Source organism: Pseudomonas sp. C8002 (genome assembly GCF_013385765.1).
In the GTDB taxonomy this organism is placed as follows: domain Bacteria; phylum Pseudomonadota; class Gammaproteobacteria; order Pseudomonadales; family Pseudomonadaceae; genus Aquipseudomonas.
The window spans coordinates 1-57,671 of the sequence record NZ_JACAPJ010000019.1 but is presented as its reverse complement, the minus strand read 5'-3'; the positions used below and the strand labels follow the sequence as shown (position 1 = coordinate 57,671).

Annotated in this window: 39 protein-coding genes (1 of these 39 running past the window's edge); 22 read left to right on the top strand and 17 right to left on the bottom strand. The window is 62.3% G+C overall.

Annotated features, from left to right (window positions below):
- The 5 genes from HX814_RS23255 to ercA form a co-directional block, all read right to left on the bottom strand.
- Positions 1–233, bottom strand: partial view of an HlyD family secretion protein gene (locus HX814_RS23255; protein ID WP_003207807.1) — the start only. 913 nt of this gene lie to the left of the window's left edge; the window shows 233 of its 1,146 coding nt (coding positions 1–233); it begins with the start codon at positions 231–233; its stop codon lies off the left edge, out of view.
- Positions 230–1,888, bottom strand: coding sequence for an MFS transporter (locus tag HX814_RS23250; RefSeq protein WP_003207803.1), 1,659 nt, complete (start codon positions 1,886–1,888; stop codon positions 230–232). The genes HX814_RS23255 and HX814_RS23250 overlap by 4 nt, the downstream gene beginning before the upstream one ends.
- A 652-nt stretch (positions 1,889–2,540) precedes the next feature.
- Positions 2,541–4,019 (bottom strand): DASS family sodium-coupled anion symporter, encoded by a 1,479-nt coding sequence (locus HX814_RS23245; protein ID WP_134327016.1) that lies wholly within the window; start codon positions 4,017–4,019, stop codon positions 2,541–2,543.
- A gap of 79 nt (positions 4,020–4,098) precedes the next feature.
- Positions 4,099–5,469, bottom strand: coding sequence for a hybrid sensor histidine kinase/response regulator (locus tag HX814_RS23240; RefSeq protein WP_177009564.1), 1,371 nt, complete (start codon positions 5,467–5,469; stop codon positions 4,099–4,101).
- Complete coding sequence (gene ercA / locus HX814_RS23235) at positions 5,453–6,616, bottom strand: alcohol dehydrogenase-like regulatory protein ErcA (RefSeq protein ID WP_003207798.1); 1,164 nt, start codon at positions 6,614–6,616, stop codon at positions 5,453–5,455. The genes HX814_RS23240 and ercA overlap by 17 nt, the downstream gene beginning before the upstream one ends.
- Before the next feature lie 237 nt (positions 6,617–6,853).
- Between ercA and HX814_RS23230 the strand changes: the two genes are divergently transcribed.
- Positions 6,854–7,519, top strand: coding sequence for a response regulator transcription factor (locus tag HX814_RS23230; RefSeq protein ID WP_003207796.1), 666 nt, complete (start codon positions 6,854–6,856; stop codon positions 7,517–7,519).
- A gap of 30 nt (positions 7,520–7,549) precedes the next feature.
- On the opposite strand, the gene HX814_RS23225 is transcribed toward HX814_RS23230, so the two are convergent.
- Together HX814_RS23225 and HX814_RS23220 are read right to left on the bottom strand one after the other, a co-directional pair.
- Positions 7,550–8,365 carry a sulfite exporter TauE/SafE family protein gene (locus HX814_RS23225; RefSeq protein WP_003207794.1) on the bottom strand — a complete coding sequence of 272 codons (816 nt, stop codon included), beginning with the start codon at positions 8,363–8,365 and terminating at the stop codon, positions 7,550–7,552.
- A gap of 9 nt (positions 8,366–8,374) precedes the next feature.
- The gene (locus HX814_RS23220; protein ID WP_102606166.1) at positions 8,375–9,619 is read right to left on the bottom strand and encodes an FAD/NAD(P)-binding oxidoreductase; all 1,245 of its coding nucleotides are present in this window, start codon (positions 9,617–9,619) and stop codon (positions 8,375–8,377) included.
- Between the two features lie 179 nt (positions 9,620–9,798).
- Between HX814_RS23220 and HX814_RS23215 the strand changes: the two genes are divergently transcribed.
- Entirely contained in the window at positions 9,799–10,662 is an 864-nt protein-coding gene (locus tag HX814_RS23215) for an MBL fold metallo-hydrolase (protein ID WP_134327018.1), read from the top strand.
- Between the two features lie 122 nt (positions 10,663–10,784).
- On the opposite strand, the gene bkdR is transcribed toward HX814_RS23215, so the two are convergent.
- Positions 10,785–11,270, bottom strand: coding sequence for a Bkd operon transcriptional regulator BkdR (gene bkdR / locus HX814_RS23210; RefSeq protein ID WP_003212855.1), 486 nt, complete (start codon positions 11,268–11,270; stop codon positions 10,785–10,787).
- A 195-nt stretch (positions 11,271–11,465) separates the two neighbouring features.
- On the opposite strand from bkdR, the gene HX814_RS23205 reads away from it, so the two are divergent.
- The 5 genes from HX814_RS23205 (at position 11,466) to HX814_RS23185 (ending at position 17,643) form a co-directional block, all read left to right on the top strand.
- Positions 11,466–12,701, top strand: coding sequence for a 3-methyl-2-oxobutanoate dehydrogenase (2-methylpropanoyl-transferring) subunit alpha (locus tag HX814_RS23205; RefSeq protein WP_003212857.1), 1,236 nt, complete (start codon positions 11,466–11,468; stop codon positions 12,699–12,701).
- Between the two features lies 1 nt (position 12,702).
- Entirely contained in the window at positions 12,703–13,761 is a 1,059-nt protein-coding gene (locus HX814_RS23200; protein ID WP_003212859.1) for an alpha-ketoacid dehydrogenase subunit beta, read from the top strand.
- Positions 13,762–15,045 (top strand): dihydrolipoamide acetyltransferase family protein, encoded by a 1,284-nt coding sequence (locus HX814_RS23195; protein WP_177009565.1) that lies wholly within the window; start codon positions 13,762–13,764, stop codon positions 15,043–15,045.
- A 3-nt stretch (positions 15,046–15,048) separates the two neighbouring features.
- Entirely contained in the window at positions 15,049–16,428 is a 1,380-nt protein-coding gene (gene lpdA, locus HX814_RS23190; protein ID WP_008434480.1) for a dihydrolipoyl dehydrogenase, read from the top strand.
- Between the two features lie 195 nt (positions 16,429–16,623).
- Positions 16,624–17,643: a branched-chain amino acid aminotransferase gene (locus tag HX814_RS23185; RefSeq protein ID WP_003212864.1), complete on the top strand. Its 1,020-nt coding sequence runs from the start codon at positions 16,624–16,626 to the stop codon at positions 17,641–17,643.
- A 140-nt stretch (positions 17,644–17,783) separates the two neighbouring features.
- Here the strand turns inward: HX814_RS23185 and HX814_RS23180 are convergent, their stop codons facing one another.
- The gene (locus tag HX814_RS23180; RefSeq protein WP_008434482.1) at positions 17,784–18,680 is read right to left on the bottom strand and encodes a GNAT family acetyltransferase; all 897 of its coding nucleotides are present in this window, start codon (positions 18,678–18,680) and stop codon (positions 17,784–17,786) included.
- Positions 18,681–18,964: 284 nt separating this feature from the next.
- Between HX814_RS23180 and ctlX the strand changes: the two genes are divergently transcribed.
- The 7 genes from ctlX to HX814_RS23145 all read left to right on the top strand — a co-directional run bounded on the left by ctlX (position 18,965) and on the right by HX814_RS23145 (position 25,016).
- Positions 18,965–19,891, top strand: a complete 927-nt coding sequence (gene ctlX, locus HX814_RS23175) for a citrulline utilization hydrolase CtlX (protein ID WP_003212867.1) — start codon at positions 18,965–18,967, stop codon at positions 19,889–19,891.
- 11 nt (positions 19,892–19,902) lie between these two features.
- Positions 19,903–20,949 carry an ornithine cyclodeaminase gene (locus HX814_RS23170; RefSeq protein WP_003212869.1) on the top strand — a complete coding sequence of 349 codons (1,047 nt, stop codon included), beginning with the start codon at positions 19,903–19,905 and terminating at the stop codon, positions 20,947–20,949.
- A 356-nt stretch (positions 20,950–21,305) separates the two neighbouring features.
- Positions 21,306–22,085 carry an ABC transporter substrate-binding protein gene (locus HX814_RS23165; RefSeq protein ID WP_003212870.1) on the top strand — a complete coding sequence of 260 codons (780 nt, stop codon included), beginning with the start codon at positions 21,306–21,308 and terminating at the stop codon, positions 22,083–22,085.
- Positions 22,086–22,245: 160 nt separating this feature from the next.
- On the top strand, positions 22,246–22,947 hold the full coding sequence (locus HX814_RS23160; protein ID WP_008434488.1) for an ABC transporter permease: 702 nt from the start codon (positions 22,246–22,248) through the stop codon (positions 22,945–22,947).
- Complete coding sequence (locus HX814_RS23155) at positions 22,944–23,657, top strand: ABC transporter permease (protein ID WP_008434490.1); 714 nt, start codon at positions 22,944–22,946, stop codon at positions 23,655–23,657. The genes HX814_RS23160 and HX814_RS23155 overlap by 4 nt, the downstream gene beginning before the upstream one ends.
- Before the next feature lie 3 nt (positions 23,658–23,660).
- Positions 23,661–24,506, top strand: coding sequence for an ABC transporter ATP-binding protein (locus HX814_RS23150; protein ID WP_256344069.1), 846 nt, complete (start codon positions 23,661–23,663; stop codon positions 24,504–24,506).
- A 12-nt stretch (positions 24,507–24,518) separates the two neighbouring features.
- Positions 24,519–25,016: an Lrp/AsnC family transcriptional regulator gene (locus tag HX814_RS23145; protein ID WP_003208571.1), complete on the top strand. Its 498-nt coding sequence runs from the start codon at positions 24,519–24,521 to the stop codon at positions 25,014–25,016.
- Positions 25,017–25,135: 119 nt separating this feature from the next.
- Here HX814_RS23145 and HX814_RS23140 read toward each other — a convergent pair whose 3' ends face one another.
- From HX814_RS23140 to HX814_RS23125, 4 genes are all read right to left on the bottom strand, one after another.
- Positions 25,136–25,969 (bottom strand): TIGR03915 family putative DNA repair protein, encoded by an 834-nt coding sequence (locus tag HX814_RS23140; protein ID WP_003208569.1) that lies wholly within the window; start codon positions 25,967–25,969, stop codon positions 25,136–25,138.
- Entirely contained in the window at positions 25,966–27,186 is a 1,221-nt protein-coding gene (locus tag HX814_RS23135; RefSeq protein ID WP_003208568.1) for a putative DNA modification/repair radical SAM protein, read from the bottom strand. The genes HX814_RS23140 and HX814_RS23135 overlap by 4 nt, the downstream gene beginning before the upstream one ends.
- Positions 27,187–27,254: 68 nt before the next feature.
- Positions 27,255–28,592: a lysine N(6)-hydroxylase/L-ornithine N(5)-oxygenase family protein gene (locus HX814_RS23130; protein WP_003208565.1), complete on the bottom strand. Its 1,338-nt coding sequence runs from the start codon at positions 28,590–28,592 to the stop codon at positions 27,255–27,257.
- A gap of 127 nt (positions 28,593–28,719) precedes the next feature.
- Positions 28,720–29,250, bottom strand: a complete 531-nt coding sequence (locus tag HX814_RS23125; RefSeq protein ID WP_371315631.1) for a sigma-70 family RNA polymerase sigma factor — start codon at positions 29,248–29,250, stop codon at positions 28,720–28,722.
- A gap of 208 nt (positions 29,251–29,458) precedes the next feature.
- On the opposite strand from HX814_RS23125, the gene HX814_RS23120 reads away from it, so the two are divergent.
- Genes HX814_RS23120 through HX814_RS23110 form a run of 3 tightly spaced genes read left to right on the top strand, consistent with a single transcriptional unit; the run spans position 29,459 to position 34,019 of the window.
- On the top strand, positions 29,459–30,631 hold the full coding sequence (locus HX814_RS23120; protein WP_177009566.1) for an efflux RND transporter periplasmic adaptor subunit: 1,173 nt from the start codon (positions 29,459–29,461) through the stop codon (positions 30,629–30,631).
- Positions 30,632–32,602 (top strand): MacB family efflux pump subunit, encoded by a 1,971-nt coding sequence (locus HX814_RS23115; protein ID WP_177009567.1) that lies wholly within the window; start codon positions 30,632–30,634, stop codon positions 32,600–32,602.
- A gap of 7 nt (positions 32,603–32,609) precedes the next feature.
- Positions 32,610–34,019 (top strand): efflux transporter outer membrane subunit, encoded by a 1,410-nt coding sequence (locus HX814_RS23110; protein ID WP_134327021.1) that lies wholly within the window; start codon positions 32,610–32,612, stop codon positions 34,017–34,019.
- Between the two features lie 44 nt (positions 34,020–34,063).
- Here the strand turns inward: HX814_RS23110 and HX814_RS23105 are convergent, their stop codons facing one another.
- Positions 34,064–35,695 carry a PvdJ/PvdD/PvdP-like protein gene (locus HX814_RS23105; RefSeq protein WP_177009568.1) on the bottom strand — a complete coding sequence of 544 codons (1,632 nt, stop codon included), beginning with the start codon at positions 35,693–35,695 and terminating at the stop codon, positions 34,064–34,066.
- Positions 35,696–35,846: 151 nt separating this feature from the next.
- Between HX814_RS23105 and pvdM the strand changes: the two genes are divergently transcribed.
- From pvdM to HX814_RS23080, 5 genes are all read left to right on the top strand, one after another.
- Complete coding sequence (gene pvdM / locus HX814_RS23100; protein WP_177009569.1) at positions 35,847–37,196, top strand: pyoverdine-tailoring dipeptidase-like protein PvdM; 1,350 nt, start codon at positions 35,847–35,849, stop codon at positions 37,194–37,196.
- Between the two features lie 31 nt (positions 37,197–37,227).
- A complete protein-coding gene (locus HX814_RS23095; protein ID WP_177009570.1) occupies positions 37,228–38,505 on the top strand; it encodes an aminotransferase class V-fold PLP-dependent enzyme in 1,278 nt (425 codons plus the stop codon).
- 31 nt (positions 38,506–38,536) lie between these two features.
- Positions 38,537–39,427, top strand: coding sequence for a formylglycine-generating enzyme family protein (locus HX814_RS23090; protein ID WP_177009571.1), 891 nt, complete (start codon positions 38,537–38,539; stop codon positions 39,425–39,427).
- Positions 39,428–39,546: 119 nt separating this feature from the next.
- A complete protein-coding gene (locus HX814_RS23085; protein WP_177009572.1) occupies positions 39,547–41,196 on the top strand; it encodes a cyclic peptide export ABC transporter in 1,650 nt (549 codons plus the stop codon).
- Positions 41,197–41,304: 108 nt separating this feature from the next.
- Positions 41,305–43,716, top strand: a complete 2,412-nt coding sequence (locus HX814_RS23080; protein WP_177009573.1) for a TonB-dependent siderophore receptor — start codon at positions 41,305–41,307, stop codon at positions 43,714–43,716.
- An 80-nt stretch (positions 43,717–43,796) separates the two neighbouring features.
- Here HX814_RS23080 and HX814_RS23075 read toward each other — a convergent pair whose 3' ends face one another.
- From HX814_RS23075 to HX814_RS23065, 3 genes are all read right to left on the bottom strand, one after another.
- A complete protein-coding gene (locus tag HX814_RS23075; protein ID WP_177009574.1) occupies positions 43,797–44,753 on the bottom strand; it encodes an alpha/beta hydrolase in 957 nt (318 codons plus the stop codon).
- A 63-nt stretch (positions 44,754–44,816) separates the two neighbouring features.
- Entirely contained in the window at positions 44,817–53,414 is an 8,598-nt protein-coding gene (locus HX814_RS23070; protein WP_371318534.1) for an amino acid adenylation domain-containing protein, read from the bottom strand.
- Between the two features lie 11 nt (positions 53,415–53,425).
- Positions 53,426–57,671 (bottom strand): non-ribosomal peptide synthetase (locus tag HX814_RS23065; protein ID WP_177015430.1); only part of this gene is annotated, 4,246 nt, incomplete at its 5' end.

Below are 57,671 nucleotides of genomic sequence, written 5' to 3'. Positions count from 1 at the left end.
ACCTGGCCGCGCACCAGGGCGTTTTCGGTGGTTTCCACGGCGCTGCTGAAGGGCGGCAACTGCCAGGCGTAGAGCACGATCAGCACGCCGATAATCGCAATCGCGGCAAAGCCCATGGAAGAGATGATGCGCACCCGCAAGGAGCGCGGTTCGGTGGCCGGCATGCTCGGCGGCGCGGTGCCTTCCGGCGTGGAAGCGATGGCGTTGGTGGTGGTCGTGGTCGGTTCGGTCATGAAGAAAGTGCGCCGCTGGGTTGAACGGGAGGCGCTGCACTGGCGGCAGCTTTAGTGGTACTCATCAGCCAGAGGCTGCGGATAAAGATCCAGATCATGGTGAGTATGGCGATGATCGCGATCAGCATGAACACATCGTTGTAGGCCATCACATTCGCCTCGCGGGTGGCGGCCGTGGCCAGGCTGCGAATGCCCATGAGGTTGCGCAGCTCGGGGTCGGCGATCACCCCGCCATAGGCCGAGCCGCCGCTGGCCACCCGTGCGGCCACACGCGGGTCGAGCAGGGTCAGGTGTTCGACGATCATGCTGGAATGGAATTTCTCCCGCACGATCTGGAACGTACCGAGCAATGCCGCACCAATCAGGCCGCCGAGGTTCTGGCAGATCCCGAACAGCACCGAGAAACTCACCAGGTTCCTGGGGTTGGTCAGTACGTTCTTCGTGCCCAGGACCATGGTCGGCCCGAGGAAGAACGTGCCGCCAAAGCCTAGCAGGAACTGGCTGATGTACATGTTTTGCGGGCGCGTGAGGTTGCTGGAGAAACTGTCCATCACCGAGCCCACTGCCATGAAGGCCAGGGAGATGATCAGCGGCATCAGCAAATGCGCGGGGTTGATGGTCAGCGCGCTCACGGCCAGGCCGGCAATCGCCCCCGCCAGCATCACCCAATACAGCGTGCGCATCTGCTCGTTGCTCATGTTCAGCATCTGCATGAAGCCCACGGCGCCGGTGGACTGCTCCGAGAGCACCATGCGAATCAGCACCACCGCCAACGCCAGGCGAATCATCGCCCCGCTGCCCAGCCAACGGGTCATCAGCAACGGGTTGGAGCGGTTATGTTCGATGGCCAGGCCGGCCATGATCAGCACCAGCGAGCAGGCCGAGGCGATACCGATCCACGGCGCTTCCAGCCACCAGTCGATACGGCCCAGGGACAGCACCGCGCAGAGCAAGGCGACGCCGGTGGCGAGGATGGCGAAGGTCAGGAAGTCGAGTTTTTCGAAGGTCTTGAAGCGGTCGCCCGGTGGCAGCTTGAGCAGGAACACACAGCCCAGGCAGGTCAGCGCCATGCCCAGTTCGAACAGGTACAGGCCGCGCCATTCGGCGATTTGCAGCAGGTCTTCGGAGAACAGTCGGGCCAGGGGCAACGCCAATTGCGCGGTGCCCAGGCCGAGCACCAGGGCTTTCATCCGCCACTTTGCGGGAAAGGCCTGGATCATGTAGTAAAGGCCCAGGGAACTGAGGGCGGCGCCGACCATGCCGTGGGCCGCGCGTACGGCGATGGCCGAGCTGAGGTCGTTGACGAACAGGTGGCCGAAGGTGACCAGGGCGTAGAGCACCAGGAACACTTCGGTGAACGCACGCAGGCCGAATTGCTGACGGAATTTTACCAGCAGCAGGTTCATGGAGACGTTGGTCATGACGTAGGCGGCGGGGAGCCAGGCCATCTCGGCCGTCGTGGCCCCCAGGGCGCCCTGGAGGTACACAAGGTTGGCGATCACCAGCGAGTTGCCGAGGCCACCGGTGATTGCCACCAGTACGCCAACGAGGGCGTAGGCCCAGCGCTTGCGGGTGGAATGCAGCGGCGTCGACGGCGAGCCCGGCAGGCTCGGGCGCTCGTGGGGCTGCCAGGTGTGGGGGGTGTATTTGTCCATTCGGTGGCCTTGATGACCGGCGTTTGGGGCCGGTGGAACGGTTACTCAGGGAGTAGTAAACCTGAGTGGAGTTCAACTTGCCATCTTGGGAGGGATTTGGGCGGTTGGGGTGCATATCCGTTGCTGCGGTAACGGCTGCTTATGGTTCCGCTCTTACAGCGGCTCACTTCTTAACAGCGCAAAAGTAAGCAAAACGCTCTTGCCCCACCACTCGGCACCTCGCTAATGCTCGGTATGCCCGCACTCCGGCCAGCGTGGTTTAACGGGGCGCCTAAGATCAAGATCAAGATCAAAAGCACAGCGGCCTCCCGGCCGGCTTGAGTGTCAACAGCTAAAGCGGGCACGGTCAAATGTGGGAGCGGGCTTGCTCGCGAAGGTCGTTAACGATGACGCGGGCATCCTGAATGAACGCGGCGCTCTCAGGTTTTTCGCGAGCAAGCCCGCTCCCACAGAAAAGCAGATCTGTTTTCGCTCTGGTTCTTGCTTTTGCTTTTAACACTCAAGCCGGCCGGTAGGCCGCTGTGCTTTTGCTTTTGACCTTGATCTGACTGCCCCAATGAGCCCGAGGCCGAACGCAGGCAGTGCGAAGCGGGCCGCTGTAAGAGCGGAACGATAAGCGGCCGTTACCGAAATAACGGATATGCCCCCCACCTCAAATCCACCCCAACCAACTCCAATACGTAGCCGCAAACACCAACATCAACCCATACCCAATCAACGTCACCAGAATCCCCACCTTGGCAAACTGCCGCGCGGTAAACGTGCCGGTCCCCAAACACACCATATTCTGCGGCGCATTGATGGGCAGGATAAACCCGTAGCTCATTACAAACCCCAGGAGCATCGTCATCCCCAGCCGACTGAACTCCCCGGGCAACGTCTGCAACACCGCAATCAAAATCGGCAACAACGCCGAGGTCAACGCCGTGGCACTGGCAAACCCCAAATGAATCACGATCAAAAACGCCCCCAGAATCGCAAACACCCCCAGCGGCCCCACCTGGTCCAACCCGGTATGCGCCACCACCTGCGATCCCAGCCACTGCCCCGCCTGGGTGGTCAGCAACGCCGTCCCCAGGCTGATGCCAACCCCAAACACAATCACCGTGCCCCACGGAATCCGCGACTGCACATCCTTCCAGGTCATCACCCCGATCCCCGGCATCAGCAAGAACACCAGCCCGGCATACGTCGTCGAGGTCGTATCAAAGCTGTGCAACCGCCCTTCCGTGGCCCAGGCCAACAACAGCAACACCGACACCGTCAGCAAGCGCTTCTGCGGCCCCGTCATCGGCCCGATGTCCACCAGCGATTGCGCCACCGCCTCCTTGCCTCCGGGAATGCTGTCACTCTCCGGCGGCAACAGCTTCAACACCAAAAACAACAACACCGCCGACATGATCAGCGCCCACGGCGCCCCGGCGATCAACCAGTCGATCCACGACACCCGCTGCCCCAGCATCTTGTCCATGAAGCCAACCGTCAGCAGGTTCTGCGCCGCCGCCGTCTGGATACCGACGTTCCAGATGCTCGTACCCTGGGCCACGACGATCATGATCCCGGCCGCAATATTCGAACGCTTGTCCACGCCAAACGCGGCAATCACCCCCATCATGATCGGCACCACACACGCACTGCGGGCCGTGGCGCTGGGCACCACCAGGCTCAAGAGGATGGTCACGGCGACTGCCCCGACGAGAATGCCCCGGGTGCTGGTACCCACGCGGGTCAGGGTGACCAACGCGATGCGCCGGTCCAGCCCGGTATGGGTCATGGCTGCGGCGATAAACAACGCGCCGGCCACCAGCGCCAGCGCCGGGTTGGAAAACCCCGTCAACGCCATGCTGATCGCCGGGCTGGAACCGATCAGGTGCGTCGGGTCTTGCAGCGACGGCGCAGTGCCGAGCAAAAACGCCATCAACGAGGTGATCATGATCGCGCTGGCCTCGTAGGAGACCGCTTCGGTGATCCATACCACCACCGCAAACGCGAGGATCGCCAGCATCCGGTGCCCGGCCACCGGCAAGTCGGCCGGCAGCGGCAACAGCAGCACGCCGACCATCACCAGTACGCCGACCACCAGGCCCAGGGGCAACTTGAATGAAGCAGCTGTTGTTGCGGGGGCACTCATGGGGTTCTCCGTCGGCCGTGAAATCTGGCCCACAGCATGAGGCAAAGCGTCACGCCCGGTGTTGACGGGTATCAAGTGGCTAGGCCAATAACTGGGTCAACACCGCCCGCAACTTGCCGGGCTTGACCGGCTTGTTCAGCAATGGCACGTCCAGGCGCTGCAATGCACGGCGGCATTGGTCGGTGCGGTCGGCGGTGATAATCACTGCCGGAATCCTGCAGCCAAAATGCTCGCGCAACTGGTGCACGACCTCACAGCCCACCACGCCATGGTCCAGGTGATAGTCCGCGAGAATCAGCTCCGGTGCCCGGCCCTGCAACGCAACCAGTGCGCCGGCCTGATCGGTCGCAGTGACCACTCCGCAGCCCCACTGCCCAAGCAGCGCGCTCATGCTGTCGAGGATGCCGACTTCGTTGTCCAGCACCAGCAGCCGCCTCCCCGGCAACGGGTTGCCGGTGCTCGGTTGCGCGGCCACCACACTGATGGGCAGCGGCATGTCCTCGCTGATGGGGACTTCGATGCTGAACATCGAACCGCGCCCCGGCCACGAACGCACCGCCACCGGATAACCGAGGACCTCGGCGATACGCTCGACAATCGCCAACCCCAGTCCCACGCCCTTGCGGTCGGCGGCGCGGCCCACGTCCAGTTGATTGAACTCCAGGAAGATGGCGTCCAGGCGGTCCGCCGCAATTCCGCGCCCGGTGTCCCACACCTCCAGGCGCAACCGCTCACCCCGGCGGCGGGCGCCCAGCAGGATGGAGCCCGCGCTCGTGTAGCGGCAGGCGTTGCTGAGGAAATTGCGCAGGATCCGCGTCACCAGCCGCAGGTCGGTGTTGATTGCGTAATGGCCTGTACGCGCCCGCAGGTTCAGCCCGGACGCCGCGGCCACCGACTGGAATTCCGAGACCAGCGGTGCGAACAGTTCGTCGAGACGGTACAGGGCGATGTCCGGCTTGACCGCCGCTTGATCGAGTCGGGAAATGTCCAGCAAGTCGGTGAGCAAATCCTCGGCGCCTTCCAGGGCCTGATGGGTGCGCTCCACCAACACGTGTTCGACGCTGGGCAAGTTGCGCTCGCGCAGGGTGGAAATCAGCAAGCGTGCGGCGTTGAGGGGTTGCAGCAGGTCATGACTGGCGGCGGCAAGGTATTTGTCCTTGCTGCGGTTGGCGGCCTGGGCGGCATCCCGAGCATCGCGCAAGTCCTGCTCGATCTTCTCGCGCTGGGCGATTTGCTGTTGCAGGTTGCGGTTGGCTTCCAGCAACTCGTCGGTACGCGCCGCGACCCGCTGTTCCAATTCGTCGTTGAGGCGGATGTAGCGATTGCGCTCGGCTTCCAGCTCGTCGAGGCGCGCGGTCAGTTCGGGGTAATGACTCTTGCGCGCCGAGTGGTTGCCCAGCCCCAGGAGCCCCGCGAGTGCCCGTTGCTGATCGTCAGAGAGCTTCGCCATAGACGACCTCGACGTCACGCTGGCTGGATTCACGCGGGTTGGTAAGGATGCACGGGTCGTGCATGGCGTGCTGCGACAGAAAGGGAATGTCCGCCACTCGAATCCCATGCAGGCCGAGGGTTTCATGGAAGCCGATCGCATGCTTCAACGCGATCAAATGGTCCACCAGCCGGCCGCAGATTTGCCGGTGGTTGAGGCCCCGGCAATCAATGCCGAAGGTCTCGGCAATCACCTTGAAACGCTCCGGTGCCGCGCTGTAGTTGAACGCCACCACATGTTCCACCAGCACCGCGTTGCACAGGCCATGGGGCAGGTCGAGAAAGCCGCCAAGGCTGTGGGACATGGCATGCACCGCGCCGAGGATCGCGTTGGAAAACGCCAGCCCGGCCTGCATGCTGCCCAGCATGATTTTCTCCCGCAGGGCGATGTCGCCGGGGTTGGCGATCATCTGCACCAGGTTGCCATTGATCAGGCGCATGGCTTCCAGCGCGTGGGGATCGGTCAGCGGGCCGTGGCCGGTGGACACGAAGGCCTCGATGGCATGCACCAGCGCGTCGATGCCGGTACAGGCCGAGAGAAACGGGTCCATGCTCGCCGTGGTTTCCGGGTCGATCAGTGAAACATCGGGCACCACCGCCTTGCTGACGATGGAGAACTTCATGCGCTCCTGCTGGTTGGAAATGATCACGAACTGCGAGACATCCGCCGAGGAGCCCGCGGTGGTCGGGATCAGGATCAGCGGCGGGCTCGGCACGCGGATGGTGTCGACGCCTTCGAAGTCGAGGATGCTGCAGCCATGGGCGACCACGATGCCGATGGCCTTGCCGCAGTCCATCGGGCTGCCGCCACCGACGGCGACGATCACGTCGCAATGGTTTTCACGGTAGACCTCGGCGCCGAGCATCACCTCTTCAACCCGGGGGTTGGGCGAAACGGCGGTGTACAGGCAGTAGTCGATGCCGATGGCTTGCAGGCTGGCCTCGACATCGGCCACCCAGCCGACAGCAACCACGCCGGGATCACTCACCACCAACACCTTGCGCGCGCCAAAGGTCTTGGCGTAGTTGCCTACGTTGTGCCGGCAGCCGGCGCCAAAGATGATTTCAGGGGAAACGAATTTACGCAGGAGACTCAGGTTCGGGCTCATTGGTAAGCCTGTTTTTATTATTCTGGAAGATGCGCTCCACACTAACCCATCCGACACTGAATGCAATCAGACCAATGGGTGGCGCTGAAACCGCGACGTACGGCACGATCTACTACTTTGGTACTGATTCCCCTCTCTATCGTCGCATTCCCAAGGCATCGAGACTGGCATGTAATGGGCGCATGACCCTATGGATCGGACCTGCTTGAATAAGCAAAAATAATAAGGCGAACGTCCATGTACAAAATTCTGATAGCCGACGATCACCCACTGTTTCGCGAGGCGATCCACAACGTCATCAGCGACGGGTTCCCGGGCAGCGAAGTGATGGAAACCGGCGACCTGGACAGCGCCCTGACCATGAGCCAGGAGCACGACGACCTGGATCTGATCCTGCTGGACCTGAACATGCCGGGCATGCACGGCCTCAATGGCCTGATCAACCTGCGCAACGAGTCGCCGACGATTCCGGTGGTGATCGTGTCTGCCGAGCAGGACAAGCAGGTCGTGCTGCAAGCCATCACCTATGGCGCGGTGGGGTTTATCACCAAGTCCTCGCCCAGGCTGCAGATGACCGAGGCAATCCAACAGATTCTCAACGGCAATGTGTATTTGCCGCCGGAGATTATTCGCAGCCAGAAAATCGGCGGGCAACGCCGCATGAATGATTGCCTGGGGCTTGCGCCGGAGCTGCTGCAGGCCCTGACCCGCAAGCAATTGCTGGTGCTGGAGCGGATGACCAAGGGTGACTCGAACAAGCAGATCGCCTATAGCCTGGAGATTGCCGAGACCACGGTGAAGGCCCATGTCTCGGCAATCCTGCGCAAGTTGAACGTGCACAATCGGGTGCAGGCGATTCTCAGCGCCGGGGACATCGACTTTGGTGCCTACCTGCGGCGCTGATACCCGTAGGGGCGGGATGCTGACCGCATTTCAAGGCACCTGAATGAGGGCCCGAAACAGCATGCCCGCCGCCACCAGCACACACAGGGTGGCAAAACCCACCTGCAAGGTGCGCGCCTTGATCACCGAGCACAGGCGCCGCCCCGCCAACATGCCGACAATGCTCGAACCGATAAACACCCAGCCCATCGGCTCGATACTGACCCCGGCATGAAACGCACCGATCACGCCGATCAACGAGATCAGGCTGATCACCATCAGCGAGGTGGCGACGATGCCGCGCATCTGCACATCGGTCAGTTGCTTGAAGGCCGGTACGATCAGGAAGCCGCCGCCCACGCCGAGCAACCCCGAGACCGCACCGGTCACTGCGCCGAGTGCTGCCAGGGTGGCGGTGCATTTGGCGGTCCAGGAAAAGCGCCCGGTCTGCTGGTCGAGCATGCAGTTCTTCTGGCCCCAGGACGCGGTGCCGTGGTCGCTCGGCCCGGCCTCAAGCTTCTCCCGTTGCAGCATGCGCCAGGCCACCAGCACCATCAGCGCACTGAACAGGCCCATCAGGACTTTCTCCGACATCTGGTGGGCGAAGAACACCCCCAGCGGCGAAAACAGCGCGCCGAGCAGCGCAATCAGCAGCGCCGCACGGTAGCGCACCAGGCCATGGCGCAAACCGTCGACAGCCCCCACGGCAGCGGCCGCGCCCACCGCGAACAACGACACGGGCGCGGCCTGGGTCATGGTCAACCCCAGCCCCAATACCAGGGCCGGGACACCAAGAATGCCGCCTCCGGCACCGGTCAAGCCCATGACCAACCCCATCAACACGCCCAGAAAACTTGCCAGCAGCATAGGGTTGCCTCAATCCACCTTGGCCAGACGGGTCAGCCACTCGCGGCCCTTGAGCATGCCGTTCCAGTAGAACCACGGCAGGAAACTCGCCTTGAGGAACCACGCCGAACGCCGCGCCACAGTCGGGTCGAGGGGAAAGGTCGGCAGCAACTTGCCGCCATAGCCGAACTCGGCCAGCACCACCTTGCCCTTCTCCACGGTCAGCGGGCAGGAGCCATAGCCGTCGTACTTGAGGGGCAACGGTGCCTGTCTGCGCAGGGCCAGCAGGTTTTCCGCCACCACCACGATTTGCTTGCGCACCGCCGCGGCGGTCTTGGCGTTGGTGGTGGAACACACATCGCCCAGGCCGAAGATGTGCGGGTAGCGCAGGTGTTGCAGGCTCTGGGGATTCACTTCGCACCAGCCGGCGGCATCGGCCAGGGGGCTGTGGCGAATGAAGTCCGGCGAGACCTGTGGCGGGACGACGTGCAGCAGGTCGAAGGTTTTCTCTTCGACGCGCACATTGCCTTCGGCGTCCTTGATTTCGAACCAGGCCTTGCGCGCGGGGCCGTCGACCTTGACCAGGTTGGAGTTGAATGCCAGTTGCGCCGAGTACTTTTCAACGTACTTCATCAGCGGCGGCACGAAGGTCGGCACGCCGAACAAGGCGGCACCAGCCAGGTTGAATTCGACCTTGATGTTTTTCAGGTCACCCTGGCGGAGCCAGTGATCGCACGACAGGTACATGGCTTTTTGCGGAGCGCCGGCACATTTGATCGGCATGGCCGGCTGGGTGAACAGCGCCTTGCCATTTTTGAGTTGCCGCACCAGCTGCCAGGTGTAGGCGGCGTGTTCATAGCTGTAGTTGGACGTTACGCCATGCCGGCCGAGGGTCTCTTGCAGGCCTTCGATCTTCTCCCAGGCCAGGCGCAGGCCCGGGCACACGATGAGGTTCTTCCAACTGACGCGCTGGCCGCTGTCGAGCACCAGGGTTTGCTCGTCGGGCAGTAATTCGCTGACCGCGGCCTGGATCCAGGTGACGCCGTTGGGCAGCACGTCGGCCATGGGGCGCACGGTCCTGGTAACGTCATAAGCCCCACCGCCCACCAGGGTCCAGGCCGGCTGGTAGTAGTGGTGGTCGCTGGGCTCGATCAGGATGATGTTCAGGTGCGGGTCGCGCTTGAGCAGGCTGGCCAGCAGGCCGATGCCTGCCGAGCCGCCACCGATGACAACGATATCGCCACTGATGGTAGGTCCCCAGTGTTGGTCGTTCATGGTCTATGGCCTTTTTCAGTTAATGCACGCAAGGGTCGTTGCCGTATGGCACCACGCCCTAGCTGTTTGCCACCACGATGCCATCCTTTGCCTCGGGTCCTTTAATTCACTTAAGCTCACAAGGTTATGTGGAAACCTAACTGAATGTAAGTCGCCATTAGCTATCTGGGAAACCCGTCATGTCAGCGTTGATTCAATCCTTTCTGGACGAGGCGTCGTCGACCTACACCTACGTCGTCTATGAAACGGACGGTGGCCCATGCGCCATCGTTGATTCGGTGCTCAACTACGACCCGGCCTCCGGACGCACCGGCACCGGCCAGGCGGACAAGGTGATCGCGTTTGTGCGCGAGCATGGCTTGCAGGTGCAGTGGTTGCTGGAAACCCACGCCCATGCGGATCATCTGTCGGCTGCGCCTTATTTGCGTCGCCAGCTGGGGGGCAAGATCGCGATTGGCCAGTCCATCAGCAAGGTGCAGGGAGTGTTCAAGAACCTGTTCAACCTGGAGCCGGAGTTTCGGGTGGATGGGTCGCAGTTCGACCATCTGTTTGCGCCGGATGAGGTGTTTCACATCGGCAACCTGAAGGCCCAGGCGCTGCATGTGCCGGGGCATACGCCGGCGGATATGGCTTACCTGATTGATGACCAGTTGATTCTGGTGGGCGACACGCTGTTCATGCCGGACGTGGGCACGGCGCGCTGCGATTTCCCTGGTGGGGATGCGCGCCAGCTGTATGGGTCGATGCGCAAGTTGTTGGCCTTCGCGCCTGAAACCCGCCTTTATGTGTGCCATGACTATCCGCCCGAAGGACGCGCAGCCAAGTGCCTGACCACGGTGGCTGAACAGCGGGCGGGGAATATTCATGTGCATGACGGGGTGGATGAGGCGGCGTTTGTCGAGATGCGCACCACGCGGGATGCCGGGTTGGGCATGCCGACGCTGTTGTTGCCGGCGATTCAGGTGAATGTGCGGGCCGGGGTGATGCCGCCGGCGGAAGGAAATGGGGTGATTTATTTGAAGATTCCCCTCAACCAGCTTTGAAATGCACTACAAAATGTGGGAGCGGGCTTGCTCGCGAATGCGGTGTATCAGTCTATATTTTCGGTGACTGACACTCCCCATTCGCGAGCAAGCCCGCTCCCACATTTGTTTTGTGTCGTTCGTTAGCCGAGGTTGATGCCGTTAGCCGGTAGCGGCAGCGCGGTTTTGTAGCGCACTTGCTTGAGGGCAAAGCTGGAGCGGATGTTGGCGACACCCGGGACTTTGGTCAGGAAGTCCATCATGAAACGCTCCAGGGACTGGATGGTGGGCACCAGCACCCGAATCAGATAATCGGGGTCGCCGGCCATCAGGTAGCACTCCATCACTTCGGGGCGATCCGAAATCGCCCCTTCGAATTGCTGCAATGCCAATTCGTTCTGCTTTTCCAGGCTGACGTGGATGAACACATTGACGTGCAGCCCCAGCAGGTCGGCGTCCAGCAGCGTCACCTGGTCGCGAATCAGCCCCAGTTCTTCCATGGCCTTGACCCGGTTGAAACACGGCGTGGGCGACAGGTTGACCGAGCGGGCCAGGTCGGCGTTGGTGATGCGAGCGTTCTCCTGAAGGGCGTTCAGAATGCCGATATCGATACGGTCCAGTTTGCGCATGAGACAAAACCACCTGTTTATTATGTTTATGCAGTTTTTTTATCCCCAAATGATCTCCAACGCAATGAAACAGAGATAAATATTCTCCTGAGCCGAGCCTATGATTGTTGTAGGACAAGATTTCTTCTACCCGAAGAAGGACTGTCAGCTACCGCGCCCACTACAAGAAATTCACAAGATAGAGCGTAGAAAGCCATGACTCAGCAGTACGAACCACTGCGCCTGCACGTTCCCGAACCCTCGGGCCGCCCAGGCTGCAAGACCGACTTTACCTACCTGCGCCTGACTGACGCTGGCCTGGTGCGCAAACCCCCAATCGACGTAGAACCCGCCGACACCGCCGACCTGGCCAAGGGCCTGATTCGCGTGCTCGACGATCAGGGCCAGGCCCTCGGCCCATGGGCTGAAGGCGTGCCGGTGGAGATTCTGCGCAAGGGCATGCGCGCCATGCTCAAGACGCGGATCTTCGACAACCGCATGGTGGTCGCCCAGCGTCAGAAGAAGATGTCGTTCTACATGCAGAGCCTCGGCGAAGAAGCCATCGGCAGCGCCCAGGCCCTGGCCTTGAACATCGACGACATGTGCTTCCCCACCTATCGCCAGCAAAGCATCCTGATGGCCCGGGAAGTGCCGCTGGTAGACCTGATCTGCCAGCTGCTGTCCAACGAGCGCGACCCGCTCAAGGGCCGCCAGTTGCCGATCATGTACTCGGTAAAAGATGCCGGCTTCTTCACGATTTCCGGCAACCTCGCCACCCAATTCGTACAAGGCGTGGGCTGGGGCATGGCCTCGGCCATCAAGGGCGATACCAAGATTGCCTCGGCCTGGATCGGCGACGGCGCCACCGCTGAGTCCGACTTCCACACCGCCCTCACCTTCGCCCACGTGTACCGGGCACCCGTGATTCTTAACGTAGTGAATAACCAGTGGGCGATCTCCACCTTCCAGGCCATTGCCGGCGGTGAAGCCACAACCTTTGCCGGACGCGGCGTGGGTTGCGGCATCGCCTCCCTGCGGGTGGACGGCAACGACTTTGTCGCGGTGTACGCCGCCTCCGCCTGGGCCGCCGAACGTGCCCGCCGCAACCTGGGCCCGACCCTGATCGAATGGGTGACCTACCGTGCCGGCCCGCACTCCACCTCCGATGACCCGTCCAAATACCGTCCCGCCGACGACTGGAGCCACTTCCCGCTGGGCGACCCGATCGCCCGCCTCAAGCAGCACCTGATCAAGATTGGTCAGTGGTCCGAAGAGGAACACGCGGCGGTCAGCGCCGAACTTGAAGCCGAAGTGCTCAAGGCCCAGAAAGAAGCCGAACAGTACGGCACCCTGGCCGGTGGCCAGATTCCAAGCGCCGCGACCATGTTCGAAGACGTTTATAAAGAGATGCCGGAGCACTTGAAGCGCCAGCGTCAAGAGTTGGGGATCTGACATGAACGATCACAACAACAATATCGAGCTGGAAACCGCCATGACCACCACGACCATGACCATGATCCAGGCCTTGCGCTCGGCCATGGATGTGATGCTTGAGCGAGACGACAATGTGGTGGTGTTCGGCCAGGACGTCGGTTACTTCGGCGGCGTGTTCCGTTGCACCGAAGGCTTGCAGAACAAGTACGGCACCTCGCGGGTGTTCGACGCACCGATCTCCGAAAGCGGGATCGTCGGCGTGGCGGTCGGCATGGGCGCCTATGGCCTGCGGCCGGTGGCCGAGATTCAGTTCGCCGACTACGTGTACCCTGCCACCGACCAGATCATTTCCGAAGCCGCCCGCCTGCGTTATCGCTCGGCCGGCCAGTTCACGGCACCGCTGACCATGCGCATGCCCTGCGGCGGCGGCATCTACGGCGGCCAGACCCACAGCCAGAGTATTGAAGCGGTGTTCACCCAGGTCTGCGGCCTGCGCACGGTGATGCCGTCCAATCCGTACGACGCCAAGGGCCTGCTGATCGCCTCCATCGAAAACGATGACCCGGTGATCTTCCTCGAACCCAAGCGCCTGTATAACGGCCCGTTCGACGGCCACCACGACCGCCCGGTAACCCCGTGGTCGAAACACCCGCAAGCGCAGGTGCCGGACGGTTACTACACCGTGCCGCTGGATGTGGCCGCCATCGCCCGCCCGGGCAAGGACGTGACGATCCTCACCTACGGCACCACGGTGTATGTGTCGCAAGTCGCCGCCGAAGAAACCGGCATCGACGCCGAAGTCATCGACCTGCGCAGCCTGTGGCCGCTGGACCTGGAAACCATCGTCAATTCCGTGAAGAAAACCCGCCGTTGCGTGATCGTTCACGAGGCCACCCGTACCTGTGGGTTCGGCGCCGAGCTGGTGGCGCTGGTGCAGGAGCATTGCTTCCACTACCTGGAAGCGCCGATCGAGCGCGTCACCGGTTGGGACACCCCCTACCCGCACGCGCAAGAGTGGGCGTATTTCCCTGGCCCGACCCGTGTGGGCGCGGCTTTGCATCGGGTTATGGAGGTCTGAATGGGCACGCACGTTATCAAGATGCCGGACATTGGCGAAGGCATCGCAGAAGTTGAATTGTCGGTATGGCACGTCAAGGTCGGCGACCTGGTGGTAGAAGACCAGGTGCTGGCGGACGTGATGACCGACAAGGCCATGGTGGACATTCCGTCGCCGGTGCACGGCAAGGTGATTTCCCTCGGCGGCGAGCCGGGGGAAGTCATGGCGGTGGGCAGTATTTTGATCAGTATCGAAGTGGAAGGCGCGGGCAATACCAGGGAGTCGGCGTTGTCGGCGGTGTTTGAAGAGGTCGTGCCGGCACCGGCTCCTGCACCGAAAGTCGAAGCCCGGGCCGCGCCGGTGGTTGAACCCAAACCTGCCGCCAAACCTGCGGTGGCGGCTGCGCAAGCGCCCGTGGCCCGCGAGGCCGATGACCGCCCGCTGGCCTCCCCGGCCGTGCGCAAACATGCGCTGGATGCTGGCATCCAGCTACGACTGGTCCAGGGCTCAGGCCCGGCCGGCCGGATTCTGCATGAAGATCTGGACGCTTACTTGCTCCAGGGTCCGGCGAAAAATTCCGGGGCCTCCAACCCGTACGCCGAACGCAACGACGAGCAGCAAATCCCGGTGATCGGCATGCGCCGCAAGATCGCCCAGCGCATGCAGGACGCCACCCGGCGCGCCGCGCATTTCAGCTATGTGGAAGAGATCGACGTCACGGCCCTCGATGAGTTGCGCGTGCACCTCAACGAGAAACACGGCGCTACCCGCGGCAAGCTGACCCTGCTGCCGTTCCTGGTGCGGGCCATGGTCGTCGCATTGCGCGACTATCCGCAGATCAACGCGCGTTATGACGACGAAGCCCAGGTCATCACCCGCCTCGGCGCGGTGCATGTGGGTGTCGCCACCCAGAGCGATGTCGGCCTGATGGTGCCGGTGGTGCGTCACGCCGAAGCCCGCGACCTGTGGGGCACGGCGCAAGAAATCAATCGCTTGGCGAATGCGGCGCGCAATGGCAAGGCCAGTCGCGATGAGCTGTCGGGCTCGAGCATCACCCTGACCAGCCTCGGTGCGTTGGGCGGGATTGTCAGCACCCCGGTGCTGAACCTGCCGGAAGTGGCCATCGTCGGGGTCAACCGCATTGTCGAGCGGCCGATGGTGATCAAGGGCCAGATTGTGATCCGCAAGATGATGAACCTCTCCAGCTCCTTCGATCACCGGGTGGTCGATGGCATGGACGCGGCGCAATTCATCCAGGCCATCCGTGGCCTGCTCGAACAACCCGCCAGCCTGTTCCTGGAGTAACCCATGTCTCAAACATTGCACACCACGCTGCTGATCATCGGCGGCGGGCCTGGCGGTTACGTGGCAGCGATTCGCGCCGGCCAGCTGGGCATCCCGACCATCCTGGTGGAAGGCCAATCGCTGGGCGGCACCTGCCTGAACATCGGCTGCATTCCGTCCAAGGCGCTGATCCATGTCGCCGAACAGTTCCAGCAAACCGTGCACCACAGCCAGGGTTCGCCGTTGGGTATCGAAGTCGATGTGCCGACCCTGGACATCGGCAAAAGCGTTGAATGGAAAGACGGCATCGTCGACCGCCTGACCACCGGCGTAGCCGCGCTGCTGAAAAAACACAAGGTCCAGGTCATTCAGGGCTGGGCCAAGGTCGTGGACGGCAAGACCGTCGATGTCGGCGACCAGCGCATCCAGTGTGAACACCTGTTGCTGGCCACCGGCTCGAAAAGTGTCAACCTGCCGATGCTGCCGATTGGCGGGCCGATCATCTCCTCCACCGAAGCCCTGGCGCCGAAACGCATCCCGAAACGCTTGATCGTGGTGGGCGGCGGCTACATTGGCCTGGAATTGGGGATTGCCTATCGCAAGCTCGGTGCCGAGGTCAGCGTGGTTGAGGCCCAGGACCGGATTTTGCCGGCCTACGACGCCGAACTGACCCAACCGGTGGCCGAATCCCTGAAGCAACTGGGGGTGAAGGTGTTCCTCAAACACAGCGTCACCGGTTTCGAGAACAATACCCTGCAAGTGCGCGACCCCAGCGGCGAGACGCTGTCGCTGGAAACCGACCAGGTGTTGGTTGCCGTTGGTCGCAAACCCAACACCCAGGGCTGGAACCTCGAAGCCTTGAACCTGGACATGAACGGCTCGGCGATCAAGATCGACAGCCGTTGCCAGACCAGCATGCGCAATGTGTGGGCCATCGGCGACCTCAGCGGTGAACCGATGCTCGCCCACCGGGCCATGGCCCAGGGCGAAATGGTCGCCGAACTGATCAGCGGTAAATCCCGCGAATTCAACCCGGCCGCGATCCCGGCGGTGTGCTTCACCGACCCGGAACTGGTAGTGGTCGGCAAGACCCCGGACGAAGCCAGGGCGGCCGGGCTGGACTGCATCGTGTCGAGCTTCCCGTTCGCCGCCAATGGCCGGGCCATGACCCTGGAGTCGAAAACCGGCTTCGTGCGGGTAGTGGCGCGCCGCGACAATCACCTGATCGTCGGCTGGCAGGCGGTAGGCGTTGGCGTCTCGGAACTGTCCACGGCCTTCGGCCTGAGCCTGGAAATGGGTTCACGCCTGGAAGACGTGGCGGGCACCATCCACGCCCACCCGACCCTCGGCGAAGCGGTACAGGAAGCAGCCCTGCGGGCCCTGGGGCATGCATTGCATCTATAAAATGGCGAAGTTCAAATGTGGGAGCGGGCTTGCTCGCGAAAGCGGTGGATCAGCACCGAATGCATCGAATGACACGCCGCATTCGCGAGCAAGCCCGCTCCCACACAAGCCAAGAATGAAGTATTGTTGCGCCCATCCAGAAATAAACCATAAGCCTGCCTTCGACCAGGCGGTTGACAAAAGATAGAGGGTGTCATGGGTAACGAAAGCATCAATTGGGACAAGCTGGGTTTTGACTACATCAAGACCGACAAGCGTTTCCTCCAGACCTGGAAAGACGGCGAGTGGCAAAAAGGCACCCTGACCGACGACAACGTGCTGCACATCAGCGAGGGCTCCACCGCCCTGCACTACGGCCAGCAATGCTTTGAAGGCCTCAAGGCCTACCGCTGCAAGGACGGTTCGATCAACCTGTTCCGCCCCGACCAGAATGCCGCGCGCATGCAGCGCAGCTGTGGCCGCCTGCTGATGCCACAAGTGCCGACCGACGCCTTCATCGAAGCCTGCAAGGAAGTGGTCCGCGCCAACGAGCGGTTCATCCCGCCGTACGGCACCGGCGGCGCGCTGTACCTGCGCCCGTTCGTGATCGGCACCGGTGACAACATCGGCGTGCGCACCGCGCCGGAATTCATCTTCTCGATCTTCTGCATCCCGGTCGGCGCCTACTTCAAGGGCGGCCTGACCCCGCACAACTTCCTGATCTCCGGCTACGACCGTGCGGCTCCCAACGGCACCGGCGCAGCCAAGGTCGGTGGCAACTACGCCGCCAGCCTGATGCCCGGTTCCCTGGCGAAAAAAGCCAACTTCGCCGACTGCATCTACCTCGACCCGGCCACCCACTCGAAGATCGAAGAAGTCGGCTCGGCCAACTTCTTCGGGATCACCCACGACAACAAGTTCGTCACCCCGAACTCGCCGTCGGTGTTGCCAGGCATCACCCGCCTGTCGCTGATCGAGCTGGCAAAATCGCGCCTGGGCCTGGAAGTGGTTGAAGGCGACGTGCTGATCGACAAGCTGTCGGACTTCAAGGAAGCCGGCGCCTGCGGCACCGCCGCCGTGATCACCCCGATCGGCGGCATCGAGTACAAAGACAAGCTGCACGTGTTCTACAGCGAAAAAGAAGTCGGCCCGGTCACCCAGAAGCTCTACAAAGAGCTGACTGGCGTACAGTCCGGCGACGTCGAAGCGCCTGAGGGCTGGATCGTCAAGGTATAAGCAACACTGCAAAACCAAACTGTGGGAGCGGGCTTGCTCGCGAATACGGAGTGTCAGTCGACAGATTTATTGACTGATACACCGCATTCGCGAGCAAGCCCGCTCCCACATTTTGATTTCAGTGTTTGGAAAACCGACGTTCAGGCCTTATCCATCGGGATGTTTTCCAGGATCTTCTTGCCCATGCTGATCCGCGGCTCCGCGCCATAACCCAGCGCCTCATAAAACCCCATCACCGCGTCATTGCCACTGGTGATCTGCAGGTTGATCTTCATGCAACCCAGCGCCGTCAACGCCTGCTCCGCATGCCGCACCAACGAGGCGCCCAGGCCCTGGCGGCGATAGTCGTTGTGCACCGCCACTGAATACAACCAGCCACGATGCCCGTCGTAGCCGGCGAGGATAGTGCCGATCACCGCCTTCTTGTCGGTGGCCACGAAGAACAACCCATCGTTGACCGCCAGCTTCTTGTCGATCGCCAGGCTCGGCAGGTTATGCGCCGCGTCATAACCAAACGCCGCCTGCCACAACGCCACCACCTGCGCCCGATGGGCCCGATCGCGATAGACGCCGATGGGATGGCGGGATGACAACGCCTTCTCCATCACCAGCGTGCGCTCATTGCCATGGTAGACATCGCGCACCGTGTGGAAACCGAGCTTGGTGTAGAACGGCTCTGCCGTCAGCGAAGACGGCACATGCAACAAGGTCACCCCGGCCTCCCGGGCGCGCAGCTCGATTTCAATCATCAGCAAGCGCCCGATGCCCTGCCCTTGCAGCGCCGGATTGACGAAGACCGAGCGCACCACATTGGCGTCAAGTGCCGCCGTGGCAACGATCACCTCATCCTGAATGGCCACCAGCACCGTTCGACGCGCGAGCAACGCCACGACAGCCTCGGGAGTAAAGTTGCTCGCCACCCGCGCAATCACATCCGCCGGATAATCCCGGGCGTTGCTGTCATGCAGGGCCGCCAGGATGACCTGGCTGATGCCCTCGGCATCGGTAGTTTGGGCGAGACGAACTTCAGTGGGCATGGTTTCTCCATCCAGACAAAAAACCTCAGGCAACACAATACCAATGTGGGAGCGGGCTTGCTCGCGAAGGCGGTGTATCAGCCACCGAATTTATTAACTGACCCACCGCTTTCGCGAGCAAGCCCGCTCCCACATTTTGATCTCCACTCACCTCCACAGCCGATTCGGCTGCCCCACCCCACTTTTCAGCTTTCCCGGCTGAGCCACCCCCTCAGTTCAGCCGGGATTCTTCCTTCACACCGCACAAAATAGCCTCACTGCCCACCCCATGGACCCGTGCCCCCATGCAAACCACCAACACTGTCCTGATGATCCGCCCGGCGCACTTCGCCTTCAACCCGGACACCGCGATCAACAACCGCTTCCAGCGTGCGCCCCTCGACCCGTTGGCGGCACAGCAGAAAGCGCTGGAAGAGTTCGACGGCTACGTCGACACCCTGCGCCACCACGGCGTGGAAGTGCTGGTGGTACAAGACACCCCCGCTCCCCATACCCCGGATTCGATCTTCCCCAACAACTGGTGGAGCAGCCACGCCGACGGCAGCCTGGTGCTGTATCCGATGGAAGGCCGGAACCGACGACTGGAACGCGACAAAGGCGTGCTGCAAGTGCTGGAGCAACGCTTCGCGATCCACAACACCATCGACTTCAGCCACCTCGAACAACAGAACATGTTCCTCGAAGGCACCGGCAGCATGGTCCTCGACCGCCAGCACCGCATCAGCTACGCCTGCCATTCCGGGCGTACCCATCAGGATGCCCTCCGCCAGTTCGCCGAACGCCTTGACTACCAGGTCTGCGTATTCCACGCCGTCGACCGCCACCACGCGCCGATCTACCACAGCAACGTAATGATGAGTGTCGGCCGCGACCTCTCCGTGGTGTGCCTGCAAGCCCTGCCCGATGACCACGAGCGCCAGGCCCTTGAACGCTCCCTGCGCGATACCGGCAAAGACATCGTCGCCCTGGACTTCGATCAGTTGGAAGCCTTCGCCGGCAACATGCTGGAAGTCCACGACCGCGACGGCCAGCCGCTGCTGGTGATGTCGGCCAGCGCCTGGGGCTCGCTCAAGCCCGCCCAGCGTCAGCATGTGGAGCGTCACACCCGGCCGGTGGTGGTGAACATCGACAACATCGAACGCATCGGCGGCGGCAGTGCCCGCTGCATGTTGGCGGAAGTGCATCTGCCCACCCGCCCCTCATTTCAATAAGGAGTCTTCCCATGACCCGCTATATCGACGTCAACGACTTGAGCTACCTGGTTTCGCAAAAAGGCCTGCAAACCTGCATTACCGAGATGGCCGAGTACATCCGCGCCGACTACCTGCGCTGGCAGGACTTTGAAAAATGCGCGCGCCTGGCCAACCACTCGCCCGAGGGCGTGATCGAGCTGATGCCGGTGTCCGACGCGTCGCTGTACGCCTTCAAATACGTGAACGGCCACCCGAAAAACACCCAGAGCGGCATGCTCACCGTCATGGCCTTCGGCGCCCTGGGTGATGTGGACACCGGCAAACCGGTACTGCTGGCGGAAATGACCCTGACCACCGCGATCCGCACGGCCGCCACCTCGGCCCTGGTGGCGCGCTACCTGGCCCGGGACAACAGCCGCAGCATGGCGCTGATCGGCAACGGCTCCCAGAGTGAGTTCCAGGCCCTGGCCTTCCACGCGATGCTGGGCATCACTGAAATCCGCCTGTTCGACATCGACGCCAAGGCCACCGCCAAACTGGCCGCCAACCTCAAAGCCTTCCCGGCGATCAAGGTGATCCTGGCAGGCAGCGTTGCCGAAGCCGTGAAAGGCGCCGACATCGTCACCACCGTCACCGCCGACAAGGCCTACGCCACCATCCTCACGGACGAGATGATCGAACCGGGCATGCACCTGAATGCCGTCGGTGGCGACTGCCCCGGCAAGACCGAACTGGACCGACGAATCGTCGAACGGGCCCGCGTGATTGTCGAGTACGAGCCACAAAGCCGCATCGAAGGCGAAATCCAGCACATGCCGGAAGATTCGCCGGTCACCGAGCTGTGGCAAGTGATCAACGGCCAGGCGCCAGGCCGCGAAAACGCGCGCCAGGTCACCCTGTTCGACTCGGTAGGTTTTGCCATCGAAGACTACTCCGCCCTGCGTTACGTACTGGACGTGGCCAAGGCGCTGGACGTGGGCAGCGAACTGGAACTGGTGCCGGACCTTGCCGACCCCAAGGACCTGTTTGCCCGCCTGGCCCAAGCACCGGTGGCACAGCAGAAAAAGCGCGCCTGAGACCGCTCTGGCCTGCCGCTTTGCGTGAAAGGCAGGCCGGAAAAACCCGGTCAACAAGCCGATTCAGCGGGTGCCGCAGCCGTTTCCGCTGTGACCCGCGTTTTAACAGCACATTCCGCCCGCCGCGGCAGGGGTAAACGACACAAAAAACGCACCATCTTGAAGCATTCTCTCTGACAACAAACAGCCCAATGTGGCGAGGGAGCTTGCTCCCGCTGGAGTGCGTAGCGCTCCCGGGATTTTGGGGCCGCTGCGCAGCCCAGCGGGAGCAAGCTCCCTCGCCACAAAAGCCAGCTCGCCTTAGCTTTCAACTTTTCTACTGCCCTGACATCAATTACAAAATATAGGGAATACACATGACTCCGCTCCGATCACTTTTCGCTGCGCTGCTCCTGCCATTGGCCGCAACCGCTGCCCAGGCTCAGGAATGGAAAGAAATCCGCTTTGGGGTTTTCCCCGAATACCCACCGTTTGAATCCGTCGCCGCCGACGGCAGCCTGCAAGGTTTCGACATCGACCTGGGCAACGCCATCTGCGCCAAGCTGGAAGTCAAATGCGTGTGGGTCCACAACGAATTCGACGGCATGATCCCGGCCCTGCGCGCCCGCAAGTTCGACGCCATCATGTCCTCCATGGCCGTGACCCCGGCCCGCCAGAAAGTCATCGACTTCAGCGACCGGCTGTTCCTCAGCCCGACCTCGGTGATCACCCGCAAAAGCGCCGACTTCGGCGACACCCCCGAATCCCTGAAAGGCAAACAGGTCGGCGTGCTGCAAGGCTCGCTGCAGGAAGCCTACGCCCGTGCGCACCTGGCAAAACTTGGCGCGCAGATCAAGGCGTACCAGTCCCAGGAACAGAACTACGCCGACCTGCAAAACGGTCGTCTCGACGCCACCCTGACCGACAAGCTTGAAGCCCAGCTCAACTTCCTGTCCAAGCCTGAAGGCGCCGACTTCAAGACCGGCCCGGCCTTCAAGGACCCGACCCTGCCGCTCGACATCGCCATGGGCCTGCGCAAGAACGACAAGGACCTGGTGGAGCTGATCAACAAAGGCATCGCCGCCGTCCAGGCCGATGGCACCTACACACAGATCCAGAAGAAATACTTCGGCGATCAGGATATCTACAACGAGTGACGCCTCCTGTGGGAGCGAGCTTGTGTGGGAGCGGGCTTGCTCGCGAAAGCGGTGGGTCAGTCACACATGTATTGACTGAAACTCTGTCTTCGCGAGCAAGCCCGCTCCCACACAAGCTCGCTCCCACCGTAAAACTCTGCGCCCCATCGAGATACTTCCCATGAATGAACTCCTCAACTTGCAAGGCTTCGGCCCGCTGCTGGCCCAGGGTGCCTGGATGACGGTCAAGCTGGCGTTCCTGGCGCTGCTGCTGAGCCTGTCCCTGGGACTGCTCGCCGCCGCCGCCAAGCTCTCCAGCGTCAAGCTGCTGCGGGTTCCGGCCACGCTCTACACCACGCTGATTCGCAGCGTGCCGGACCTGGTGCTGATCCTGCTGATTTTCTACAGCCTGCAACTGTGGCTGAACGACCTGAGTGAAATGCTCGGCTGGGCCTACTTCGAAATCGACCCGTTCACCGCCGGTGTCATCACCCTCGGTTTTATCTACGGTGCGTATTTCACCGAAAACTTTCGCGGGGCGATTCTCAGCGTGCCCGCCGGCCAACTCGAAGCCGCCACCGCCTACGGCCTGAGCCGCTGGCAGCGCTTTCGCCTGGTGCTGTTCCCGCAACTGATGCGCTTTGCCCTGCCGGGCCTGGGCAACAACTGGCTGGTGTTGCTCAAGTCCACCGCGCTGGTGTCGATCATCGGCCTGTCAGACCTGGTCAAGGCCGCACAAAACGCCGGCAAGACCACCAATGACCCGCTGTACTTCCTGATCCTCGCGGGCCTGGTGTACCTGGTGATCACCACCCTCTCCAACCGCATCTTCAAACGCCTGGAACGGCGCTACAACGTGGGCATCAAGGGGATGGTGCGATGATCGAACTGATCCAGCAATACGGCCTGGCCTACCTGTTCACCGACGGTAACGGCTTTTCCGGGGTGGCGATGACCCTGTGGCTCTTCATTATCTCGGTGGTGCTGGGCTTCTTTCTGTCGATCCCGCTGGCGATCGCGCGGGTCTCGGAACACTTCTGGATTCGCTGGCCAGTGGAGGTCTACACCTACCTGTTTCGCGGCACACCGCTGTATATCCAGTTGCTGATTTGCTACACCGGCCTCTACGGCCTGGACGTGGTGCAGGACAACGCCCTGCTCAACCAGTTTTTTCGCAATGCACTGAACTGCACGCTGCTGGCGTTTGTATTGAACACGTGCGCCTACACCGTGGAAATCTTTGCCGGGGCGATTCGCAACATCCCCCACGGCGAGATCGAAGCCGCCAAGGCCTACGGCCTGCATGGCTGGCGCCTGAACCTGTTTGTGGTAGTGCCCGCCGCACTGCGTCGCGCACTGCCGGCCTACAGCAATGAAATGATCCTGATGCTGCACGCCACGTCCCTGGCGTTCACCGCCACCATTGCCGACATCCTCAAGGTGGCCCGCGACGCCAACGCCGAGACGTTCCTGACGTTCCAGGCCTTCGGCATCGCTGCCCTGTTGTACATGCTGCTGTCCTTTGCACTGGTGGGCCTGTTTCGACTGGCCGAACGTCGCTGGATGCGTTTTCTTGTTCCTACCCGAGGCTAACCCATGAATCAGTCCGCGCAGGCCCTGGCCGCTTATCCCACCGATGTACGCCCCGCTACCCAGCCGGTCGCCGTGGCCGAAAACGCCAACGTCAAACTCCAGGTCGAAGGCCTGCACAAACGCTATGGCGAGCATGAGGTGCTCAAGGGCGTTTCACTGAACGCGCGCAACGGCGACGTGATCAGCCTGATCGGCGCCAGCGGCTCCGGCAAGAGCACGATGCTGCGCTGCATCAACTTCCTCGAACAGCCGGACGCCGGGGTTATCACCCTCGATGGCATCAGCATCGAAATGCAGCAAGGCCGCGCCGGCACGCGCGCGCCGCACCAGGCGCAATTGCAGAACCTGCGCACCCGCCTGGCCATGGTGTTCCAGCACTTCAACCTGTGGAGCCACATGACCGTGCTGGAAAACATCACCATGGCGCCGCGCCGGGTGCTGGGGGTGAGCGCCGCCGAGGCGGAAAAACGCGCACGCCTGTACCTCGACAAGGTCGGCCTGCCGGGCCGGGTGGCGGACCAATACCCGGCATTCCTCTCCGGCGGCCAGCAACAGCGCGTGGCCATCGCCCGGGCCCTGGCGATGGAACCGGAGATCATTCTGTTCGACGAACCCACTTCGGCCCTCGACCCTGAACTTGTAGGAGAAGTGCTCAAAGTCATACAGACGTTGGCGGAGGAAGGTCGTACCATGCTCATGGTCACCCACGAAATGGGCTTTGCCCGCCAGGTGTCCAGCCAAGTGCTGTTCCTGCATCAGGGCCGCGTCGAGGAACAAGGCGCAGCGGATATCCTCGACCAGCCGAACAGCGAACGCTTGCAGCAATTTCTTTCCAACCGATTGAAGTGAACACCACACACCATGGATACCAAGGCCACCGGACCGAACGCCTCACCTGTGCTGGACCGCATCGATGAAGCCATCATCGACGTGTTACGGCACCAGGGACGCATCACCTACGAAAAACTCTCGTCGCTGGTGCACCTGACGCCCAGGCCGTGCCTGGAACGGGTACGCAAGCTGGAACGACGCGGAGTCATCCGGGGTTATGGGGCGATCATCGACGTGCAGATGGTCTCGCCGGGGCTGTCACTGCTGGTGCTGGTGGCCCTCTCCAACCAGAGCGGGCGCTCGGCGCAGAAGGCGTTCGAGGCATGTGTCAAAGCCTGCCCGCAAGTGTTCGAGTGCCAGTTGATCAGCGGGCCGTTCGACTACAGCCTGCGCATGCGCTGCCGGGACATGGAGCACTACCGCGTGCTGACGGAAACCTGGCTGAACAATGATGAATTGCACATCGATAAATTGGTGGCGCATCCCGAGCTGGCGGTCGTAAAAAACACCGCCACCGAACTGGCCTGAACCCGCCCCTACAGGCAATAGAGATCAAATGTGGGAGCGGGCTTGCTCGCGAATGCGGTGTATCAGTCGCTGGATGTGCTGCTGACACACCGCATTCGCGAGCAAGCCCGCTCCCACATTTAACCGTGCCCGCTTGAAATTCGCTTGCCTGGACGCGCCCCAATCATCTTCGCCTGCCCATCCCGCTGCTTGCCCGTGCGCGCCTCGCTGATCAGCCCCGGAATCAACTTGCCCTCCGGCAGATTCTTCCAGAACCGGCTCGGCAAATGCCCTTCCATCACCTTCGGATTCAACCGCGCCGGGTTAAAGATATGGCTGTAGTACGTCAACCACATCGCACTGTGGGGATCCTCGACATTCTGCGCCAACGCCTGCCATTCCACCGGGCATTGCCGCTGGTGAATCAACTGCTCCCCGTCGTAATAAACCCCATCCAGGGGCGTGGCGATCATCCAGCGATGACGCCCCATGCGCCCGACAAAATGCTGGCTGGCCACCTTCAAGATGTCGTGGGCCGGCTCATGCCACGCCACGTACTCCGGCAACTGCGGCCCCGCCTCTGCCGGCAATGCGATAAACCGCACAAACGCATGCAGGTGATGGGCCTCGCGCTGCACCTGCTTGATCCGCCGCTGCAATTCGCTGCCCAGCTTGTCCCCCGACATCATCGCCGTGCGGTCCCCATGGCTGACGCGCCACAGCACCTCATACAACAGGCTCCAGCGCTGTTCACCGTGATAACACGCGGCAGACTCCAGCAGCTCCAGCAGCGCCTTGGGAATCCGCGCCTGGAACGGCCCGCACTCGGCCGGGTACTGCTCGTCGGTGGCAAACAGGTCCGCCACCTCGGCCACGCCCCAACTCACGTGGCTGGGGTCGATCTGATGGCTGAGCAACCAGCGCGCCTGCTCGCGCCAGGTGCTGAACAGGTTGTCGCATTCCAGGCTGATCATCCCCACAGCCCCATTTGCTGCGGCTGCGGGCGGTCGCGCAGTTGTTCGCGCAGCAGCACGCTGGTGCTTTCCGCTTGCTGCGGGTGGTAGTCGCTGGTGATGAAAAACGGCTTGGCCTTGGTCAGCACACACCGCATGCGCGCCAGGTCTTCGAAGCGGATCTTGCGCTGGCGACGCAGGTCCACCAGCCGCTGGGTGGTGCGCAGGCCAATTCCGGGAATGCGCGCAATAAGCGTCGGCTCGGCCCGGTTCAAGTCCAGCGGGAACACCTCGCGGTGCTCCAGCGCCCAGGCCAGCTTGGGGTCGATATCCAGGGCCAGGTCGCCCGGCCCTTCAAACAGTTCATTGGCGCTGAACCCGTAGCTGCGCAACAGGAAATCCGCCTGGTACAAGCGGTGCTCGCGCATCAGCGGCGGCGCGGCCAGGGGCACGCTTTTCGGGCTGTTGGGGATCGGGCTGAACGCCGAGTAATACACCCGGCGCAGTTTGAAATTGCCGTACAACGCCTCGGCGCTGTGGAGAATGGTGCTGTCGTCGGTGTCATCGGCGCCGACGATCATCTGCGTGCTCTGCCCGGCCGGCGCGAAACGCGGCGCGCGGGGTTCGTTGAGCACCGTCTGCTCACCGGTATAGATGGTTTGCATGGCCTGCTTGATCGAGACGATCTGCTTCTCGGGCGCCAGGGTTTGCAGGCTCTTGTCCGTTGGCAACTCGATATTCACGCTGAGGCGATCGGCATACCGCCCCGCCTCGGCAATCAATGCCGGGTCGGCTTCGGGAATGGTCTTGAGGTGGATGTAGCCGCGAAAGTCATGCTCTTCGCGCAGGAGTTTGGCGACCCGCACCAGCTGCTCCATGGTGTAGTCGGCCGAACGGATGATGCCGGAGCTGAGAAACAGCCCGCTGACGCAGTTGCGCCGGTAAAAGTCGAGGGTCAGGGTCACCACCTCCTCCGGGCTGAAGCGTGCACGGGGCACGTCGCTGGAGCGGCGGTTGACGCAGTATTGGCAGTCGTAGAGACAGAAGTTGGTCAGCAGCACCTTGAGCAACGACACGCAGCGACCGTCGGGCGTGTAGCTGTGGCAGATGCCCATGCCATCGGTGGAACCCAGCCCCGCCTTGCCTTCCGAGCTGCGCTTGGGCGCACCGCTGCTGGCGCAGGACGCGTCGTACTTGGCGGCGTCGGCGAGGATGCTGAGTTTTTCGATCAACTGCATGGGGCTTCTACCGATACTGGTTTTTTGTACAGTATCAGCAGCCGCCCCCGCGGTTCAAGTGCAGCCTGTCAGCTGGCGGTGGCCAGCAACACGTCCTGCACCGAACGGCTCTTGCCGCGGCTGCGGTCGTGTTCGTACAGCGACGCAGCAATCTCGTCGGCACGGATCGGCAGGATCGACAGCAAGGTATCGCTCAGGCCATGGCTGGCCTGGCTGAAGCCCTGCATGTAGATGCCGGCCTTGCAGCGCTCGTCGGTGACGATGCGGTAGTCGCGGCTGACTTCAAAGTCGCCCATATAGTCGGCCAACGGTGCGAGCAACTGACGATGCATCTGGCGCTCGTAACCGGTGGCCAGTACGACGGCATCGTAATGGTTGAGGCTGGTTTCGCCGGTGGCGTTGTTGCGCAGCGCCAACTCCACACCCAGCGGCCCGGCCGTGGCTTTTTCCACGGTGGTCAGGGTACGGAACGCGTGACGGGCAATGCCGGAAACTTTCTGGCGGTAGAAGATCCCGTAGATGCGCTCGATCAGGTCCAGGTCCACCACCGAATAGTTGGTGTTGTGGTATTCGTTGACTAGGCGCTCGCGCTCGCTGCCGTTCTGCTGGAACACCAGGTCGGTGAACTCCGGCGAGAACACTTCGTTGACGAACGGGCTGTCATCCGCAGGCTTGAGGGCCGAGCCGCGCAGGATCATGTCGACCTGCACTGACGGGAAGCTGTCGTTGAGGTCGATAAACGCCTCGGCTGCGCTCTGGCCACCACCGATGATCGCGATGCGCATCGGCTTGCCGTCGACACACGGTTGCTGGGCCATGCGTTCCAGGTACTGGGAGTGATGGAACACCCGACCGTCATCCTTGAGCGCCTTGAACGACGCCGGAATACGCGGCGTACCACCGGCGCTGACCACCACCGAGCGGGTGGTGCGCACGTGCTGTTCACCCTGGGCGTCCCGGGAAATCACCCGCAGCGCCTCTACCTGCTGCTGATGCAGGATCGGCTCGATGGCCAGCACTTCCTCGCCGTAGCGGCTTTGCGCCTGGAACTGCCCGGAGACCCAGCGCAGGTAGTCGTTGTACTCCATGCGGCACGGATAGAAGGTACCCAGGTTGATGAAATCCACCAGGCGCCCGTGGGCCTTCAGGTAATTGACGAAGGAATAAGGGCTGGTGGGATTGCGCAGGGTCACCAGGTCCTTGAGGAAGGAAATCTGCAATTCACTCTGGGTGACCAGGGTGTTGCCGTGCCAGCGGTAGTCGGCCTGTTTGTCGAGGAACAGCACGTCCAGTTTGCCCTGGGCTTTCTCGCGTTCCTGCAGGGCGATGGCCAGCGCCAGGTTCGAAGGGCCGAACCCGATACCGATCAGGTCGTGAACGGCGGGCGATGCAATTGCCTGTGTCATTCCAGTGTCCTCTGGATAAGCCCCGTGGCAGTGGGGCGGGAAAGCCTCAGAGACCTGAAGGCACAGCAACAGGTCGTGTGTTGATAGGAGACGAGGACAATGAAATAAAATTTAGCTAACGCTGGAATCAGTGCGCATCCCACTCACGCATGCGCGCCCGGCAATGCTTCATGGCATTGACGATGTGTTTTTCCACCAGCGCGCGGGAAATACCCAGGCGCTCGGCGATTTGCAGGTGGGACAGGCCGTCGAGCTTGCGCAACAGGAAACTGTCACGGCAGAGCGCCGGCAGCTCGGCCAACGCGCGCTCAAGCATTTCCAGGCGCTGGCCGTGGTCCAGGCAGTGATGGGGCGAAGACAGCGAAAAACGCTCCTCGCTGTCGAGTACTTCCAGGGGTTCATCCTGGCGCAGGGCGTTGCGCCGATGACCGTCGATCACCAGGTTCAGCGCCGTGCGATAGAGAAACGCCCTGGGCTGCTCGATCGGGACCTCACTGGCACGCCCCAGCACCCGCACATAAGCGTCATGCACCACATCTTCGGCCACCTGACGGTTGCCCAGCTTGGCGTTGAGGAAACACACCAGCTCGCGATAGTAGTTTTCCAACATGACTCCCGACCGCCTGGAGGCGGCATTAGGTCCTTTGAATACGAAGATAACGGCCGATTCGATGATGGCAGTTTGAGGTGCGTGTAATTTATAGTAATTCTCATCTAGTTTTAAACAAGACTTGCGTCGCCGGCCAATTATTTTGCCTGACACACCTGTAACGGCATATGTAACGGCCTAAATCCCCGGGCAATTTCCTCGTCTACCTGTCAGCTTCCCGCTCCTGCGGGCCGATCTTTCCTGGCTGGAACTGTGCATGAAACGTCCTCGACCTGCCCGACGCGCCCTGCTTGTGGTCGCGTGCCTCATCCCCATCATCGCTTTAGCAGCCTGGCAGGTCCTGCCGCCGGGCCGGGACAAGCTGGCGACCGTCACTGTGACGCGGGGCGATATCGAAAGCAGCGTCACGGCCCTGGGTACCCTGCAACCCCGGCGCTACGTCGACGTGGGCGCCCAGGCGTCCGGACAGATTCAGAAGATTCACGTCGAGGCCGGTGCCCAGGTCAAGGAAGGCCAATTGCTGGTAGAGATCGACCCCTCCACGCAAAAAGCCAAGCTCGATGCTAGCCGCTACGCTATCGAGAACCTGCAGGCCCAGTTGCAGGAGCAACGGGCCCAGCACGAACTGGCCCGCCAGAAGTACCAGCGCCAGCAACGCCTGGAAGCCGGTAACGCCACCCGGGAAGAAGACGTGCAAACTGCCAGGGCCGAACTGAGCGCCACCCAGGCGCGGGTCGAGATGTTCCTGGCGCAGATTCGCCAGGCCAGGGCCAGCCTGCGCAGTGACGAGGCAGAGTTGGGCTACACGCGCATTTATGCGCCAATGAGCGGCACCGTGGTCGCGGTGGACGCCCGGGAAGGCCAGACCCTCAACGCCCAGCAGCAAACCCCGCTGATCCTGCGGATCGCCAAGCTTTCGCCGATGACTGTATGGGCCGAAGTCTCGGAAGCCGACATCGGCCATGTCAAACCCGGCATGACGGCCTACTTCACCACCCTGAGCGGCGGCAGCCGACGCTGGACCAGCACCGTACGGCAGATTTTGCCGATCCCGCCCAAGCCGCTCAACGAAACCAGCCAGGGCGGTGGCAGCCCGAGCAGCGCCAGCAAAAGCGGCACCGGGCGAGTGGTGCTTTACACGGTGCTGCTGGACGTCGACAACACCGATAACGCCTTGATGGCGGAAATGACCGCCCAGGTATTCTTCGTCGCCGGCCAGGCCAGGGACACCCTGACCGCGCCGGTCGCCGCCCTGCAAGGCAGCCTCGGCGGCGACAAACAGATCGCCCGCGTGGTGGCGAAAAACGGCAGCATCGAGCAACGCGAAATCCGCCTGGGCCTCAGCGACCGCCTGCGAGTCCAGGTGCTGGAAGGCCTGAACGAAGGCGATCACCTGCTGATCGGCCCGGCCGATGGCAGCGGAGGTTGAATGTCGACCCCACTGATCGAACTCAAGGGCATCCGCAAATCCTACGGCGGCGGCGATACGCCGCAGGTTGATGTGCTGCGCGGCATCGACCTGGCGATCCATGCCGGGGAATTCGTGGCGATTGTCGGCGCCTCCGGCTCCGGCAAATCCACGCTGATGAATATCCTCGGCTGCCTCGACCGCCCCACCGAGGGCGACTACCTGTTCGCCGGAGAGAACGTCGCCCAGCTCGACAGCGACGAACTCGCCTGGCTGCGCCGCGAGGCCTTCGGTTTCGTGTTCCAGGGCTATCACCTGATCCCTTCCGGCTCGGCCCAGGAAAACGTCGAGATGCCGGCGATCTATGCCGGCATCAGCGCCGCCGAACGCCATGCCCGCGCCAAGGCCCTGCTCACGCGCCTGGGCCTGGCCGAGCGCACCGGCAACCGCCCGCACCAGCTTTCCGGCGGCCAGCAACAGCGGGTGTCGATTGCCCGGGCGTTGATGAACGGCGGGCATATCATCCTCGCCGACGAACCCACCGGCGCCCTCGACAGCCACAGCGGCGCCGAGGTCATGACCCTGCTGGACGAACTGGCCAGCCAGGGCCACGTGGTCATCCTGATCACCCACGACCGCGAAGTCGCGGCGCGGGCCAATCGCATCATCGAGATCCGCGACGGGCTGATCATCAGCGACTCTGCCGACACCAGCGAGACGCCCCCCGTGGCCATCTCCGGCGCGTTGCAAGCCGTGGACCTGCGCCAGCGCCTGGCCGATGGCGCCGAGCACAACGGCGCCTGGAAAGCCGAGCTGCTGGATGCCGTGCAAGCCGCGTGGCGGGTGATGTGGATCAACCGTTTTCGCACGGCGCTGACGCTGCTGGGGATCATCATCGGCGTGGCGTCGGTGGTGGTGATGCTGGCGGTGGGCGAAGGCAGCAAGCGCCAGGTGATGGCGCAGATGGGCGCTTTCGGCTCCAATATCCTCTACGTCAGCGGGTCGGCGCCCAACCCGCGCACACCACCCGGCGTGATCACCCTCAACGACGTGGCCGCCCTGGCGGCCCTGCCTCAGGTCAAGCGCATCATGCCGGTGAACGGCGCAGAGGCCGGCGTTCGCTTTGGCAACGTCGACCATATGGCGTATGTCGGGGGCAATGACACCAATTTCCCGGCCATTTTCAACTGGCCAGTGGTCGAGGGGAGTTACTTCACCGAGGCCGACGAGCGCGCCGGAGCCACGGTGGCAGTGATCGGCAAACGGGTACGCGACAAGCTGTTCAAGGATGTGACCGACCCGATCGGGCAATACATCCTGATCGAAAACGTTCCATTCCAGGTGGTCGGTGTGCTCGCCGAAAAAGGCGCCAGCTCCGGCGACAAAGACAGCGACGACCGTATCGCCATCCCCTACTCTGCCGCCAGCGTGCGTCTGTTCGGCAGCTATAACCCCGAATACGTAGTGATTGCCGCCGCCGACGCGCGCAACGTGCACGACGCCGAACAGGCTATCAATCAGTTGTTGCTGCGCCTGCACTACGGCAAGCACGACTTTGAACTGACCAACAATGCCGCGATGATCCAGGCCGAGGCACGCACCCAGAACACCTTGTCACTGATGCTCGGCTCGATTGCCGCGATTTCGCTGCTGGTGGGAGGTATCGGGGTGATGAATATCATGCTGATGACCGTACGTGAACGCACCCGGGAAATCGGCATTCGCATGGCCACCGGGGCGCGGCAGCGGGACATCCTGCGCCAGTTCCTCACTGAAGCGGTGATGCTCTCTGTGGTCGGCGGCGTCACCGGCATCGGCCTCGCCCTGCTGGTGGGCGGCGTGCTGATCCTCAGCAACGTGGCCGTCGCGTTCTCGATTCCGGCCGCCGTGGGGGCCTTCTTCTGCGCCCTGGTCACCGGCGTTATCTTCGGTTTCATGCCGGCCCGCAAAGCCGCTCGACTTGACCCGGTCAAGGCCCTTACCAGTGAATGATCGCCCTATGAAAGTGTCCCTGACCCTCCTCGCCGCCAGCCTGCTGCTGGCCGCCTGCAGCAGCCCCGCACCGCGTCCGGGCGCAGGCATGCAACCACCGCCCGCCTGGCACAGCGCAAGCGACGCAACGGCGCTGCGGGCCAACCAGCAATGGTGGACAAGTTTCGACAGCCCCCAGCTCAACCAACTGATCGAACAGGCCCGCAGCGGCAGTTACGACCTGGCCAGCGCCATGGCCCGGGTGCGCCAGGCCCAGGCCAGCGCAGTGATAGCCGGCGCACCGTTGCTGCCTGAACTCACCGGCGCGTTCAATGCAAACCGCCAGAAGCTGCTGCGGGGCAAGGGCTACAGCCAGCTGGATGCCACCAGCAGCAACAAGGCCGTGGATTACTTCGATGCGCGCCTGAGCGCCACTTACGAAATTGATTTCTGGGGTGGCAAGCGCGCCGCCCGGGACAGCGCCGTGGAAGAGGTGCGCGCCAGCGAGTTCGACCAGGCCACCGTGGAACTGACCCTGCTGAGCGGTGTTGCGACCAGCTATACCCAGTGGCTGTCATTGCGTGAGCAACTGCGCATCGCCCAACTCAACCTGGACAACGCCCAAAACGTGTTGAAGCTGGTGCAGACTCGCCACGATGCAGGCTCCGCCACCGCCCTGGAACTGGCCCAGCAAAAAAGCCTCGTGGCCGCACAACAACGCCAACTGCCGCTGGCACAGCAACAGGCCGACGAGGCCTTGATCAGCCTCGCGGCACTGCTGGGCACACCGGTGCAGGACCTGCACCTGGCCCCGCAACCCTTCGCCCAATTGAACTGGCCGGGCATCGCCGCCGGTGTTCCCAGCCAACTGCTCAGCCGCCGTCCCGACATCGCCAGTGCCGAGGCCCGGCTGGCAGCAGCCCAGGCAGACGTCACCGTCGCCCGGGCAGCCATGTTGCCCACCCTCACCCTCAGTGCCGACCTTGGCTCGGGTGCCAACAAGCTCGCCGACGTAGTGCGCAGCCCGTTCTACAACCTCACTTCCGGCCTGGTCGCACCGATCTTCAACAATGGCCGCCTGAGCGCCGAGCGGGACAAGGCCCGGGCGCGTCAGGATGAGCTGCTGCAGACTTACCGAGGAGCGATCATCAATGGCTTTGCCGATGTGGAAAAAGCCCTGAGCAGCATTCGCGGGCTGGATGCGCAGCGTCAGTGGCAGAGCGAGGAACTGAGGGAGGCGCAGACTGCCTTTGAGATTGCCCAGAGCCGATACGAGGCCGGAGCGGAGGATCTGCTGACGGTGCTGGAGACGCAGCGTACGTTATACGCGGCGCAGGATTTGAATGTGCAATTGCGCCGATCACGGCTGAACGCAAGCATTGCGCTGTATAAGGCGCTGGGGGGCGGCTGGCAGGTGCCAGCAAGCACGATCAACTGAATGAAAGCCGGGCTTGCCCGGCTCCCACCGTTGAGCGGCGCCCTTTAGAGCACCCGTTCCTTGACCTTCAAATGCCGCGCATACCAGGGACGCTTCGGCACCTTGCGAAACAGCTCGGCCAGCTTGTCCTCATCCGCCCCGAAGGTAATCCGCAGCGCCAGCTTCATGGTTTCCGGGTCCATCTCCATCGACTTGCCCATCTGCAAACCCGGCACAGTACTGCAACCGTGGGTGTCCGGCCCCAACCATGGGTCATCCACCTCCACCCAACGCCCCGGCGCAAACCACGGCACGCCGTTGACCTCCAGCCGGCTCACTTCACCCGGATGAAAACGCTCATGGGCCCGAAACCAATCCTCGACCCGATCATCAATCCACCCATGAAAGTGCCAGAACACCGGGTTCACATGGGATGAAAACGGATCACCGAGAAAGTCGTTCTGCGCCGTGTACCAGCGCGCAGCGAAGTCCGCAGGGTCACGGGCAAACGGTACGGGCGCACCGTTGGACGGGTCCCGCGGCACCGACGCCCAGCGCATGTGCAACCAGTCATGCAGGCCAAGCTCGACTTCTGAACCGAACTGCCCCAGCGTCAACTTGGCCAGGTAGCGCGGGTCGCGGTACTGCGACTCCCAGACTTCGAAGTTGCTGTGGTAGGTCTCGGCCGCCTTGATATCGCTGACCCACTGGGTGTATTCGGCATCGTCACTGGCCATCCAGGTCGGCGGCAGTGCGAAGCCGTCCTGGTTGTCGAAGTACCGGATAAACCCCTGCCGGTCACGCTCAAGTGCAGGCTGCGGCTGGGGAAAGTACGGCCATGAAGGCAAGTCCTGCATGGACCGTGCAGTGCCCAGCATGTGCCGGTGCATGAAAAAGAAATCGATGCCCGAGCCATTGCGGTCCTTGTGCGGGCCGCGGGCGTCGCGCTCCTTGTCCCGTGGCCCGGGTTGCCAGCCAATCCCGCGCAGGGCGTTGCGCTTCTCTTCGGAGAGTTTGTGCCACTGATCACGGGAGGCGTGCCAGAGCTGGTGAAACAGGCGATGTTCGGGAGCAATCAACCAGGCCAGCAACGTCGGATGCAGGCCGATACGCTCCCGGGCCTCGGGAAACAGCTGCTTGGTGGCGACAAAATGGTTGTCCAGCTCAAGCAACGCCAATGGCCGATCCAGGCGCAGGATTTGCCCGCTGAGGGTTCCACCACCGGCATTCCCGAACTCGCCCCACACTTCATCAAGGATCATGATGAGTTCATGGGTCGGCGCGGCGTCCGGCGCATCACGGTCGATCAACCGCACGTACAGTCGAGCGCCATTGCCAGGCGCCAGGTCACCGATCACCCGGTAGCGTGGTTCTTCGTCCGAGCGCAGTTGTTCGGCGGTGTCCAGATAGCCCCGCAGGCCACGACCACGTGGAGCGACGTCGAGCAGCAGCTCCAGCCCGCTGAGCGGCAAGCCCGCAAGCCCGGCATCCCGCCCCTTGAACCGCAGGCTCCAGACACCCCTCAGGCTGTTCGCCAACTGCTGGCCAGCGGTGTCCGCAAGGTCGACCGTGGCCTCCCCCGGCGTGATCGGAGACTCTTCTTCACGCGTCAACTCACGATGGGCGTAATAGGCCGCGGGCACCACGGCGCCGGTCAGCGCCAAGCCTGCGATGAACCCTCGTCGAGAAATCGTCATTGCTTTACCTGTGTCAGCCATCAAGCAGGCTTTATCCAAGCTAGAACGTTCCCGGCAGGGGGAAATTTACCGTCAGTGGCCACCGCCTAAATTTGTGCAGCCATCACTCGTTCTTCCCTGATAGCAAAGGCCTCAACTGACTGAGATGGCAATGACAAAACCACGTTCGAAAAAGGCGCTGTACCTGGGCCTGCCGCTGGTCCTGGCCATTGGCGCAGGTGCGGGCTTCCTGGTCTGGGATCACTGGTTCAAGGGCAACGCCGGCTACCCGCTGGAGGTCATCAAGCAAGCCGATGAGTTGCAGAACCGCTTGCTGTCGTTCGACAGTCACATCACCGTGATGCTCGACTTCGGCACCACCGGCAACGAGGCGGACAAGGACGGTGCCGGCCAGTTCGACCTGGCCAAGGCCAGCCGTGGCCGACTGTCCGGTGCTGCACTGACGATTTTCGGCTGGCCGGAAATGTGGAACGGTCCGAATGCCCCGCACAAGCCCACCGAAGGTTTTGTCGAAGAAGCCCGTCACCAACAGGAAGTCCGCTACAAGATCATCACCGGCATGGTCCGCGATTTTCCCAATCAGGTGGGCATTGCCTATACGCCGGATGACTTCCGGCGCCTGCACGGCGAAGGCAAGTTTGCGGTGTTTATCAGCATGCTCAACGCCTACCCGCTGGGCAACGACCTGAACCAACTGGACCTGTGGACCGCACGCGGCATGCGAATGTTCGGCTTCAGCTACATTGGCAATAACGCCTGGGCCGATTCGTCACGCCCACTGCCGTTTTTCAATGATTCGCCCGATGCCCTCGACGGTCTCTCGGACATTGGCAAACAAGCGGTACAGCGCCTCAATGACCTGGGGGTGATCATCGATGTTTCGCAAATGTCGACCAAGGCCCTGGAGCAAGTCGCCCAACTGAGTCGCACGCCGATGGTTGCCTCGCACTCGGCACCGCGCGCCTCGGTGGACATCCCGCGCAACCTCAGCGACAAGGAAATGCAACTGATCAAAAACAGCGGCGGCGTGGTCCAGGTCGTCGGTTTCTCGGCTTACCTGCGCCCGCTCAGCCAGCCCACCCAAGACAAGCTCAACGCCCTGCGGGCACGCTTTGATCTACCCCCGCTACCCAACCTGGCCATGGCCCTGATGCCAGGCGATCCGATCATCTCGGCCTGGTCCGAGCAAAAATTCGGCCAGTACGCCAGCGCGCTGTACGCGATTCTCGACGAGGAACCCAAGGCCACGCTCAAGGACCTGGGCGACGCCATCGACTACACCGTGCGAAAGATCGGCATCGATCACGTCGGCATCGCTTCAGACTTCAACGAAGGCGGCGGCGTCCAGGGCTGGGAGAACGTCGGCGAGGTGCGCAATGTCACCGCCGAACTGATCCAGCGCGGCTACTCCGAAGCCGATATCGCCAAACTGTGGGGCGGTAACTTCCTGCGGGTCTGGGACCAGGTACAAAAAGCTGCCAAGCCCTTGGCCAATCGCTGACCCCCCCCCCCCCAATGAATGAAGTGAATTCATGACCGACCGCCGTACGTTTCTCAAGCAGGCCGGGCTTCTCGCCGCGAGCCTGCCGCTGGGCACCGCCATCATTCCCCAGGCCCTGGCAGGCAATGCGGCGCCACCCGGCGACTCATGGGCAGGCTTTCGCCAGTTGTTCACCCAGGACCCGGACTACCTGCATTTTTCCAACTTCCTGGTGACCTCGCACCCCAAGCCGGTGCGCGATGCGATTGACCGCTACCGCGCGCAGATCGACCGCAATCCGGGCCTGGCCATGGATTGGGACCTGCAGGAAACCTGGAAGCGTGAAGGCCAGGTGCGCGAATGGGCCGGCCGCTACCTGAACGCGAAACCTGGCCAGATCGCACTGACCGGCAGCACATCCGAAGGCCTGGCGATGATCTATGGCGGAATCCAGGTGCGCCCTGACCAGGAGATCCTCACCACCGTCCACGAACATTACGCCACCGAATACAGCCTCGATTTCAGGGTGCGCAAACAAGGCACCCAGGTGCGCAAGATCAAGCTGTTCGAGGACGCCAACCGCGTGTCGGTCGACGAGGTGCTCGGTTCGATCAAGCGCAATATCCGCCCCAACACCCGTGTACTTGGCATGACGTGGGTGCAGTCCGGCAGCGGCGTCAAATTGCCGATTGGCGAGATCGGCAAACTGGTGGATGAACACAACCGCAACCGTGACGACAAGGATCGCATCCTCTACGTGGTCGACGGTGTGCACGGTTTCGGCGTGGAAAACCTCGACTTCCCCGACATGCATTGTGATTTCTTTATTGCCGGCACCCACAAATGGATGTTCGGCCCCCGCGGTACCGGGCTGATCTGCGCCCGTTCCGAGCAAAACACCTACGTGACGCCGATGGTGCCGACGTTCTCCCAGGACAATAACTTCGCGACCACCATGACCCCCGGCGGCTATCACGCCTTCGAACATCGCTGGGCGCTAGACGAGGCCTTCAAGCTGCACTTGCAACTGGGCAAGGCACAGGTGCAGGCGCGCATTCACCAACTCAACGACGAACTCAAAGGCCAGTTGCTGGCCCACCCGCAAATCGAACTGGTGACGCCGCGCAGCCCCGCGCTGTCGGCAGGCTTTACGTTCTTCCGGGTCAAGGGCCAGGACAGCGGCGAGGTTGCGGCGCACATGATGAAGAACCGTGTGGTGATCGATGCCGTGGACCGCGACGTGGGCCCGGTGGTACGCACCTCTCCCGGCCTGCTCAACACATCAACCGAGATCCAGCGCTTCATGACCTTGCTCAGCCAACGGTTTTGACGCCCCTTTTTCCTTTTGATCGAGATGCCCCATGAACAGTGACACTCCCGCTCCGTCCCGCCTCAAACCCCTGGCCGCCCTGGCCCTGACGATGCTGTGCGGCGCCTTGCTGCCAGGCCTCGCCCAGGCAGCCGCCGCGCCACAGCCGGGCAAGGTGTTCAAGGACTGCAAGGACTGCCCCGAAATGGTCGTGCTGCCCGCCGGCACCTTCACCATGGGCACGCCGGAAGATGAAGTCGGCCGCGAGCCCGACGAAGGCCCGATGCACGATGTCACCTTTGCCAAACCCTTTGCCATGAGCCGCTTCCAGGTCACCGCCGGTGAGTGGGACAGCTACGTGCGCCAGACCGGGGTCAAGATCGCCAACGGCGATGAACGCCCGGGCCGCGAATGCATCGCCAGCAAGCCGCGCTACCCCCAGGGCCCGCGCCAGCCTGCGGTGTGCATGGACTTTGACGACGTGAAGAACTACGTCGCCTGGCTGTCGAAAAAAACCGGCCACACCTACCAGATGGTCAGCGAAGCCCAACGCGAATACGCTGCCCGCGCCGGCTCCACCGGGCCATTCCCGTTCCCGTTTGATGCTGGCAAGGGCTACAGCATCGCCGAGCACGCCAACACCTACGGCCCGGCAGATGGTTATAGCTATTCGTCGCCGGTGGGCAGTTACCCACCCAACGCCTTTGGCATGTACGACATGCACGGCAACGTCTACGAGTGGCTGGCCGACTGCGAACACACCAACTATGTCGGGGCGCCGACCGATGGCAGCGCCTGGGTGGAACCGGGCTGTGAGTCCCGCCAGATTCGTGGCAATGACTGGGGCGAAGCACCGGTGTTTTCCCGCTCGGGCAACCGCAACAACATCTACCCGCAAACCCGCGGCGACTGGATCGGATTTCGGGTTGTGCGCGATCTCTGAGGCCTGCCGCAACCTCCCGCTCCAGCGAGGTCGCCGTCAATCGGCGACCGTCTAAATTAAGCGCGTGACCAGACGTTCTAAAGGGTATCTGCCTATTCCACCCAAGGAACCGTCCCCTCATGACCCAGCCAACGCGCGGCGCCATTCATGAATTGTTTACCCTGCTCAAACCCTTCAGGTTAATCGTCGCCCTTTCCATCCTGCTGGGCATGATCGGCGGCTTGAGCGTGACGGTATTGCTGGCGACCATCAACAATGCCCTGCACGCCGACAGCAGCCCCACCGGCAGTGTGGTGGCCCTGTTTGCCGGCCTGTGCCTGCTGGCCCTGCTCAGCTCGATTTTTTCCGACATCGGCACCAACTTCGTCGGCCAGAACATCATCGCCACGTTGCGCAAGACCCTGGGGGAGAAGGTTCTCGCCGCGCCCATCGATCAGATCGAGCGCTATCGCAGCCACCGACTGATCCCGGTACTGACCCACGACGTCGACACCATCAGCGACTTCGCCTTCGCCTTTGCGCCCCTGGCCATTTCGATGACCGTAACGCTGGGCTGCCTGGGCTATCTGGCGCTGCTGTCATGGCCGATGTTCCTGTTGATGCTGGTGGCCATCGCCATCGGTACCGGCGCCCAGTTCATCGCGCAGTCCAGCGGGGTCAAGGGCTTCGAGGCTGCGCGGGAAGCCGAGGACGATTTGCAACGTCATTACAACGCGATTGCCGATGGCGCCAAGGAACTGCGCATCCATCGCCCACGCCGCCACCGCATGTTTGTGCACGGGATCCAGGCGACCGCCGACTTTATCTGCAAGACGCAGATCCGCTCGATCAACACATTCGTGATCGCCAAGACCTTCGGTTCCATGTTGTTTTTCATCGTGATCGGCTTGGCGCTGGTGCTGCAAACCGTGTGGCCCAGCCATGACAAGGCAGTAATGAGCGGCTTCGTACTGGTGTTGCTGTACATGAAAGGCCCACTGGAACATCTGGTAGGCACGTTGCCGATTGTCAGCCGCGCGAAGATCGCCTTTCGCCGCATCTCGGAACTGTCGGATCAGTTCTCCTCGCCCGAGCCGCACCTGTTGCTCAGTGATACCGAACAGCAAAAGCGCAGTATCCAAAGCATCGAACTGCGGGATGTGTCGTATGCATTCCCTCCGGTTGAAGGCGCGGACCCTTTCCGCCTTGGCCCGGTCAACCTGCAGATCAAGCAAGGCGACATCGTGTTTATCGTGGGTGAAAACGGCTGCGGCAAAACCACACTGATCAAGCTGCTGCTGGGCCTGTATGCTCCGCAACAAGGTGACGTCAGCCTCAATGGGCAAGCGGTAACCGCCCAGGGCCGCGATGAGTATCGCCAGTTGTTCACCACCATTTTTGCCGATTACTACTTGTTCGATGACGTCGTCCAGGGTGACAGCCACTTGCCACAAGACGCGCAAAAATACCTGCAACGCCTGGAAATCGCCCACAAGGTCAGCGTGCGTGACGGCAAGTTCACCACCACCGACCTGTCGACCGGCCAGCGCAAGCGACTGGCCCTGGTCAACGCCTGGCTGGAGGAGCGTCCAGTACTGGTGTTCGACGAATGGGCCGCCGACCAGGACCCGACCTTCCGACGGATTTTCTACACCGAGTTGCTGCCGGACCTGAAGCGCCTGGGCAAGACCATCATCGTCATCTCCCACGACGACCGCTACTTCGATGTCGCCGATCAACTGGTACGGCTGGAAGCTGGAAAAGTCGCAATCGAACAGGTTCCGGCCTGATACCTGAAATTAACCGGAAGATTTTTTCCGGTTCTGGTGTGTTGCTGCGTCTCACTTTCATTAATAACAATCATTACCATTAGCGTCGCCACCATAAGAGCCCAGCCAATGCCCACGCCGACAACGTTGACACCCCTTTCAAAAGCCATCTGGATGCGCCACCTGCTCAAGCCCCGACTGGCACCCAGCCTGCTCGGGCTGATGGCTGCGCTACCGCTGGCGTGCCAGGTCCAAGCCCAGGAAATCAGCTTCCAGATTCCCGCCCAGTCCTTGACCAGCGCACTTCAAGCCTTTGGCCAACAAAGCAAATTGCAGGTGCTGTATTCGCCTGACCAGCTCAAGGGCCTGAAAAGCATCGCCGTGCGCGGCTCCATGGAGCCCACCGTGGCGCTGCAGAAGCTGCTGGGGAGCAGTGGCGTGGCGTACGGCATTTCCGGCAACACCGTCACTATCACCGGCCGCAGCGAAGGCGGCGCCCTGGAGCTGGGGGCCACCAGCGTTACCGGCCAACAACTGGGCGAGACCACCGAAGGCACCGGCTCCTACACCACCGGTTCCATGAGCACCGCGACCAAACTGGCGACCTCCATGCGCGAGACGCCGCAGTCGGTCACGGTGATCACCCGCCAGCGCATGGATGACCAGAACATGCAGTCCCTGGAGGATATTTCGACTTATACCCCAGGCCTGACCATGCGCAAGACCGGCGGTGAACGCCCGGAGTTCTACTCCCGCGGCTCCGCCATCGACAACATCATGATTGACGGCCTGCCCGTCGCGTATGACAGCGACACCCTCGGCACCTCGACACTGGCGATGTTCGACCGGGTGGAAGTGGTACGCGGTGCATCGGGCCTAATGATCGGTGCCGGCAACCCTTCCGGCACCCTCAACCTGATCCGCAAGCGCCCCACCGTCGAGCCGCAAGTGTCTGTCACCGTGGGTGCCGGCTCGTGGGACAACTACCGCACCGAAATCGATGCCAGCAGCGCCCTCAATTCCAGCGGTTCGATCAGGGGCCGCGTGGTCGGTGCCTTCCAGGACAAAGACAGCTTTACCGATGGCTACAGCAGCAAGCGCCAGTTGTTGTACGGCATCACCGAGTTTGACCTGAGCGAAGCCACTACCCTGACCCTCGGCGCGTATTACAACCGAGAGGACAACCCGGGTGCCGACTGGTCGGGCATTCCGACCCGTGCCGATGGCACGTTCCTGCCGATATCCCGTTCGACGCGCATGAGCCCGAACTGGACCTACTGGAACAAGAAAAACACCAGCGCATTTGCCGAAATTGAGCACCGCTTCGACAACGACTGGAAACTGCGCCTGAATACCACGTGGCTGCGAGGCGACCTGGACATGCTGGGCACCAGTTTCTATCGACTGGACCCTAGTGCAGACCAGCTGAACCTGAACGTGGGCCGCTACACCTACCAGCACACGCAAAAAAGCGTCGACGGGTACGTTTCCGGCCCCTTCACCCTGTTTGGTGCGACCCACGAACTGGTGCTCGGTGGCAGTTATCGCAATGATAAAACCGACGATGGCCCCGGCGGTGGTTTCCTCAACGACCCGAACATCGTCCTCGACCCATCAAACTTCGACTATCACGGCATAGAGAAACCGGCCATCAACTACAACTGGTCGCGCAAGGGCAAGGTCGATCAATACAGCACCTACGCCACCGTGCGCTTCCATCTGCGCGACGACCTGAAACTGATCCTCGGTTCACGCCTGGACTGGTACGAATACGAACAGAACACTATTTCCGGCGCTTACGCATTCGGCGCCGACTACAAGGCGACTCGGGAGTACACCCCTTATGCCGGCCTGATCTACGACATCAACGACACCTACTCGGTGTACACCAGCTGGACCAGAATCTTCCAGCCGCAAGCCAACGTGGACTTCCAGGGCAGCCTGCTGCCGCCAGTCACCGGTACCAACCGTGAAGTCGGGATCAAGGGCGAGTACTTTGACGGCGCGTTGAACGCCAGCCTGGCCTATTTCCAGTTGAACCAGGAAAACCTCGCCCAAGGGCTTGATGCCTGTGCACCGGGTGTTGCTTCCTGCTCCGTGGCCTCCGGCGAAGTTGAAACCAAAGGCGTCGACCTTGAACTGCAAGGCATGCTTGCCCGCGGCTGGCAGGCCTCGGCCGGCTACACCTATGCCGGTGCCAAAAACGTCAAGGGCGGCAGCGGTCGCTTCGACAGTGACACGCCCTACAACCTGCTCAAGCTGTCCACCACTTATCAATTGCCGGGCGATCTCGAAAAATGGTCGATCGGCGGTTCATTCCGTAGCCAGAGCAGCACATACACAACCTACGGCGTGTCTCAGGGCGGCTACAGTATCGTCGACCTGATGACCGGCTATAACGTGAACAAAAACCTCAAGGTGCAAGCCAACCTGAACAACGTGTTCGACAAGCACTACTACCAGAGCATCAGTAACCCGGCCGGCGCAAACATCTTCGGCGACCCGCGTAACGTGGCCGTGACCATGAAGTGGAGCATGTAAAACACATCCCCTGAAACAACAACACCCTGCCACGGCAGGGTGTTGTCAACGCAGCAAGGCAGCAACCGGGACGCAAGGTCTCAGCGACTGGCCAACCACCGGCCCACCTCAAGGTAAATCCCCTCAACCTCCGCCACCAGCCCCTGCATACGCAGGAAGTCGTGGGTCAGCCCCGGCTGGATGACTGCGGTCACCGGTGTGCCGCTCGCCTCAAGACGCGCAATCCACTCACGCCCCTCATCCAGCAACGGATCAAATTCGGCCAGCATCACGCAGGCCGGCGCCAGTGCGGGCAACGTCGTACTCTGCAGCGGCGAAGCGCGCCAGTCATGGCGCTTACCGGCAGCGCCCATGTAGTGCTGGTAGAACCACTCCAGTGTCCTGGTTTCCAGCAGGTAACCCTCTGCATAAGCGCGGTGGGAATCGCGCAGCCGCGTGATATCGGTGACCGGATAAAACAGCAATTGCGCCGCAGGCCGCAAGGCCAGCCGCTGGGGGTCCTGCACGGCGGTCATGGCGACAATCATCGCCAGCGTGGCGCCGACACTGTCACCGCTGACGACCACTTGGCCGGCATCGAGTTGCAACTGAGGTGCCTGTTCGACCAACCAGTTGGCTGCCGCCAGTGCATCATCCACCGCCGCCGGGAACGGCGCCTCGGGCGCCAGGCGGTAGGCCGGGGCCAGCACCGCATAGTCACTGGTACCTGCCAGGCGTCGGCACACCGAATCGTGTGAATCCAGGCTACCGACCACATAGCCGCCGCCGTGGAAGTACAAAATCACCGGCTGCGCTGCGTGGCCGCGTCCAGGCTTGCGATACAGGCGGGCCGGCAGCGGATTGCCGTCGGCGCCGGTAAAGGTCAACGGCTGCACTTCAATAGCGTCAGGTGGGCTGGGATCGAGGATCAGCGAGGTATTTTCGAATTCGCTACGGGCCTGCGCCACGGATAATTCATGCAGGGGTTGGCTTTTTCCGCTCCAACGGCCCATTTCCACAAGCTCCAGAAACGCAGCCAGGTCGGGGTGCAAGGGCATCATGTTTTCCTTGGAAAGTAGTGAGGTACGACGCCGGCCCCGTCCCCGGGGCCGGCGCCAGGGTCAATCGGCAATCAGCTCGGCGCTGTGCAGCAGGCCCGCCAGGCGCTGCAACAACAGAGGGTTACGCAGCAGGTCGTAGTGGCCGGCATCGATCTGCTCGGCGCCGGTGAGTTGTGGCAGCAGCCGCTCGAAGGCTTGGCGCTCCAGCGTGCCTACGCCGTTACCCCACCAGCAGCACGTGTCGACTGCCACCCACGGCAAGACGCTGAACGCCTGCGCCAGGGCCTTGAGTTGCATGCCGACCATAAACGCCTGTGCCAGGTCGGTCGCCTCCAGTTGGCCATAACGCCCCCCCGCCCGTTGACCGGCTTGCAAGCTATTGATGATCACTTCCACGGCCGCTGGCTGCAGGGTGACCGGCAATGCCTGCGGCCAGGTCTGGCCCAGGGTGGCGGTGAGGAAATCCTGCAGGTCATCGCGCCAATCCGAGGTAGCGGGCGTCGAGGTGGGCATGTAGCTGTCTACCAGCCCGACAAATTCCACCGCCTCGCCTTGCTCCTGAAGCTCTTTGGCCACCAGCAGCGCCAAGGGTCCACCGAGTGACCATCCCAGTAAACGATACGGCCCGTAGGCCTGCTTCTGGCGAATGTACTGAGCGTAATCGATCGCCATCGCCGGCAATGATTCATCCTGCCATTGGCGGTCCAGCAGCATGCGGCACTGCACCCCATAGACGCTGCACTCGCCTTCCAGCAGGCGTGCCAGTGGCTCATAGTCAAATACGGTGCCGAAACCGGCATGCAGGCAGAACAGTGGACGGCGGTTCGCCACGTTACTGTTGAGCAGCAACAGCGGATCAAGCGGAGCTTCGACCTCTTCATGGCCACTGAGCTGGGCGATGGTCGGCTTGCTCATCATGTCGCGCAATTTCAGGTCCAATCCAAGCTGCGTGTTGCCGCGCACCTTGCCCAGCACCTTGAGCACGCGCAGCGAATCGCCGCCCAGCTCGAAGAAATTGTCGGTGACACCCACCTGCTCGACCTCCAGGACCTCCTGCCAGATCGCGGCCAGCGCCTGTTCGACCGGGGTGCGTGGCGCAACGTAATGGCGCCCCTTGAATTCGGGGTCTGGCAATGCCTTGCGATCCAGCTTGCCATTGGGGCTGACGGGAAACGCTGGCACCACCAGAATCTGCGACGGCACCATGTAGTCGGGCAGTTGCGCCTGCAAGTCCTGGCGCAAACGCTCGGCAAGCGCCGGATGCTCATCGGCAACCACGTACCCGATCAACTGCTTGCCGGCGCTGGTGTCACGTGCGACCACGACCGCATCACGCACCTCGGCCATGTCACGCAGCCTTGATTCGATTTCGCCAAGCTCAATGCGGAAGCCACGGATCTTCACTTGATGATCCAGGCGTCCGAGGTAATCGAACACCCCGTCCGCCCGCTGACGCACCAGGTCGCCAGTGCGGTAGAGCCGCCCGCCGTCCGTGGAAAACGGGTCCGCGACAAAACGCTCGGCAGTCATTCCCGGACGCTGGCGATACCCGCGTGCCAGCCCCTCACCACCGATGTACAACTCACCGGCAACACCCTGCGGTACGGGGTTGAGGCATGCATCCAACACATAGAGGCTGCGTTCGCCCACTCGACTTCCGATCGGCGCATACACCGCGTCACAGGTTTCGCTTGCGGCGGCTTTCCACAACAGGGGCGTGACCACCGTTTCCGTTGGGCCATAACCGTTGGTCAAATAGCGCGGCTTGAGGGTGCGCTTGACCAGTTCGAAACTGGCCTGCGCCACGGCATCGCCACCAAAGCAGTAGACCTGCACCGGCGGGGCTTCCCGGCCTTCGGCATACTCCGCCAGTTGCTGCAGATACGCCGGCGGGAAACAGGCAATACTGATGCGCTGCTCGTGCAGCGCCTGCCAGGTTTCCTGCGGGGTCCACAGGTTATTGTCGCGAATCACCAGGCACCCGCCACTGCGCAGGGTCGACAGCCAGCGCTCCTGGGCGCCGTCGAAGGCGAACGACATGAACAACAGTTCGCGCGTCGCCCCATCCATTTCGTAGCGTTCGGCAATCGCGGCGCAGTGCATGCCAATGGGACCGTGACTCACCGCCACGCCCTTGGGTTGCCCCGTGGACCCTGAGGTGTAGATCAGGTAGGCGAGGTTATCCGGTTGCAGGCGCGATGGCGGGCATGCATCCGGGAAACTGTCCAGAGACACGCGGTCCAGCAACACCCGGGTGGTCGCGTCCAACGCCCCAAAGCCTTCGCTGACGCCACTGTGGGTCAACAACACCGAGACATTCGCATCCTTGACGATCCAGTCCAGGCGCTCCCGAGGGTAATCGATGTCCAGCGCCACATAGGCTCCACCCGCCTTCATGACCGCGTAGAACGCGACAATCACCTCGACGCTGCGCTGCAGGGCGACTCCGACGCACACCTCCGGGCCCACGCCCAGGCCGATCAGGTAATGGGCCAGGCGATTGGCACGTTGCTCCAATTGCCCATAGGTCAGTTGCACGCCGTCACACACCAGCGCCACCGCCTCGGTTCGCGCCTGGGCCTGTTGCCGGATCAATTGCGGCAACAAGGGTTGCGTGGCCGGCAGCTGGCGCAGCGGGTTCGCGGCGAGCAAACCGGCGTATTCGTCGCACGCCAGAGTCGGCAAGCTGCCCACCCGGGCCTGAGGCGAATCGAGCATGGCCAACAACAGCGTCTCGAAACTGCGTCGAACCTGGTCGCACGCCTGTTCGGTGAACGCGTTGCGCAAATACAGGAACTCGATCTTCAGGGTCTGGCCCAGGTTGATCGCCAGGTCCATCGCGTAGTTGGTCACATCCCGGGTACTGACCTGGCCAAACTGCAGTTGTTGATTGCCGACCTCGGCCAGGCGCTCATCCACCGGGTAGTTTTCGAACACAATAATGCTGTCAAACAACGGCGTGCCGCCCTGCCCCGACCAGCGCTGGATATCGGCCAATGCTGCGTGTTCGTAGTCGCGCACTTCCAGGTTGAGCGCCTGCAATTCAAGCAGCCACTGGCACAGCGCCTTGGCCGGATCCGGTTGCTGGACGATCGGCAATGTATTGATGAACAACCCGAGCATTTCGTCGGCACCCGGCAGGCTGGCCGGACGTCCGGCCACAGTGGCGCCGAAGCACACACTGGCTTGCCCGGTATAGCGCTGCAACAGCAACAACCACACCGCCTGGATCAAGGTATTCGGGGTGATACGCCAGTGCTGGGCAAATTCGCGCAGGCGCCGGGTCTGGCTGACATCCCAGTTCAGGTACAGCGCCGCGTGCCCTTCCAAGCCAGGCTCGGGCTGGGGATGAATACTCGCCGCCAGGCTGGTGGGGCCTTCAAGGGCTTGCAGTTGCGGCTTCCAGAACAGCGACGCCGTGTCCGGGGACTGCTGGCGCAGCCAGGCGATGTAATCGCGGTAATGCCCTTTGCGCGCAGGCAAGGCGCGGCCGGCGTACACCTCGAAGACTTCACCCATCAAGCGCGAGTTGCTCCAGCCATCCATCAGGATATGGTGGCTGGTCCAGATCAGTTGGTGGCGGTGTTCATCCAGGTGCACCAGGGTCAGGCGCGTCAGAGGGGCCGCCAACATGTCAAAGCCCTTGGCGCAATCGTCCTGCGCCAAGGCTTGCAAGGCGTCAGCATCAACCTGGCGATCGCGCCAATCGACGATTTGCACCGAGACCTGGGCGGCCTTGTACACCACCTGCAACGGTTCGCGCAGGTCGCTGGACGACCAGAAGCCGGTGCGCAGAATCTCATGGCGAGCGACCACCTGATCCCAGGCGGCGATAAACGCCGGTACGTCCAGCCCCTCGACAGGCACACAAGTCTGGTTGATATAAAGGTGCGCCGCCGACGGGTCCAGCGTATGGAACAGCATGCCTTGCTGCGTCGGTGCCAACGGATAGAGGTCTTCGACCTGCTCCAACGGCACGGGCAGGCTGTCCAGTTGTTGCTGGGTCAAGGTGCAGAGGGCAAAGTCCGAGGGCGTCGCGCCCAGGTTTTGCGACTGGCTGCAATGTTCGACCAGCGCCTGGAGTTCGGCGATGTACGCCTGTGCCAGATGCTCGATCGTCGCCTCATTGAACATCTCCCGACTGAACACCCAGTTCAGGCTCAATTGACCGCCGTACACCTGACCATTGATGGTCAACCAGTTGCCCAGCGGCGCTTGCGGGCTTTGTTCCAGGCCGATGGATTCGCCGGAAGGCACAAACAGCGCACCGGCATCCACATCAAAACTGCCGTCAAACTGCCCCAGGTAGTTGAAGGTCACACGCGGCGCGGGCAACTGCCCCAGTACCTTGCGGTGCACGGGGCTGCCCATGTAGCGCAGCACCCCAAAGCCGATGCCCCGCTGGGGAACGCCTCGCAGTTGTTCCTTGACCTGCTTGATTGACTCACCAATACCCGCTGCCGGCGTGAGTTTCACCGCAAACAGGCTGGTGAACCAACCGACCGTGCGGGTCAGGTCGATGCTGGCAAACAGATCTTCACGGCCATGCCCTTCAAGTTGAATCAGCGCCTGGTCGTGGCCGGTCCAGCGCACCATGACTCGGGCCAGCGCAGTCAGCAACAGGTCATTGACCTGCGTCCGATAAGCCGCGGGCGCTTCCTGCAGCAGCAACTGCGTCAGTTCCTTGCTCAACTGCGAATGGACCGTGAGGCCATGTTTGTTTTGCAGGCCACCCCCTGGATGATCCACCGGCAAGTCCGGGCGGGCATCCTGCAACTGCTGCTGCCAGTACTGCACTTCGGCTTGCGCCTCGGGGCGCTGCGCATAAGCCTGCAGGTGCTCGGCCCAGGCCCGCACAGAATGAGTCTTGGGCGCCAGCTTGAGCGCCTGCCCGCTCGCCACCTGGCGATAGGCAAGTTGCAAGTCGTCAAACAGAATGCGCCAGGAAACACCGTCCACCACCAGATGGTGAAGCACCAGCAACACCCGCTGCGAACCATCCGCCAACGCGACCAGCGCCACCCGCAGCAGCGGCCCGTTCAGCAGGTCGAGACTCTGCTGGAGTTGCTCGCCAAACGCCTGCAACGCTTGCGTATCGCGCAGCTGCACCTCCTGCAACACGTTCCGGCCCTGCAACAGGGCCTCGACACTGCGATAAGTTGCGGCCCAGCCCTCTTCGCCCTGGCTGAACACCAGGCGCAGCGAATCGTGATGCACCAGCAGCGCACGCAACGCCTGCTCCAGCAGTGCAGCCTCGATAACCTGAGTCGGCTTGAGCAGCACCGACTGGTTCCAGTGATGACGCTCGGCGATGGGTTCTTCAAAGAATCCCTGATGAATCGGCAACAATGGCAGGTTGCCCGTTACTGCGCCTTGCTCGACTTCAAGCCCGGCGGCATCGATGCGCGCGACGCCAGCCAGCCCCTGTACGGTCTGGTGCTGGAACAGCTCCTTGGGTGTGAAGAAAATCCCGGCCTGGCGGGCACGCCCCACCACCTGGATCGAAATGATCGAGTCGCCACCCAGCTCGAAAAAGTTATCCGACAAACCGACCCGCTCAAGCTTGAGCACGTCTTGCCAGATCGCGGCAATCTGCTGCTCCAGCGGGCTTTGCGGCGCAATGAAGTTTTGTTGAGCCTGGCGTACATCCGGCTTCGGCAACGCCTTGCGCTCCAGTTTGCCGTTGGGGCTCAGGGGCAGTTGCTCGAGGAACAACAGGTGCACCGGCACCATGTAGTCCGGCAGCACTTCGCGCAAACGGGCCTTGAGCATTTCGCGCAGCGACGCTTCGGCCACATCGCCTTGGGCAGGTACCACATAGCCCACCAGTTGCAGGCCGCTCGCGCCGTCCACCGCCAGCACTACCGCTTCGCGCACCGCGTCCTGCTCCATCAGGCGTGCTTCGATTTCCCCCAACTCGATCCGCAGGCCGCGGATCTTCACTTGATGGTCAATACGCCCGACGTATTCGATCACCCCGTCTGCCCGGTAACGAGCCAGGTCGCCAGTGCGGTACAGCCTCTGGCCACCGCCAAACGGGCTGGCGACAAAACGTTCGGCGGTCAGCGCCGGGCGACGGTGATAACCCCGCGCCAGTCCTTCACCGCCGAGGTACAACTCACCCACCACCCCGACAGCTACCGGCCCCAGGCCCGCATCAAGAATGTAGGTCCCCAGGTTGGCAATGGGCTGGCCGATGGGCACGCTGTCGCGCCCCTCTTCACGGCAGGTCCAGTGGGTGACATCGATAGCAGCCTCGGTCGGGCCGTACAGGTTGTAAAGCCGGGCTTGAGGCAGCTTGGCGAACACTTGCTGCTGCGCGTCCACCGGCAAGGCCTCGCCGCTGCAGATAATGCGCTGCAAGCCGGTGCAACTGTTGACCGCTACATCGGCGACAAACGCTTGCAGCATCGACGGTACAAAATGCAGGGTGGTGACGTGCTCACGGTTGATCAGTTCAATCAGCTTTGCCGGCTCGCGGTGAATGCCGGGTGCTGCAACCACCAGGCGCGCCCCCGTCATCAACGGCCAGAAGAACTCCCACACCGACACGTCGAAGCTGAAGGGGGTTTTCTGCAACACCGTGTCCACTTCACTCAAGCCATATGCCTGCTGCATCCAGCACAGGCGGTTGGTCAGCGCCGAGTGACGATTGCCGGCGCCCTTGGGCTTGCCGGTGGAACCGGAGGTGTAAATCACATACGCCAGGTTTTCCGGCTGCACACTGATCGGCGGGCAGGTCGAAGCGTACCCGGCCAGCGGTTGATCCAGCAGCAGGCAAACCACCTGCGCCGGGATCGGCAAGCGCTCCCGCAGCGCCTGCTGGGTCAGCAGCAAACCAATGCCACTGTCCTCGATCATGTAGGCCAGGCGCTCCTCGGGATAGTCCGGGTCCAGCGGAACATAAGCACCGCCGGCCTTGAGCACCGCCAGCAACCCGACCACCATCTCGATACTGCGCTCGACCGCCACACCCACCAGCACGTCCGGGCCGACACCGGCTTCGATCAACCTGTGCGCCCATTGGTTGGCCAGCGTATCCAACTGGCGATAGGTCAGTTGCCGGCCGGCAAACACCAGGGCGATGGCCTGCGGCGTAGCGTCCACCTGGGCCTGAATCAGCGCCTGTACGCTTTGGTCCAACGGGTAAGCGGCTTTGGTGGCATTCCAGTCCTGTAGCAGCGTGCGCAACTGCACCGTGTCGAGCATCTGCAACTCGGCAATCGCCCGGGAAGGCTGGGCGACAATCCCTTGCAACAGAGCCTGCCAGTGCCCCGCCATGCGCTCGACTGTGGCCGGCTCGAACAGGTCAGTGGCATAGGTCAATTGCGCCGACAGGCCCTCGCTGTGTTCAACCGTATTGAGGGTCAGGTCGAACTGCGAGGTATGGGTTTCCCAGCTCAGGCGTTCGATCTCCAGGCGCGAGGCCTGGCCTGTCACCTCGACCCGCCCGCGAGTGTCTTCACTTTGGTGGTTGAACATCACCTGGAACAAAGGGTTATGGCTCAACGTCCGCTCGGGCCGCAGGGCTTCCACCAGTTGTTCGAACGGCAGGTCCTGATGCGCCTGCGCGCCCACGGCATTTTGCTTGACCTGTTGCAGGAACTCGCGGAAGGACGTGCGCCCGTCGACGTCGGCCTTGTGAATCTGCGTGTTGACGAAGAATCCGATCAACCGTTCGGTTTCGGCACGGTTCCGGTTGGCCACCGGCACCCCGACCCGAATATCGCCCTGGCCGCTGTAGCGGTACAACAGCACCTGGAACGAGGCCAGCAACAACATGAACGGGGTGACGTTTTCGCGCTGGGCCAGCCGCTTGAGGCCGGCAACCAGTTCCGCGCTCAGGTTGAGGGTGTGGGTGTTGCCGCGAAAGCTCTGCTCGGCGGGACGCGGATGATCGAACGGCAATTCCAGTACCGGCTGCTCGCCACCGAGGCGTTCGGTCCAGTAGCCCAACTGGCGCTCCAGTTCTCCCGCCTCCATCCACTGGCGCTGCCACAGCCCATAGTCGGCGTACTGCACCGGCAACGGCGCCAACTCGACCGAACGTCCCTCGCTGTAGGCGGCATAGCACTGCACCAGCTCGTCGACCATCACCTGCATCGACCAGCCATCGGAAACAATATGGTGCTGAGTGAGCACCAATACATGCTCATCGGCACTGACTCGCAGCAGCTTGACCCGCAATAACGGGCCTTGCTGCAAATCGAACAACTGTCGGGTTTCATCCTCCACGAACGCCTTGATCTGAGCGCCACGCTGTTGCGCGTGCGCCGATGCCAGGGTGTGCAAGTCGATGCTCGCGCCCGCTGCCGGGCTGATGACCTGCAGCCGCCGTGAACCGTCCTGGACAAAATGGGTACGCAGCGATTCATGACGCTCGATCAGCGTCGAAAAGCTGCGCTCCAGGGCTGCCACGTCCAGCGCCCCACGCAAACTCAGGGCACTGGAGATGTGGTAAGCCGTACTGTGCGGATCCATCTGCCACAAGAACCACTGCCGCTCCTGAGCGTAGGACAGCAACAACGGTTCACTGGCGTTTCTCTTGAAAACAGGCGCGACACTGAAGAGATTGATGCCCTTGTGTTTAAGCAGCACCGCCAAGGCTTTGCGTTCCTTTGGCGAAAGCTCGCCCACTGCTCCGATCAACTCTTTCACACCTATCCCCTTCACTCTGAAATTAGCTTTTCAAGCTCATCCCCTGTTAAACGTTTGAGGGCCTCCAAAGATTTAGCCAATTCATCCATCAGCGGTTCACTGGCCGATCCCAACTGCGCCACTTCGGCACTGAAGGTGCGCAAGGTGCTGGCAGCGAACAGCGTCTTGAGCTGCACTTGCAGGTCCATTCGCTCACGGATACGCACGATGAGTTGGGTGGCCAGCAACGAATGCCCGCCCAAGGCAAAGAAGTCATCCTCCAGGCCGACCCGCTCGACGTTAAGTACCTCACTCCAGATTTGCGCCAATTGCTGCTCGGTGTCGGTCTGCGGTGGTGTGTACTGGTCGCGACGCTGTACCGCGCCAGGGGCCGGCAAGGCCTTGCGATCAAGCTTGCCGTTGGGGGTCAGCGGCAGGTATTCAAGCACCAGCAACTGCGCCGGCACCATGTAGGCAGGCAACACTTCATGCAGGCGGCGCTTGAGGTCGTCTTGCAAGTCTGCTTGCGCGTCGGCGTCGATAAGGCCTGGCTGGTCGGGCACTACATAACCCACCAGTTGCAAGCCACTCACACCTTCCACCGCCAGCACCACGGCCTCGCGTACCGAGCCCTGGGCCATCAATTGAGCTTCGATTTCGCCCATTTCAATCCGGAAACCGCGGATTTTCACTTGATGGTCGATGCGCCCGACGTACTCGATCACCCCCTCCGGGCGATAACGGGTCAGGTCACCAGTGCGGTACAAGCGCTCGCCGGTGGTCGAGAACGGGTTCGGCACAAACTTCTCGGCGGTCAGCCCCGGACGCAGTAGATAGCCACGGGTGATGCCCTCACCGGCCAGGTAAAGCTCCGCCGCCACGCCGACGGGCACCGAGTGCAACTCGGCGTCGAGCAGGTAGCTGGCGGTGTTGGCCAACGGCCTGCCGATATTGGCCTGGCCGCCGGCTTCGCGGCGGGTCCAGGTGGAGTAAGTGGTGTCTTCCGACGGGCCATACAGGTCGTAGACATGCTGCACATGCCCACGGCCATACAGCGCATCCACCAACGACTGCTTCAGCGGTTCGCCCGCCAGATTGATGATGCGCACGCTTTGCGGGATTTGCCCGGCACGCTGCAAGGCTCCCATCGCCGAAGGCACGCTGTTGATCAGGCGCACCCGGTCTCGGGCCGCCAGCTCCGGCAGCTCCAGGGCATTGCGGGCACCGACGATAAAGCCGCCGCCGGCCAGGGTCACAAACAGCTCCCACACCGACAAGTCGAAGCAGATCGACGTGGAGGCCAACACCCCTTGAATGTCTTCAGGGCTGTAAACCTGCTGCGACCACTGGGTCAGCGCCGCCACGTTGCGGTGAGTAATAGCCACGCCCTTGGGCAGGCCGGTGGAGCCGGAGGTGTAGATCACATAGGCCAGGTTATTCGCACTGACCACAACGGCCGGGTCCTGATCATCGGTGTCCTGAGTCTCAGCCAGCAGTACTTCGATGGATGCAGTCACCTCCACCGCCGCCAGCACATCAGATTGCGTCAGCAACACTCGAGCCTGGCTGTCCTTGAGCATGTACGCCACGCGCTCGGCCGGGTAATCCGGGTCCAGCGGCACATACGCGCCGCCCGCTTTGAGTACCGCGAGCAATGCCACGACCATCTGCGCACTGCGCGGCATGGCCACGCCAACCCGCACTTCAGGGCCAACACCCAGCGCCACCAGCTTGCGCGCCAGGGCATTCGCCCGGCCGTTCAACTGGCGGTAGGTGAGTTGCTCATCACCCCAGATAACCGCCAGGGCGTCGGGCGTACGCTGCACCTGGTCCTGAATCTGTTGATGGATGCACCGCTCACGCGGGAAGTCCAGGCCATTGGCGTTCCAGGTCTGTTCAATCAGTTGACGTTCGTCGCCACCGAGCATCACCACATCAGCCAGTACCCGCTCACTTGAAGTCGTCAACTCGACCAGCAACCGGTTGAGGTGACCAGCGATACCTGCCATCGCCTCTGCACCAAACACGCTGCAGTCATAGTGATAGTGCAGGGCCAACGTCTGCCCGGCATTGACCAACAATGTCAGCGGATAATTGCTCTGCTCATGGGCTGCAACGGCGCCAAACACCAGGCCATTGTCGCTGCCCTGGGCCAGCGCTTCGGCGATCGGGAAGTTCTCGAACACCAACAGTGTGTCAAACAACGACTCGGAACCGTGTTCGGCCCAGCGCTGAATCTCGAACAGCGGCGTGTGTTCATGCTCACGCAGCCCCAGGTTTTGCGCCTGGACCGCCTGCAACCAATGACTGACGCTCTGCCCGGCGAGCGGGCTGGCAACCACTGGCAAGGTGTTGATGAACAACCCGATCTGCTGCTCGACCCCCTTCAGATCGGCCGGACGCCCAGCCACGGTGGCACCAAAGCACACCGTCGACTGCCCGGTATAACGCTGCAAAAGCAGGAGCCAGGCGGCTTGCAGCAAGGTATTGAGGGTGACTTTCTGCTGGCGGGCAAACTCGTTCAGAAGGCGCGCCTGAGTCGCATCCAGTACCTCGAAGTGGCTGGCATAGCCTGTACCCAGGACACGTGGCGCAACGACCGCCTGGGCCAGGCGCGTCGGTGTTTGCAGCGAGGCCAGCTGCTGCTTCCAGAACGCTTCCCGGAGCGTTTGGTCCTGACCTTGCAGCCAGGCAATGTAATCACGATAGCGCCCGGTCGATACCGGCGGGTTATGACCACTGTAGCGTTGCAGCACCTCACCGAGCATCTGCGAGTGGCTCCACCCATCCATCAGGATATGGTGATGAGTCAGGATCAGGTGATGGTGACGATCATCCAGCGCCACCAGGGTCAACCTGAGCAACGGTGCCTCTTGAAGCTCGAAGCCCCTGGCTTGTTCGGCCTCGGCCAGTTGGCGCAAGGCCTGCGCCTGCCCGGCACGCCCGCGCCAATCGTGCAACGCGTAAGGCAGGGTCACCTGCTTGCGCACGATCTGCAGCGGCTGATCCTGTTCGGCCAACCACACGAAGCCGGTGCGCAGGATGTCATGGGCGTCCAGGGTGGCCTGCCAGGCCTGGCGGAACTTGTCCGGGTCCAGTCCTTCGACGTCCAGGCACATCTGGTTGATGTAATCGCCAGAGGCCTGTTCATATAGCGTGTGGAACAGCATGCCTTGCTGCATCGGTGACAACGGGTAAATGTCTTCGATGCTGTGTGCCGTCATGGGCAAGCCGTCCAGCGCGGATTGGCTCAGGGTCGCCAGCGGGAAGTCCGACGGCGTCACCGCTCCGGCGCCCGGCAGGCAGCAATGCTCGACCAGGCCAGCCAACTCACGGGCGTAGTCATCGGCCAGATGCTGGATGGTCGACTCGTCGAAACGTTGGGCACTGAAGGCCCAACCCAGGCTGAGCTCGCCGGCGAACACCTGGCCATTGAGGATCAGGCCGTTGGCCAACGGCGCCTCTGCGTTTTGCTCCGGCCCACGGGCTTCGTCGCAAGGTGCCCAGAGCGGTACATCGCCATCGTCAAAACTGCTGTCGAACTGGCCCAGGTAATTGAAGGTGATCTGCGGTGCAGGCAACTGCGCCATCGCCTCCCGCGTCTCTGTCTCGGCAAAGGTAGACAACACACCAAAACCCAGGCCTTTATCGGGGATTGCGCGCAGTTGCTCCTTGATGTTTTTCAGCGAACCCGCCGGGTCACCGGCCGGGGTCAGCTTGACCGGGAAAGCACTGGTGAACCAGCCGACGCTGCGGGTCAGGTCAACTTCATCAAACAGGTCCTCACGGCCATGGCCTTCCAATTGGATCAAGGTGCTCGCCTGGCCGGTCCAGCGGCAAATCACCCGCGCCAGTGCCGTCAGCAGCAAGTCGTTGATTTGCGTGCGATAGGCCGCCGGGGCGTCCTGCAACAGGCGGCGGGTCTGCACCGAGTCCAGACGGCTGTACACCGTGAGGCCGTCCTGGTTGGTTTGCCGACCACCGGAATGGTCCGAGGGCAATTGGGCTTGAACATCGTGCAACTGCATTTGCCAGTAAGGCAATTGCTCCAGCGCCTCCTCCCGGGCAAAGCGAGCCAGCCGCTCGCCCCAGGCCTTGACCGACGAAGTCTTGGCCGGCAATGCCACGACGCGACCCTGCTGCAGTTGCTCGTAGGCGGTTTGCAGGTCTTCGAACAGGATGCGCCACGACACGCCGTCCACCGCCAGGTGATGGACCACCAGCAGCAGCCGCTGACTGCCGTCGGCCAGGGTCACCAGCACCGCGCGCAGCAGTGGG

Excerpts from the sequence above, each read along its gene's own strand:
- HX814_RS23250 (WP_003207803.1), bottom strand. The coding sequence starts at position 1,888 with ATGGACAAATACACCCCCCACACCTGGCAGCCCCACGAGCGCCCGAGC.
- HX814_RS23245 (WP_134327016.1), bottom strand. The coding sequence starts at position 4,019 with ATGAGTGCCCCCGCAACAACAGCTGCTTCATTCAAGTTGCCCCTGGGC.
- HX814_RS23240 (WP_177009564.1), bottom strand. The coding sequence starts at position 5,469 with ATGGCGAAGCTCTCTGACGATCAGCAACGGGCACTCGCGGGGCTCCTG.
- ercA (WP_003207798.1), bottom strand. The coding sequence starts at position 6,616 with ATGAGCCCGAACCTGAGTCTCCTGCGTAAATTCGTTTCCCCTGAAATC.
- HX814_RS23230 (WP_003207796.1), top strand. The coding sequence starts at position 6,854 with ATGTACAAAATTCTGATAGCCGACGATCACCCACTGTTTCGCGAGGCG.
- HX814_RS23225 (WP_003207794.1), bottom strand. The coding sequence starts at position 8,365 with ATGCTGCTGGCAAGTTTTCTGGGCGTGTTGATGGGGTTGGTCATGGGC.
- HX814_RS23220 (WP_102606166.1), bottom strand. The coding sequence starts at position 9,619 with ATGAACGACCAACACTGGGGACCTACCATCAGTGGCGATATCGTTGTC.
- HX814_RS23215 (WP_134327018.1), top strand. The coding sequence starts at position 9,799 with ATGTCAGCGTTGATTCAATCCTTTCTGGACGAGGCGTCGTCGACCTAC.
- bkdR (WP_003212855.1), bottom strand. The coding sequence starts at position 11,270 with ATGCGCAAACTGGACCGTATCGATATCGGCATTCTGAACGCCCTTCAG.
- HX814_RS23205 (WP_003212857.1), top strand. The coding sequence starts at position 11,466 with ATGACTCAGCAGTACGAACCACTGCGCCTGCACGTTCCCGAACCCTCG.
- HX814_RS23200 (WP_003212859.1), top strand. The coding sequence starts at position 12,703 with ATGAACGATCACAACAACAATATCGAGCTGGAAACCGCCATGACCACC.
- HX814_RS23195 (WP_177009565.1), top strand. The coding sequence starts at position 13,762 with ATGGGCACGCACGTTATCAAGATGCCGGACATTGGCGAAGGCATCGCA.
- lpdA (WP_008434480.1), top strand. The coding sequence starts at position 15,049 with ATGTCTCAAACATTGCACACCACGCTGCTGATCATCGGCGGCGGGCCT.
- HX814_RS23185 (WP_003212864.1), top strand. The coding sequence starts at position 16,624 with ATGGGTAACGAAAGCATCAATTGGGACAAGCTGGGTTTTGACTACATC.
- HX814_RS23180 (WP_008434482.1), bottom strand. The coding sequence starts at position 18,680 with ATGCCCACTGAAGTTCGTCTCGCCCAAACTACCGATGCCGAGGGCATC.
- ctlX (WP_003212867.1), top strand. The coding sequence starts at position 18,965 with ATGCAAACCACCAACACTGTCCTGATGATCCGCCCGGCGCACTTCGCC.
- HX814_RS23170 (WP_003212869.1), top strand. The coding sequence starts at position 19,903 with ATGACCCGCTATATCGACGTCAACGACTTGAGCTACCTGGTTTCGCAA.
- HX814_RS23165 (WP_003212870.1), top strand. The coding sequence starts at position 21,306 with ATGACTCCGCTCCGATCACTTTTCGCTGCGCTGCTCCTGCCATTGGCC.
- HX814_RS23160 (WP_008434488.1), top strand. The coding sequence starts at position 22,246 with ATGAATGAACTCCTCAACTTGCAAGGCTTCGGCCCGCTGCTGGCCCAG.
- HX814_RS23155 (WP_008434490.1), top strand. The coding sequence starts at position 22,944 with ATGATCGAACTGATCCAGCAATACGGCCTGGCCTACCTGTTCACCGAC.
- HX814_RS23150 (WP_256344069.1), top strand. The coding sequence starts at position 23,661 with ATGAATCAGTCCGCGCAGGCCCTGGCCGCTTATCCCACCGATGTACGC.
- HX814_RS23145 (WP_003208571.1), top strand. The coding sequence starts at position 24,519 with ATGGATACCAAGGCCACCGGACCGAACGCCTCACCTGTGCTGGACCGC.
- HX814_RS23140 (WP_003208569.1), bottom strand. The coding sequence starts at position 25,969 with ATGATCAGCCTGGAATGCGACAACCTGTTCAGCACCTGGCGCGAGCAG.
- HX814_RS23135 (WP_003208568.1), bottom strand. The coding sequence starts at position 27,186 with ATGCAGTTGATCGAAAAACTCAGCATCCTCGCCGACGCCGCCAAGTAC.
- HX814_RS23130 (WP_003208565.1), bottom strand. The coding sequence starts at position 28,592 with ATGACACAGGCAATTGCATCGCCCGCCGTTCACGACCTGATCGGTATC.
- HX814_RS23120 (WP_177009566.1), top strand. The coding sequence starts at position 29,459 with ATGAAACGTCCTCGACCTGCCCGACGCGCCCTGCTTGTGGTCGCGTGC.
- HX814_RS23115 (WP_177009567.1), top strand. The coding sequence starts at position 30,632 with ATGTCGACCCCACTGATCGAACTCAAGGGCATCCGCAAATCCTACGGC.
- HX814_RS23110 (WP_134327021.1), top strand. The coding sequence starts at position 32,610 with ATGAAAGTGTCCCTGACCCTCCTCGCCGCCAGCCTGCTGCTGGCCGCC.
- HX814_RS23105 (WP_177009568.1), bottom strand. The coding sequence starts at position 35,695 with ATGACGATTTCTCGACGAGGGTTCATCGCAGGCTTGGCGCTGACCGGC.
- pvdM (WP_177009569.1), top strand. The coding sequence starts at position 35,847 with ATGACAAAACCACGTTCGAAAAAGGCGCTGTACCTGGGCCTGCCGCTG.
- HX814_RS23095 (WP_177009570.1), top strand. The coding sequence starts at position 37,228 with ATGACCGACCGCCGTACGTTTCTCAAGCAGGCCGGGCTTCTCGCCGCG.
- HX814_RS23090 (WP_177009571.1), top strand. The coding sequence starts at position 38,537 with ATGAACAGTGACACTCCCGCTCCGTCCCGCCTCAAACCCCTGGCCGCC.
- HX814_RS23085 (WP_177009572.1), top strand. The coding sequence starts at position 39,547 with ATGACCCAGCCAACGCGCGGCGCCATTCATGAATTGTTTACCCTGCTC.
- HX814_RS23080 (WP_177009573.1), top strand. The coding sequence starts at position 41,305 with ATGCCCACGCCGACAACGTTGACACCCCTTTCAAAAGCCATCTGGATG.
- HX814_RS23075 (WP_177009574.1), bottom strand. The coding sequence starts at position 44,753 with ATGCCCTTGCACCCCGACCTGGCTGCGTTTCTGGAGCTTGTGGAAATG.